Here is a 56,471-nt window from a genome sequence, read left to right as displayed (position 1 = left end):
GACCAACATGATCCGGCACAGCCGGGCCCGCACCGGATCGGTGTCGCTACGGCACGCGGACGGGGTGCTGACGATGGTGGTCACGGACGACGGTACGGGCGGAGCCGACCCCGCCGTCGGCACCGGCCTGCGGGGTATCGAGCGCCGCCTCGCCGCGTTCGATGGCACGATGGCGCTGTCGAGCCCGTCCGGGGGGCCGACCGTCATCACCATGGAGTTGCCGTGCGCGTTGTCATCGCCGAGGACCATGCCCTCCTCCGTGACGGACTGACCCGACTCCTACAGGCCTTCGACTTCGACGTCGTCGAAGCGGTCGACAACGGCCCGGCGCTGCTGCCCGCCCTGGTCACACACCGGCCCGAGGTGGCGGTCATCGACGTCCGCCTGCCACCGACGTTCACCGACGAGGGGTTACAGGCCGCGATCGCGGCCCGCACCCAGATGCCCGGCCTGCCGATCCTGATGCTCTCCCAGCACGTCGAGCCCCTCTACGCCCGAGAGCTGCTCAGCACCCCGCACGGCGGTGTCGGCTACCTGCTCAAGGACCGGGTCTCGAACGTCGGCGAGTTCGTCGACGCCGTCCGCCGGGTCGCCGGTGGCGGCACCGCCATGGACCCTGAGGTGATCTCGCAACTGCTCGCCCGCCGGGAGCCGCTCGCGGTGCTCACCGCCCGGGAACGCGAAGTGCTCGGCGAGATGGCCGAGGGCCGTTCCAACGCCGCGATCGCGGGCAAGCTCCGCATCACCGAGAAGGCCGTGAGCAAGCACATCAACAACATCCTCACCAAACTGGACATGCCGCCCTCTGACGACGACAACCGCCGCGTCCTCGCCGTCCTTGCGTACCTCAACCCCTGAATGGGAGAAACGGACACCGGGCACCCGGCACGATTCCGGTCCGATACCGGTTAACGGGGGAGAATGCGAGTGGGCGCGGCGGAAATGACTTCCGCGCCTGCGCCCATATGGCTCGGGGTCAGCCCTGGCGGCTCTTCCACTGCGGGTTGGTGCGGTTGACCACGACCACCCGGCCCCGGCGTCGTACCACCACTGACCCGGGCTTCTGCTTCAATGCGCGTAGCGAGGTGCGAACCTTCATGATTGCCTCTCTCCGGTTGCCCTAGCGGTTTTCCACTGTTCCGACCTGAACAACGCCCCGGCCCGGGGCGGGATTCCCCGAGGCTGTTCACCCGAGCCGGCCTGCCATTCGGGCGCCACGTGGTAAATCTCGATGGGCGGCACATGCGGGGGACGGGGGTAACGGTGACGGACTCACCTTCGTCCGGAATGCTCGGGCGCACGGTCTGGGGCCACGAGATTCCCGCGCCGTTGCGCAGGTTCCTGCGGACCGAATCGGGCAGCGCGGGGGTGCTGGTCGCGGCCATCGTCGCGGCGCTGGTCTGGGCGAACGTCGACAACCACTCGTACGAGGCGGTCTGGCACACCGAACTGGCGATCCGGCTCGGCGATGCCGGCGTCGCACTCGACCTGCGCTCCTGGGTCAACAGCGGGCTGATGACGCTGTTCTTCCTGGTCGTGGGGCTGGAGGCGCGCCGCGAGTTCGACCTCGGCGACCTACGTGAGCGGCGACGGTTCGTGCTGCCGCTCGTCGCCGGCATCGTGGCCATGATCATCCCGGTGCTGATCTACCTGCTCGTCAACCGTGGTGGTGGGCCGGGCGCGCACGGCTGGGGCGCGGCCATGTCCACCGACACCGCACTAGCCCTCGGCATGCTCGCGCTGCTGGGTCGGGGCGTACCCGATCAGGCCCGGGTCTTCCTGCTGACCGTGTTCGTGGTGGACGACCTGATCGCCCTGGTCGTCATCGCGGTCGTCTACACCGAGGACATCACCGTGACGCCGCTGGTCATCGGGGTCGCCCTGTTCCTGGCGCTGCTCGGCCTGCGCGCCCTGGGGGTACGGCACGGCTTCGTCTATGCCCCGTTCTGCATCGCGCTCTGGGGCGCGCTGCTGGCCAGCGGGGTGGATCCGGTGGTGGCCGGGCTGCTGATCGGGCTGACCGCCACGGCGTACTCGCCGGCCCGGGGTGCCCTGGAGACCGCCAGTGGGCTGTTCAAGCTGTTCCGCGAGCAGCCGACCGCCGAACTGGCCCGCTCCGCCACCCGGGGGCTGACCCTGGCGCTCTCGCCCAACGACCGGCTCCAGCGGATGTACCACCCGTGGAGCAGCTACGTCATCGTCCCGCTGTTCGGGCTGGCCAACGCCGGCATCATGATCGACGGGGGCTTTCTCGCCCGCGCCTTCACCTCCCCGGTGACGCTCGGCATCCTGCTCGGGTACGTCGTCGGCAAGCCGATCGCGATCCTCGGGGTCTCCGGGCTGCTGACCTGGCTCACCCGGGGCCGGATCCGTCCGGCGGTGGGGTGGGCGTCCGTGCTGGGCAGCGGCACCATCGCCGGGGTCGGCTTCACCCTGTCGCTCCTGATCGCCACCCTCGCCTTCGAGGGCCCGCAACTCGCCGAGGCGAAGATCGGCGTGCTGAGCGCGACAATCGTCGCGGCCCTGCTCACCTGGGGCGTCTACCGGATCACCGCGTCGCTGCCGAAGCCGCTCCGGGCCCGCGCGCTGTTCGGGGACGCCGACCAACTCGTCGACCTCGTCCCGCCGGTCAACCCGGAGCACGACCACATTCGTGGGCCGGCGGACGCCTCCGTCACGCTCGTCGAGTACGGCGACTTCCAGTGCCCGTACTGCGGGCAGGCCGAGCCGGTGGTCCGGGAACTGCTGACCGACGCCGATCTGCGCTACGTCTGGCGCCACCTGCCGCTCACCGACGTGCATCCACAGGCGCAACTCGCGGCGGAGGCGAGCGAGGCCGCGGCGGCGCAGGGGGCGTTCTGGCAGATGCACGACCTGCTGATGGATCATCAGGACAAGCTGGTGACCGCGGACCTGGTGAGGTACGCCGGTGAGATCGGCCTCGACCAGAAGCGGTTCCGCGACGAGCTGCTGGAGAACGTGTACGCCGTCCGGATCGACCATCACATCGAGTCGGCCGACCTCAGCGGCGTCTCCGGCACGCCGACGTTCTTCATCAACGACAAGCGCCACTACGGCGCGTACGACATCGGGACCCTGACCAGGGCGATCAAGGCCGCCCGGGCCCGGGCCCGGGTCCGGGCGGGCCCGGGCCGGGGCAGGGGAGACCGGAGGTAGGCCGCCCCGCCCGAGGCACGGTCACGACCTCCCGGGCGTCGGCACCGGGTCCACCGGCCGGATCCGTCGGATCGGCCCCGCCGGCTCGGTCCGCGGGGACCCGTTCTGGGCCAGCAGGTGGATGCCGAGCGGCGTGAGCGTGTGCACGATCGAGCCCCCGACCCGATCGCTGTGGACGAGCCCGGAGGCGCGCAGCGCCGAGGCGTGCTCGGAGGCCGACGACAGGCTGATTCCCGCGTGCCGGCCGAGCGTCGTGGTGGTGTGCCGTCCCGGCTCGCCGATCCGGCGCAGCACCGCCGCCCGGGTACCGCCGAGGAGGCGGGCGAGCGGATCGTCGCCCGACGGGTTCGCACCGGTCGGCGCGAGGGCCAGCGCCGGGTAGACGAGCAGTACCGGTTGCCCCGGCTCGACCAGTACCCGGGGCAGGGGACCGGCGAACGGGGTGGGCACCAGCAGCACGCCCTTGCCGGTGCCCTGGACGTCCCCACTCCACCAGCTGTCGATCTCGAGTACGGGTGGCCGCCAGCGGATCGCCGGATGCAGCGTGGTGAACAGGGTGTCCACCCCGGACAGCGCGTACGTCTGGGCGGCCTGGGCGACCCAGCTCCGGTGGCTCAGGGTCAGGCTCGACCAGTCCGGGGCGAGCACCGCGTCGAAGTAGCGGCGCAGGGACATTGTCAACATGTCGAGTGCGTCCCGGTCGGCCGTGGCGAACCGCCGCCGCCACGGGGTGGCCGGCAGGTTCGCGTACGCCTCGGTCAGCTCGTCGCGGATCCGTTGCCGGGGTGTGGCGCGGATCGCCTCGATGCCGGCCTCCACCGAGTCCAGCCCGTAGTAGGGGGTGAGGAAGTCCGGTAGGAAGCCCTGGGCCGGCAGCAGGTGTCGCAGCGCTCCGGTGGCCGCCGCGACCCCCTCGCCCCGGTCGGCCAGCTCGGGCATCACCGCAGCCAGGGCCGGGTCCCGCAGTGCCTGGCAGGCCAGGATCGCGTTTCCGACCGGATGCATCCGGTCGACGAACCGCACCCGTACCAGGTCTGCCGGATCGAGTCGTAGGGAGATCACCTTGTCCAGCCTGCCGGCATTCGGCGTACGCCGAAAGGGTTGACCCGGCAGACCCGGCGATCCGAGGGTATGGCGCACGGGCGGAAGGAGCTGGTGGTGCGACGGGTTGCTGCGTGGTGTGGGTTGTTGGGTGCGTTGTCAGGCGTGGTGGCCTGTGGCGGGGGTACGCAGCAGGCGTCGTCGTCACCAGCTCCGTCCAGCTCGGCCGTCGCGCCCGCTGTCGCGCCCGCACCCGGGAAGCACCAGCTCACGCTGGAGCATGGCGGAGCCACCCGCAAGTACCGGCTGCACGCGCCGGACGGCTACGACCCGGCCCGGCCGGTTCCGTTGGTGATCGCCATGCATCCCTATCCCGGCAACGGGTCGGCGATGATCGAGTTGGCCGGGCTGGACGAGGTGGCCGCGCGGGAGAACTTCCTGGTCGCCTACCCCGACGGGATCGCCGGTGGGTTCAACGCGTTGATCTGCTGCGGCAAGGCCGACGACGTCGGGTTCCTGACGGCGCTCACCGAGCACCTGGTCGCGGACTGGCGGGTCGACCCGGACCGGGTCTACCTGACCGGCATCTCCAACGGTGGCGACATGAGCTTCCGGGCCGCGGTCGAGGCCACCGGAATGTTCGCGGCAATCGGCGCGGTCAGCGGCGGTTTCGGCGGCGCGCTCGCCGCGAAGCCCGACTACGTGCCGAAGAGCCCGGTCTCGGTCATCACGTTCATCGGTGACCAGGACCGGTACGCCCAGACTTTCCGCAGCGGGATCCAGACCTGGCAACAGCGGCTGCGGTGCACCCCGGTCAAACCCGCCCCGAAGTCCCCGGCCGAGACGATCGTCCTCACCCGGACCCGCTGTGCCGATGGCAGCGAGGTGGAGGTCTACGTGATCGAGGGCATGGGACACTCCTGGCCCGGGGCGAAGACCGGGGGGCTGGCCGCGCCCGACGCCGGGGTGGTGGCTACCGAGCTGGTCTGGAAGTTCTTCGCCGCCCATCCCCGGAAGCGCTGACCACCCGCCGACCTCGGGCCCAGGTCAGCAGCGCCGGCCCGGCTCAGCAGCAACCGGCTCATCAGCTCAGCGGCAATCGGCTCAGCTCAACAGCATGCGACCCAGCCGGCGGTTCGCCAGCCACGTGCCGGCGCAACCCATCGCCACCAGGTACGCGGTCGCGCCGAGCATGCCGACGCCGAGCTGCCCGGTGGTCAGCCCGCGGAGCAGTTCGATGCTCTGGTAGAGCGGCAGGGCCGCGACCACCACCTGGACCGGCTCCGGATAGACCGACAGCGGGTAGAAGGTCGTGGAGAACAGGAACATCGGCAGCATGCAGAGTTGCAGGTACTGGTGGTCGTGCGGGTCGCGCAGATAGGTCGCGGCGGCGAGACCGGCGGCCGAGAACGCGAAGGCGATCAGCACGGCCGCCGGCACGGCCAGTAGCGCCCACCACGAGTGGACCATGCCGAGGGCGGCGATGACGGCGCAGAAACAGGCGGCGGAGAGCGTACTGCGCAGCACCGAGGCGGCGATCTCGCCGACCGTGATATCGGCGATCCGCATCGGCGTGGTCACGATCGCGTCGTAGAGCTTGTCGAAGCGGACCCGCCACCACACGTTGCCGGTCGTCTCGTTGACGGCGCTGTTCATCGCGGAGGTGGCGAGCAGGGCCGGCGCGACGAACGCGGCGTACCGGCCGACGCCTCCGTCGGCTCCGGCGGTGACGAGCTGCCCGATGCCGATGCCGACCGACAGCAGGTAGAGGAACGGCTCGAAGATGCCGTTGACGACGAGGTTCCACGGGCGCCCGTGTCGCAGCACCCACAGGTGCCGCAGGACGATCAGGTGTGCCGATGACACGCGCGACTCCACTTCCTACCCGTGCAGGTTTCGTCGGTAGTTACGGCGTGCCACCAGGTAGCCGGCACCGGCCAGGGCGACGAGGTATGCCAGGTGGCCCAGGCTGACCGGCCAGGTCGCGGTGCCGAGGCTCAACGTCCGGCAGAGCTCGACGCCGTGCCACAGCGGCGTGACGTAGACGATCGGCCGGAGCGCGTCCGGCAGTTGCCCGACCGCGAAGAACGTGCCGGAGAAGAGGTAGAGCGGCATGACGACCCACTTGAAGGCGCCCATCACCGGACCGACGCTGGTCAGGGTGACCGCCCAGGCGGCCGACGGCAGGGCGAACGCCAGGCCGGTCAGCGTCGCCGCCGGCAGGGCCAGCGCGACCATCGGGGACTGCGCGGCGCCGAACGCGACCATCACGGCCAGGAACACCGCGGCGTTCGTCGCGACCCGTACCGCCATGAACAGGGCGTGGCCGTGCAGGATGTCCTCCGGCTCCAGCGGGGTGCCCGCGGCCACCGGGTAGGCGCCGCCCGGCTGCCGGCTCATGCTGACCGGAAATGCCGCCTCCACGATGCCGTTCTGCATCGCGGCGGCGGCGAGGATTCCGGGCGCGAAGAACGCGAGATAGTCGACGCCGCCGAGCACGGCCAGGTCCGGGCCGATCAACCGACCGAGCCCCAGCCCCATCGCCACGAGGAACAGCAGGGGATTGGCGATGCCGATGACGAGGGTGCCCCGCCAGGTCCGCCGGTAGCGCAGCGCCCAGTACCGGTACGCCCGTAGGGCCATGTCGGCGGCGCCGACCGGGACGGGTCGGGGCGGTGCGGGGGTCGAGGTGGCCACGGTCAGTCCACCAGGGTCCGGCCGGTCAGGGCGAGGAAGACGTCCTCCAGGCTCGCCCGCCGCACCATCGCGGTGATCGGGCTCAACCCCAACCGGTGTACGACCGCCAGCGCCGTCTCGCCCTCCGCCGTGTACCAGAGGAGCCGGTCGGGCAGCTCCTCCAGCCGGTCGTGCACGCCCGCATCGCGCAGCTTCTCCAGCGCGGTGCCCTGCTCACCGACGCCGAACCGCAGTTCGAGCACCTCGCGGGTGGAATGTGTGGCGATCAGTTCGGCAGGGGAGCCCTGCGCGACGATCCGGCCGGAGTCCAGCACCACGAGCCGGTCGCAGAGCTGCTCCGCCTCGTCCATGTAGTGGGTGGTGAGCACCAGGCTGACGCCCTGTTGCTTGAGCCGGAACAGCCGGTCCCAGAGGACGTGCCGGGCCTGTGGATCGAGTCCGGTGGTCGGCTCGTCGAGCAGCAGGATCTCCGGCTCGTTGATCAGGGACCGGGCGATGGTGAGTCGCCGCCGCATGCCGCCGGAGAGCGCCTCCACCCGTTCCCCGCCGCGCTCGGTCAGCTGGGCGAACTCCAGCAGTCGGTCGCCACGTTCGGCGATCACCTGCTTGGGCAGTCCGAAGTAGCGCCCGTAGATGAGCAGGTTCTCCCGGACGGTGAGCTCGCGGTCGAGGGCGTCGTCCTGGGGTACGACGCCGAGCCGGGCCCGGATCCGCTGGCCCTCCTTCCGGGGATCCATCCCCAGTACCCGCAGCGTGCCCGAGGTGGGTGGCGAGACGCAGGCGATCATCCGCATCGTGGAGGACTTACCGGCGCCGTTCGGGCCGAGGAAGCCGAACGCCTCCCCGCGGTGCAGGCTGAAGTCGATTCCGTCGACCGCTGTGAAGCCCGTGTCCCGCCGGTTCCGGGGTGGGTAGCGCTTGACCAGGTCGACCGCCTGCACGAGGACATCAGTCACGCGGCAGAGCATAGGAAGCCCAAAATTATCCTGCAACTTTCTTTCGGCCAGGCGAGCCGAAGATTGCAGTCTCAAGTCCAACTATTGCGGGAATCTGTCCAGTCCTGGCAAGCTAAGGCATCGATCCGCGTCCCTTCCCCCCGAGGAGCGGTAGCCATGGCGGTTTCACGCCGAAAGTTCATGACGTCCACGGCGGCCGGCTCGGCCCTCGCCGCGATCTCCACCACCGAACTGCTGTCGGCCGTGACCAGCCCGGCCAGCGCGGCCAGCCCACCCGGCGACGTCGTCGGCAAGGTCTCCGTCGGATACCAGGGCTGGTTCGCCTGCCCCGGCGACGGGGCACCGATCGGCGGCTGGTGGCACTGGAGTCGCGACCGGTTCCAGCCGCCGTCGCCGAGCAACACCACGATCGTGTCCTGGCCGGACATGCGCGAACTGAGCCGTGGCTACACCACCGCGTACCCGAACCTCGGCAACGGGCAGCCCGCGCAACTGTTCTCCTCCTACGACCAGCAGACCGTGGACACGCACTTCCGGTGGATGCAGGAGTACAACTGCGACACCGCCGCGCTACAGCGGTTCAACCCGATGGGCGACGAGGGGCCGACCCGGGACGCGATGGCCACCAAGGTCCGGAGCGCGGCGGAGCGGTTCGGCCGCAAGTACTACATCATGTACGACGTCACGAGCTGGACGAGCTTCCAGGCCGAGATCAAGACCGACTGGACCACGAAGATGTCGGCGCACACCGCCTCGCCCGCGTACGCCCGGCAGAACGGCAGGCCGGTCGTCTGCATCTGGGGCTTCGGCTTCAACGACGACGGTCGCCCGTTCCCTCCGGGTCCCTGCCTCGAGGTCGTCAACTGGTTCAAGGCCCAGGGCTGCTACGTGATCGGCGGCGTGCCGACGTACTGGCGGCAGGGGATCAACGACTCCCGGCCCGGGTTCCTCGACGTCTACCACGCGTTCAACATGATTTCGCCGTGGATGGTGGGCCGCACCGGCACCCTCGACGGGCTGGACTGGTTCTACACCAACGTCAACCAGCCGGACCAGGCCGACTGCAACGCCCGGGGCATCGACTACCAGCCGTGCGTGATGCCCGGCGACCTGGCGTCGGGGCATCGCTACCACGGTGACTTCTACTGGCGGCACTTCTACAACATGGTGCGGGTCGGGGCTCAGGGGATCTACATCTCGATGTTCGACGAGTTCAACGAGGGCAACCAGATCGCCAAGACCAGCGAGACCCAGGCGACCACCCCGGCCGGGGCCGGAATCCGCGCGCTCGACGAGGACGGCACCTTCTGCTCCTCCGACTACTACCTGCGGATCACCGCCGACGGCAACCGGATGCTCAAGGGCCAACTCGCGCTGACCCCGGTCCGGCCGACCCCGCCGGTGGTCGGCGGCGGCGACACCCCGCCGACCGCGCCGGGCAACCTGACGGTGACCGGACGGACCACCACCAGCGTCTCGCTGTCCTGGACCGCGTCGACGGACAACGTCGGCGTCACCGGCTACCAGGTCCGGCAGGGTACGACGGTGGTCGGCACGCCGACCGGCACCTCGTACACGGTCACCGGCCTCAACCCGGCGACCAGCTACAGCTTCTCCGTCGTCGCCCGGGACGCGGCCGGCAACGTCTCGCCGTCGTCCAACCCGGTCTCCGCGACCACCGACGCGGCGCCGAACACCAACCTGGCCCGGGGCAAGGCGACGGCGGAGAGCGGGCATGTCCAGCACTACGGCTCGGGCAACACAGTCGACGGCGACCCGCACAGCTACTGGGAGAGCCCGAACCACGCTTTCCCCCAGTGGGTGCAGGTCGACCTCGGCGCCACCACTTCCGTGGGTCGGGTGGTGCTGAAGCTCCCGCCGTTGTCCGCGTGGGGTGCCCGCACCCAGACGGTCGCCGTACGCGGCAGCACCAACGGCTCGTCGTTCAGCACCCTGTCGGCCTCGACCGGACGACGGTTCGATCCGGCGACCGGCAACGCCGTCACCATCACCTTCACCGCGACGCCGACCCGTTACGTCCGGCTGGAGTTCACCGGCAACACGGGCTGGCCCGCCGGGCAGGTGTCGGAGTTCGAGGTCTATTCCGGGTAGGCCACCTACGGTCACCTCCATGGGCTGTGCACCGTCGCCAAGTTAGGGCTAGTGCAAATAGGTTTGCTGTGGAAACCTATTGCTATGACCACTGACTCGGTATCAACCGGCGACGACCCCCACCGCCTCCTCTCCGACCTGCGCAGCCTCGCCGGCCGCGTGCGCCGCGACCAGCGCCTGACCTGGGTCGCGCTGCTGGTGCTGGCCGCGACGGCCTTCCTGGCCATCCCGTTCGACTGGCTCTTCATGAGGCTCCAGTGCCAAGCCCACGGCTGCATGTTCGCGCGCCGCGGCATGCTCTACTACTGGCCGCCGGCACTCCTGCTCGCCTACGCCGCGATCGCGGTCAGCTACGTGCGGGCCGCCCGGGCGCGGGGGCTGGGTGCCCGCGTGCTGCCTTATGCGATCACCGGTGCCGTGACGGCCGTCGTGTTCACCGCGGTGTACACGGCGGCGGCGCTTTACTTCCCGAACCACCTGCCGTTCGGGGACGGCCCGTCGCCGTACTGGTGGATCCTGCTGGACCGGCTGATCGCACCGTGGGGCCTGATGGGTCTTGCGCTGCTCGTGCTGGCCAGCCTGGAACGCAACGTCGCGCTGCTGCTGTTCACCGTGGGCTACCTGGTGCTGGTACTGCTGGTGCTGCCGACGACCGAGGGGCTGATACCGCCGAATTGGGCGATCCCGTCGTTCATGTCGGGGACGGAAAGCCAGTTCCGGCTGTCGATGGCGCTGCCCCAGCTCAGCACCGGCACCGTGCTCCTGGCGGGCGGGATCGGCTTCTCGGTGGCCCGCCGGAGTCAGCGATGACCGTCGAGACCGACACCCCGGACCCGTCCGGCCACCCGGTCACCGGCCTCGACGAGGTCGTGCACCAGCGGGTGCGGCTGGGCATCCTCGCCATCGCCCACGAGGCACGGCGCGTCGAGTTCGGCTACCTGCGTACCCAGCTCGACCTGACCGCCGGCAACCTCTCCAAGCACCTGACCGTGCTGGAGACGGCCGGCCTGATCGACATCGAGAAGGGCTACGAGGGCAAGCGCGGGCGCACCTGGATCACCCTCACCGGCGACGGCAACACCGCCCTCGCCGAGGAGATCGGCCGCCTGAAGGTGCTGATCGCCCGCGTCGAAACCACCACGGAGGACAACTGACCCTGACCCGCCGCACCTGCTCGCCGCCGGCCTGGCCGTCCCGCTCGCCACCGCCGTCGGCTGACCGCTGATCCAGCACCCGATCGAGCGCACTCGCCCAGTGGAGAAACCAGCATGGCAAGGCGTCGATGTGGCCGGGCGGCGGGGTCGAGATCAGCGAATAGCGCAGGTGACGAATATCTGCCCTCCACCGGTCAGACCCGGTTGCCGAATCAGCGGGGCCGCCGTCCAGAATTTCCGATCAGCCATCGCCGGGGGATGGGAAGCGCGGAGCTATCGAACCCTACGCTTCCGGCGCTGTACCGCCGGACGGCGCTCGCTACGCGGCGCCAACCAATGAAGGTGAAGTTCCCCAGGTAGAAGAGCATCCAGCCGTCACAGGAGTTTGAGTAGTAGGGCTTGGTCGCAGACGACGATGCCGGGTCGACACCGGGCGCTGGATGTGCGTAGAGACGCCACACGCCATCGCCGTCATAGCAGAACAGGCGATCGACCTCCGACCACTGCCAGAACCCACGCTTCTCCCAGATCGGTCCCGGGTCGAACTCGTACCGCCTGCCGTCGCCGGCGTCGCCCCGATCTCTTCCCTTGGCCCAGGCCGCGAAGCCATCCTCGCCGATGGCGAGGTGCCAGTTCCTCCCTTTGAAGACCTTCACGGTGGCAACTGTACGAGTGCTACCGCCTGGGTTGTCGGTCCGCGAAGTCCACTCCGGATGGTCCACTGCCGACCGATCCGGAGCGGCGTGTCGTACCCGGGAGGGAGCATTGGCGAATGGCTGCCCCCGCTCCGGTCCCCGACCCCGATCCCTCGCGTGCGCTGCCGTTACGCGAGGTCCGGGTCCGGCTGACTCAGCTCGTCGCGTTGGCCGAGGTGGCCGACACGGTCACGATGATCACGAGAGACGGTGACCCGCGACCGATCGCCGCGATCGTGCCGGCTCCGGCCGCGCGCACGGCGGCGCGGGCCCGCGCCGACGCCGAGCGGGTCGGCACGGTGGCCGCCGGTTGGGCCCGTCGGCTCGACGAACTGCACCGGCAGGGCGCCCGCCGGCACGCGGCCGAACTCCGGGCGGTCAGCGACGCACTCGCCCAGGCATGGGCCGAGCTCGACCGCCGGGTCGTGCCGGGCAGTGATCCGGCACTCGCACGGCTGCGCGCGGTCCACGCCGACCTGCTGCGGAATTCGCCGGAATGACGAGAAGGCCCATTTTGGACGATGTGACCTGGCGAGGCTGGCGCCGGACTATGTCGGGCGCTTATTCTAAGTGTTATGAGATGTGTGCGACGATCCCGCGCCACAGCTCGTGTCGGCATCGATCGGCACTCGGCTCCACCGTCTAGAGTTTTGTCGTGAAGCGCACCTCCAGGGACATCCGGATAGCCAACCGTTTCGAGGTGCTGCGCCGGATCATCGGGGCACCGATGGTCTCCCGCCAGCAGATCGCCAGCGAGACCGGGCTCAGCCTCGCTACCGCGGCCAACCTCATCGGCGAGCTGATGGAGCTCGGCCTGCTGGTCGAGGTCGGCTTCCAGGACTCGGGCGGTGGCAGGCCCCGAGGCGTCGTCTCGGTCAACCCCTCCGGTGGCGTACTGGTGGGTGTCGACGTCGCAGAGACGTACGTACACGTCGAACTCTTCGACGCCGCCCTGGGCGTACTGGCGAGTGTCGAGGAGGAGTTGCACCCCCGGGAGAACCGGCCAGAGCAGGTGGTGGCGCACATCGCCTCGGGGGTCCAGGCCGCGTTCGCGGCGGCCGGTGTCGGGCCGGACCGGGTGCTCGGGGCGGGCGTCAGCGTGCCCGGCCAGGTCGACCGGGAGGGCGGGGTGTCGGTGTACGCCCCGAACTGGGACTGGCACGACGTACCGCTGCGCAGCATGCTGGCCGAGTCCCTGGACCTGCCGTTGTACCTGGACAACCCGCTGCGGGCCTGCGTGGTCGCCGAACTCTGGTTCGGTGCCGGTCGGGGCCGCGACGACGTGGTGGTGGTCAACCTCGGCACCGGAGTGGGCGCGGGTCTGGCGTTCGGCGGCACGCTCTACCGGGGCGCCACCAACAGTGCCGGCGAATGGGGACACACCACGCTGGTGGTCGACGGGCGGCTCTGCCACTGCGGCAGTCGCGGCTGCGTCGAGACGTACGTCGGTGCGCCCGGCATCATGCAGACCCTGCGCGACCTGGCCCCGAACAGCCCGCTGCTGCATCCCGAGGACCAGACGGCCACGATCGACGCGCTGGCCCGGGGGGTGGCGGCCGGAGATCCGGTGGCGGCCAAGGTGGTCACCGAAACCGCCCGCTACCTCGGCGTCGCGGTCGCCGACCTGATCAACCTGGTCAACCCGGAAGTGATCGTGCTCAGCAGTTGGGTCGCCGCCCGGCTGGGTGAGGCGCTGCTCTCCGAGGTGGGTGCGGTGGTCGCCCAACACGCGCTCAGCCGCCCCCTCGCCGCCACCGAGATCACCCTCTGCCGGATCGCCGGCAATCCGGTCAGCCTCGGCGCGGCCACCTTCGCCCTGAAACGGTTCCTCGCCGGCATCGGCACCCCGACCGGGGGCCTCATCCGCAGAGTCTGACGCCTCCGCCCGCGAGACCGTCCCCCTACTCCTCGCCGGCCCGGGTCAGCCGCTGCCCGGCCAGTAGCGACGTCCAGACCAGGACGAGCGCGATCGCGACGGCGAAGGCGATGTTCGCCGGCCGGGCGCCCTGTAGTGCGAAGACCGAGATCCAGGTCGCCAGGAAGAGGCCGCCGCTCACCGCGCTGAAGGCCGCCCAGCCGCGACGGCCGTCCGCGGCGAACCGCCGGGCGAAACTGAAGCACGCGGAGATCAGTGCGAGGAAGGCGATCGTGGCGACGAGGAAGTGCACGCCTGCGTGCCAGCTCATGGTCGTGGGCGCGCCGACCGGCGTCCCCGGCGGAAAGCCGTCGGCAGGATCGGCGGAGAAGACGGCCGCGGCGACCATCCCGGTGCCGAACACGCCGACCAGTCGCGGTCCCCAACGCCCGCGCCGGCCCACCGCCGGCCCCGACACCCGGTGCAGCCCGATCGCCCACGCCACGAACAACAGGCCGCTGACCCCGAAGTTGGCGATCTGGATCCATCCCTGGTCGCCGTTGCTCAGCATGCTGGCCGGATGCCGGCTGATGTCGAACCCGTCCCTGGTGAGCAGCTGCAGCACGACCACGACGATGTAGAGCGGGCCGGCGACGATGCCACAGGTCAGCAGCGTCCTCGTCGACCCGACGGCCGCGCCGGGCGCCCCGCCCGCCGCCACGGTGACGTTCTCGGTCATCGGTGTGCCCCTCTTCACGGTCTTCCTCGCTCTCGCCGAGTTCACGGCAACCCGGACTCCGGCTGCCGGCACCGAGAATGTCACTCACACCTTATATAAGTCAACTACGAAATTGATGCGAAGGAAGGGCCCCTTCTTATCGCTTTCTGTAGATGAAGGGCCCCTTCTTAACGGCCGCAGACGGCGGCGGACGGCGGCGCGCAGGGGCAGCGACATCGAAAACCATCGCTGAATTGTCCAGCCTGGACAGGGGAGTGGCGACCGGCCACAGGGGCTTATTCTTCGTCCTTGACGAAGTATTGGCAGAAGCTTAGGCTCGGCCTCACTTCCACCACCCGATTCATGAGCTCCGATGCGCACCGCCACCACCAGGAGGGTGCATCTCCGCCACCAACGAGGAGAAGGAAGTCGCATCATGAGCGGTCCCACGCCCGGCCTGTCCCGCCGGCGCTTCCTCGGCACCTCGCTGCTCTTCGTCGGCGGAGCCGCGATCTCCGCCTGCCAGACCGACCCGACCGGCTCCGGCTCAGGGGCCGCCAAGGTCACCCTCAACCACTGGTACCACGAGTACGGAGAGCAGGGCACCCGGGAGGCGGCGATGCGGTACGCCGCCGACTACACGAAACAGCACCCGGACGTCGCGGTGAAGGTGACCTGGGTGCCGGGCGACTACAAGACGAAGTGGCAGTCGTCGGTGCTGACCCCCGAAGGCCCCGACGTGTACGAGATCAACGAGGTCACCCCGGACATGGTGGCGCAGCAGCAGGTCGCCGCCCTGGACGACATCCTCGGTGCGGCGAAGAGCGAATTCAACCCGCACGCGCTCGGCCCGCTGACCCACGGTGGCAAGGCGTACGGCGTGCCGATGATCATCGACGTGATGCTGCTGTACTACCGGAAGAGTCTGCTCTCCGCCGCCGGGGTGCAGCCGCCGACGACCCTCACCGGGCTGGTCGACGCGGCCAAGGCGCTCACCCGGGGAAAGACCAAGGGCATCTTCGTCGGCAACGACGGTCTCGCCGGCATGCGGAACCTGTTGCCGTTCTCCGTCGGGCAGAACGTGCTGACCGACCGCAAGGTCAGCTACGCCACCCCGGAGATCGCCGACGCGTTCGCCGTGGTACGCCGGATGTTCACCGACAAGTCGATGCTGCTCGGCTATGCCACCGAGTGGTACGACCCGGGTGCGCTCATCACCGGCGCCACCGCGATCGCCTGGGGCGGCCTGTGGGCGCTGCCGCAGATCAAGAAGGAACTCGTCGACGACTTCGACCTCGTTCCGTGGCCCGCGCACGGGCCGACCGGCAAGCCGGTGGTCCTCCTCGGCGGCTGGTCCCAGGTGGTCAACGGCAAGAGCAAGCACGTGGCGGAGGCGAAGAACTACGTCCAGTGGCTGTGGTTGCAGAACAACGACGTACAGCAGGACTGGGCGCTGAGCTACGGCTTCCACGTGCCGCCCCGGGCGGGCCTCGCCGCGCAGGCGGAGCCGCTGCGGTCCGGGCCGGCGAAAACCGCCGTCGACCTGCTCAACCAGTACGGCACCCGGACCACCGCGCTCTGGGCGCCGGCGGTCAGCAAGCCGTACGACGACGCGGCCTCCGACATCGTCAAGAAGAACGCCGACCCGTTGGCGACGCTGCGCGCGGCGGCGCAACGCTCGCAGGAGGCCCTCGACAAGCTGCCGACGGTCTGAGGCGCGGGGTGTCCCTGCGTACCGGAAGGCCGGGCACCGGCGCCGGGCCGGTCACTCCACCGACCGCCGCGCCGCCGCGCCGCCGCCGCGTCGACTGGTCGGCCTGGCGGGCCTTCGTCCTGCTGACCGCGCCGCTGGTCATCGGGCTGGTCGTCTTCAAGTACGTCGCCATGGGCTGGGGCGTGCTGCTGAGCTTCAGCAACGCCCGGGGCACCATTGCGCTCGGCGACTGGGCGGGGCTGGCGAACTACCGCACGCTGCTCGGCGACCCGCGCTTCCGTACCTCGCTGTCGATGATCGTGGTCTTCACGCTCGTCATCGTGCCGCTGACCTTCGCGATCGCGCTGGGGCTGGCGGTGCTGGTCAACCGGCTGCGCCGGGGACGGGCCCTGTTCCGGACCACGTTCTTCCTGCCCGCCGCGGTGTCCTACGTGGTGGCCTCGCTGATCTGGAAGATGAGCCTGTTCAGCGGGGTGCCGTCGAGCGCGGCGAACTCGCTCGCCGCGCTGTTCGGGCAGGAGCCGACGGCCTGGATCGCCACCGTGGATCCGCCGCTGTACTGGGTCGTGCTGATCACCGTACGGCTGTGGCTACAGATCGGCCTCTACATGATCCTGTTCCTGGCCGGGATGCAGGAGATCCCCGGCGAGCTGTACGAGGCTGCCCGGGTCGACGGTGCGTCCGGTGAATGGCGGCTGTTCCGGCACATCACCTTCCCGTTGCTCCGGAACACCTCGGTCGCGGTGACCCTGCTGCTGGTGATCGCGGCGTTCCAGGCCTTCGACGAGTTCTACAACCTGCTCAGCACCGGGCTCGCCGGCGCACCCGGCCCGGACGGCCGACCGCCGCTGGTCTACCTGTACGACGTCTCGCTGGTCCAGCAGGACTATGGACTGGGCTCCGCCGGCGCCTTCGTGGTCACCCTGCTGATCGTCGTCGTGACCCTGGTGCAGGGACGTCTGGTCGGACTGGGCCGGAGGGAGGGGGAATGAGCGAGCGATCGGCCCGGCGCGGGCGGAGGATTCCGGTCGGCAGCTATCTGGCGGCGGTCGTCTTCGCCGTGCCTTTCCTGCTCCCGTTCTATCTGCTGCTGCGCAACTCGCTGATGACCCAGGCGGAGCTCGGCGCGCTGGAGTGGCACTGGTGGCCGGAAAAGGTGAGCCTCACCGGGTTCACCGACGCGTTCGACAACAGCACGGTGCCGCTGGGCCGGGCACTGCTCAACTCCGCGCTCGTCGCGGTGATCTCGGCCCCGGTCTCCACCCTGCTGGCCTCGATGGCCGGGTACGCCGTGGCCCGGATCCGGGTCGCGGCGGCCAGGCCGGTCTTCGTGCTGGTGGTCGCCACCATGATGGTGCCCGGCGCGGCCACCTTCGTGCCGACCTTCGTGGTGGTCGGCTCGATGGGCGGGGTGAACACCCTGTGGGGGCTGATCGTGCCGGGACTCTTCAACGCCCTCGCGGTGCTGCTGTTCCGGGGCTTCTACCTGCGTTTCCCGCAGGAGATAGAGGACGCCGGCCGGATCGACGGGCTCGGCCACCTCGGCGTGTACCTGCGGTTGGCGCTGCCCAACTCGGTGGGCCTGTGCGCGGCGCTGGGGGTGCTCTCCTTCATCGAGCACTGGAACTCGTTCCTGTGGCCGTTGGTGATCGGGCAGGACCCGGCGTTCTGGACCGTCCAGGTGGCGATGTCGACGAACCTCACGTCGCAGGCGATCAACCTGCCGGCGCTGTTCGCCAGCGCGGTCATCTCGGTCATTCCGTTGGCGCTGGTCTTCCTCGCCGCGCAGCGGTACATCGTGCGGGGGATCATGGCGACCGGGATCAAGGGCTGACCGCGTCCCCCAGGGTCACCTCGTCCAGTTCCCCGTCCGGCCAGCGCACCCCGACCGTACCGTCGGAGCGGACCGTGACCTCGGGCAGTTCCGTGGCCGCCGCTCCGGTGAGCAGCACCGCCGCCGCGTAGACCTCGGCGAACCGTACCGGTCCGTCGCTCTGGACGACCGGAACGGCCGAGTACGCCCCGAACGCGTTCGCGCCGGTCCGCTCGACCACGGAGGCGAGGGGCAGGCCGCGCAGCCCCACCATCATGGCGGTCAGGCCGTCCGGGCGCCGAGCCGTGGCGGTGGCGTCCCGCACCTCGACGGTCGGCGGCTCCGCGTCGGCGAGCGCATGACCACCGATCCACAGCCGCCACGGCCCACTGCCGTCCGGGCCACTACGGTTCGGAGGAACGTCGTCCGGAGGAACGTCGTCCGGAGGAACGTCGTCCGGAGGAACGCTGGCCGGGGCGTCGACGATGGCGAGCCGGATCTCCACCGCGCCCCGCAGTACCGACGCGGTCCGCAGCCACGGGCCGGTCCGGAACGCCGGTTGCCGGGGTGGCCAGGTGCGTTCCGGCGCCGCCCCGATCGGCCAGTGCGTCCGGTGCCGGGACATCCCGACCCGGCCGCGTACGCCCATCGGCCGCAACGGCCGGCGGTGCGCGGGGTTGCCGTACCGGTCGAGCAGCGTCACCTGGTTGTCCAGGAGCGAGCCGTCGTACTCGGGGCCGGCGTGGCTGGCGTAGGCGTACCGGGAGTAGTCCGACTCGTCCGTCGCGAGGGTCTCGTCGGCGGCGTGGTCGGTGCCGTGGTTCACCACCCGGACCACCCCGTCGGCCCTGGTGCCGGAGACCAGCCAGCCGGGTACCGGGAGAGCGACCGAGACGTCGTGCTCCTCGATCTCCAGCGGGTGCTCCGGGTCCGTCCACACCGGATGGTCGGCCGGCAGCACCAGCCCGGCGAAGCCCTTGCTCGACCAGTACGGCGAGCCGGGCCCGGTGTACGGCTGCCGGATCGCCGGAAAGGCGCCGTACCAGCCGATCGGCTGGAGCCCGTCGGTGTGGAAGTGCCGCAGCACACCACTGGCGAGGCGTCGGGTCCGGCCGGGTGGCAGCGGAGTGGCGTCGAAGACCGCGCCGGCCCAGACCGGGGCGAGCGCCGCGTACCGGTAGGTCAGCGACCGGCCCTGGTGCAGCGGTGCCCCGTTCGGGGCGTACAGGTGCTGGGCGCCGGACAGGTAGTGCCGTAGTCGGTCCCGGTACCGCGCCCAGAGTGCGTCGTCCGCGTGTCCACCGGACATCCGGCAGTACCAGAGCGGATAGAAGTTCATCGCCCAGCCGGCGTACCAGTCGAAGTTGCGGGCCGTGTCCCGGCCCTCGTACCCGTCGGTGTACCAGCCGTCGCCGAGGTACCAGTCCTCCATCACCGCGATGTTGCGGTCGATCTCCTCGGCCGACCAGGGTCCGCCGACCGAGCGCAGGAACGCCTGCACCAGGTTCTGGAACCACAACCAGTTGCAGGCCGGGTACGGCTGACCGACGACCTCGCCGAGCCAGCCCACCAGCCGGTCCCGGACCCGGTCGTCGAGGGCGTCCCAGAGCACGTGCCGGGACTCGTGCAGGGCGAGCGCGATCGACGCGGCCTCCACCTTGGCCTGGTTCACCTCGGTTACCCGGGGCCAGCGCTCCGGGGAGTCCGGGTCGACTCCGGCGGCGAGGCCCTCGGCGTACCACTGCGCGAGTCCGCCGTCGTTTCCTTGGGCGAGTCGGAAGCCGGCCGCGAGGAAGGTCCGGGCGAACCCCTCCAGCCCGTCGCTGCGCCGCCCGGAACTGCTCGCCGGTCCCGGCAGGTCGATCAGCGCGTGCCGGGGCGAGGCGTACGGCCGCACGGCGGCGAGGGTCTGGTCGACCACCGACTCCCAGTGCTCGCGGGTCCACCCCGTGTACGGCGACAGCAGGCGATCCATCGGCGGCAGGGCGGGGGGCGATGTCCACGACGGAGGGTGGCTCATCGGCAGCAGCCTAGAATTGCGAGAGTACTTCGTCAATCTGTCAGCGGAAGTCGGCGGCCCCGTCGACAACCGAGGAGCGACGCCAACCATCCGACCGGATCGTCACGCGGACGAGGGCTGCGCCCGGTTGCGACGGCATTCGATAATAGCTACATGTTGATCTTTTTCAGGACACTTCGGATCACGGCCCTCTGCCTGGTGCTGGCGGCGGTGAACGCCGTCGCACCCGCTCCGGCCCTGGCGCAGCCGGACCGGGCCGACAGCCCTGGCGGGCTGGACCGGGCGGCGTTACAGCGGGCCCTCGACGCCATTCCCGAGGCCGGCGCACCCGGCACCTACGCCGCCGTCCGGGCCGGCCGAAGCGAGTGGGGCGGGGCCGCCGGAATCGCCGACCTGTCCAACGCCCGGCCGACGCGGCCGGACCTGCGGCACCGGGTCGGCAGCATCACCAAGACCTTCGTCTCGACCACCCTGCTGCAACTCGTCGACGAGGGCCGACTGCGCCTCGACGACCCGGTGGGCCGGTGGCTCCCGCAGCACGTCCCCGGCGAAGTCGGTCAGCAGGTGACGGTACGGATGCTGCTCAACCACACCAGCGGAATCGGCAACTACACCGACGCGCTCCTCAACTCCCTGGAAGCGATCGAGCAGGTGCGGACCGCGACGTACGCCCCGGCCCAGCTCGTCGAAATCGGCCTCGGGCTGCCCCGGACCGGGGCGCCGGGGGAGAGCTTCGCCTACTCGAACACCAACTACATCCTCGCCGGACTGATCATCGAGAAGGTGACCGGAAACGATCCGACCGCCGAGGTGACCCGGCGGATCATCCGGCCGCTCAAGCTGACCGACACCTACTTCCCGGGCGCGGATCCCCGGATCCGTGGCCGGCACGCCGGGGCGTACTTCGCCCCGCTGGGGGTGCGGAACTTCGCCGAGTACAACATGACCTGGGCCTGGACGGCGGGCGAACTGGTCGCCACGATGGACGACCTGAACACGTTCTACCGGGCGCTGCTCGGCGGCCGGCTGCTCTCGGCGGCGACCCTGAACGAGATGCTGACGGTCGTGCCGTTCGATCCCGAGGCGCCGGAGACCGGCGGCTACGGGCTGGGGATCTACCAGATGGCGACGCCGTGCGGGTCCCTCTGGGGCCATGACGGCGGCGTGGTCGGCCAGATCACGTTCTCCCTGCACAGCCGGGACGCCAGCCGGCAGGCATCCTTCGGGCTGAACATCAGCCACTACCAACTGTTCACCCCGGAGGCGCACCCGATCGACGTCGCCTGGGTGGAGTTCCTGCTGACCGCACACTGCCCGCAGGACGCCGTCGCGGCCACCGGAGCGGCGACGCCGCTGCCGACGCCCGGCATCGACAGCGTGGCCGTCCGGACCAGATGACCGGGGTCATCGCCACAGCCGGCCGGATCCGATAGTCGGAGCCACTGCCGGCGGGATCGCCCCGGATCGCCGACCGGGGGACCGGAGCACGTCCGGTCCCCCGGTCGGAGGATTCGGAGCCGACGACTGACCGGATGGGTGGTTGCCGGGAATCTCACACCGGGCCATCTGCGCACCCCACCTCCTCCGAACCCTCGGCAGACGACACCAGCGTCTGTACCGAGAGTGGGAGGAAAGATGGCCACGATCCCAGGCCCGGCACCGCGGCACAGGCCCGCGGGACGGGCGAAGGCGGCGGTGGTCGCCGCGCTCTGCGTCGCGCTCGCCGGAGCACTCACCGGCCTCGCGCCGAGCACCGCCGGGGCCTCCAGTCACCGCGAGGCGCCCCTGGTCGCCATGGACCCGGCGATCGACAACACCGACCTGTACGCCTTCGTCAGCCCGGAGCGTCCGGGCTACCTCACGTTCATCGCGAACTGGATTCCGTTCGAGGAACCCAACGGTGGACCCAACTTCTATCCGTTCGCCACGGACGCGGCGTACAACATCAACGTCGACAACGACGGCGACGCCAAGGCCGACGCGACGTTCCGGTGGACGTTCCAGAACGTCGACAAGCGGCGCGGCTCGACCTTCCTCTACAACAACGGGCCGGTCACCTCGCTCGACGACGAGAACCTGCTGTTCCGGCAGACGTACAAGCTGGAGTCCAAGTTCGACGGCGAGCCGTTCAAGACCCGGGTGACCGGCGGACCGGTGGCACCGTCCCGGATCGGCAACGCCTCGATGCCGGAGTACGCCAAGCTGCGCCAGCAGGCGACGACGACCCTGCCCGGCGGCTGGAAGGTGTTCGCCGGCCAGGCCGACGACCCGTTCTTCCTGGACCTGCGGGTCTTCGACCTGCTCTACGGCGGTGACCTGAGCGAGACCGGCCAGGACACCCTGGCCGGCTACAACGTGAACAGCATCGCGCTGCAGGTCCCGTTCTCCGACGTGGCGCTGAAGGGGGACCCGAAGCGCAATCCGGTGATCGGGGTCTGGACCACCACCGACCGGGCCCGGGTGCGGATGTCCGGCACGGTCGGCGACGCTCCGGACGGCCGGGACCGGGTGCAGGTCTCCCGACTCGGAAATCCGCTGGTCAACGAGGTGGTCGTGCCGGCCAACCTGAAGGACGCGTTCAACTCCCTGTCGCCGGACAAGGACGCGACGATTCCGGCGGTGGTCCGGCGGGTCACCGACCCCGAACTGCCGAAGTTGATCGAGGGCATCTACGGCGTACCGGCGCCGGCCACGCCGAGGAACGACCTGGTGGAGATCTTCCTGACCGGCATCACGACCAAGACCCCGGACGGACCGATCAAGGTCGACCTCAACTCGCAGCTGAACAACCGGGACGTGAACGCGAGCCGGTTCCAGCCCTCCGAGATGCTCCGGCTCAACCTGTCGACCCCGGTAACGAAGACACCGGACCGGCTCGGCGTACTCGCCGGTGACCTCCAGGGCTTCCCGAACGGCCGGCGGCTGACCGACGACGCCGTGGACATCGCGCTCCAGGCGGTCGAGGGGGCGGCGCAGACCGGCAAGCTGGTCGACGCACTCGCCGCCGGGGACAAGGTCGACGCGAACGACAACCGGTTCACCGGCTCCTTCCCGTATCTCGCCCTGCCCAACGTCGGTGCGGTGAACGGCGGCGGCGGTACCGGTGCCGGGGCGACGACGACCGACGCCCAACCGGACGCGTCCGCCCAACCGGACCCGTCGACGACGCCGGGCGCGCTCGCCGGCCTCGCCAGCCGGGACAGCGGCGACCCGATGCCGGTGATGGTCGCGAAGACGACCGCCTGGGGCCTGGTCGGGGTCGCCGCCGCGCTGGGCACGCTGATCCTGGTCGGCCTGCTGCGCCAGCGCCGACGTCCCACCCCCGCCGAACCGACCCAACCGCTGTAGACCCTGCCCGGGGGCACGGCGGCGTACCGCAGCCGTGCCCCCGGCCCCGGAAACCGGAGGAACACACCATGAGGCGGTTACCAAGGATCCGGCTGCGGTCCCTGGCGGTGCTGGGGCTCGCGACCGTGCTGCTGCTGGGCGTCGGCGGCGTCGTGGGTCTCCGGTCGTCGGCACCGGCCACCGGTGAGGTCGTACCGCCGGTGGATCGGCTGGCCGCGACGATCGACCGGACACAGGAACAACTCCGCCGGGTCCCCGGCGACCACGGCAGTTGGGCCACCCTCGGCCTGGCCTACCTGGAGCAGGCCCGGGTCACGGCGGATCCCACCATCTTCGCCAAGGCCGACGGCGCGCTGCGGCGGTCCCTGGCGGTACGTCCGGACGACAACAGCGCGGCGATGGCCGGGCTCGGCGCCCTGGCGAATGCCCGACACGACTTCACCACTGCCGCCGACCGGGCCCGGAAGGCGTTGCGGGTCAACCCGTACAGCGCCGAGGCCTATGCGGTGCTCGCCGACGCCGAGACCCAGTTGGGGCACCCCGAGGCGGCGACCGATGCCGTGCAGCACCTGCTCGACCTCCGCCCCGGACTGACCGCGCTGGCCCGGGCCTCGTACGACCACGAGCAGCACGGCCGCACCGCCGAGGCGACCGGCCTGATGCGACAGGCCCTGGAAGCCGCCTTCGACCCCGCCGACGTCGCCTTCTGCCGGTACCAGCTCGGCGAACTGGCCTGGCACTCCGGCGACCTCGCCGGCGCGGAGCGCGAATACACGGCGACCGACTCCGGGTATCTGCCGCTGCGCCAGGGGCGGGCCAAGGTGGCCGCCGCCCAAGGCCGGCTCGATGAGGCACTCGCCGGGTACGCCGAGCTGACCAGCAGGTCGCCGAGCCCCGGATACCTGCTGGAGTACGCCGAGCTGCTGGAGGTGGCCGGGCGGGGTGCCGAGGCGGAGGCGCAGCGGGCCCTCGCCGACGCCACGCACCGGCTCTTCACCGACAACGGCGGCGCGGACGGCCTGGCCGGAGCCGCCATCGCGCTGGCCAGGTCACGGCCGGCCGAGGCGCTGGCCATGGCGCAGCGGGAGTGGCAGCGGCGCCAGTTCGCCGAGGTCGCCGACATGCTCGGCTGGGCGCTGCACGCGAACGGGAAGCACGCCGAGGCGCTCCGGTACGCCCGCCGCGCCGAGTCGCTCGGTGCCCGCGACGCCCGGTACGCGTACCACCTCGGCATGATCGAACTTGCCCTCGGCGACCGTGCCGCGGCCCGTCGTGACCTCGCGCGGGCGCTCGACATCAACCCGTACTTCTCGCCGCTGGACGCGCCGGCCGCCGCGCGTACCCTCGCCGGACTGGGGAAGCCATGAACCGGATCGCGTTCGTCGTCGCGGGCCTGTCGGTGGGATTCGGCTGCGTGCTCGCCGCCCCGCCCGCTCCGGCCCAGGCCCATCCGCTCGGCAACTTCTCGGTCAACCAACTGGCGGCGGTGCACCTGCATCCCGACCGGGTCGAGGTGGCCGCCGAGGTCGACCTCGCGGAGCTGCCGACGTTGCAGGAGTTGTCGTCGGTGGACACCGACCGCGACGGAACGCCGAGCGAGCCGGAACGCGCCGCCCGGGCGACGACCGGGTGCGGCACGCTCGCCCGGGACTTCGAGGTCGCGGTGGCGGGGCGACGGCTCGGCTGGATGGTCGACAGCAGCGCCTTCGAGTACGCCGATGGCGCCGCCGGCCTGCGGACCAGCAGACTCCGCTGCCGGCTGGTCGCCGACGCCGCACTCGGCTCGGCGACGACGGTCGGGATCGTCAACCGGTTCCGGGCCGACCGGGTGGGCTGGCGCGAGTTGACCGCCGTCGGGCACGGGGTGCGGATCGTCGACTCCCCGCTGCCGGTGGAGAGTGTCAGTGGCGGGCTTCGGGCGTACCCGGAGGATCTGCTCAGCTCGCCGCTGGACGTGCGGTCGGCGCGGCTGCGGGTGGAACCGGGCGCCGACGGCGGCGCGGCAGCTGCTGCCACGACCGTCGACCGGGGCACCTCGTCCGGCGCACAGTGGACGGCACGCGCCGAAGGGGCCCTGCGGGACATCGTCGGCAGCCGCCGGTTGACGCCGCTGGTCGGCGTACTCGCGGTGGTGCTCGCGCTGGGGCTCGGCGCGGCGCACGCCGCGCTGCCCGGCCACGGCAAGACGGTGATGGCCGCCTACCTCGCCGGCCGGGACGGCCGGGCGCGCGACGCGGTCACGGTCGGCGCGACGGTGACCCTGACGCACACCGGTGGGGTCCTGCTGCTCGGACTGCTGCTGACCACCGTCGCGGGACTGGTAGGCGAGACGGTGCTCGGCTGGCTGGGCGTGCTCAGCGGCGCGCTGATCGCCGTCGTCGGTCTGGGCATGCTGCTGGACCTCCGGCGACGCCGACGGCTCCGCCCCACCCCCGGCCACGCGCACCCCCACCCGGATCCGCACCAGCACCCGCACGGCGACCACGGTCACGCCCACATCGGTCACGGCCACGGTGGGCATGGCCATCACCATCACCATCCGCATCCGGGGGAGCGGCCGAGCCGGCTCGGCATCCTCGGCATCGGCATCTCGGGTGGCCTGGTACCCAGCCCGTCCGCCCTGGTGATCCTGCTCGGCGCGATCGGGCTCGGGCGTACCGGCTTCGGGGTTCTGCTGGTGATCGGATACGGCGTCGGCATGGCGGCGACCCTGACCGCGGCGGGCCTGCTGGTGATCCGGCTGCGGGAGCGGTGGGACCGACGTCTGCGCGGACGCGGCGGACGCCGGTGGCACCGCCTGGCCAGCCTGTCCTCCTTCACGCCGACCGCGACCGCCGGGCTCGTCCTCGTCGTCGGAGTGGCTCTCGCCGGCCGCGCCCTGACCTCGTTCGCCTGACGGGTATCCAACTCCGAGCATCACCGTGTCAAATACCTCTATGCGTCCCGATCGGGGGCGACGGAAGGCTGGCGTCATGACGGATCCCAGCGGCGCGCGGCGCCGGCCCGACCACCTCGTCCCGGTGCCGACCGGAGCCGCCGGTCGCGCCGAGGACGCGGACGCCCTGTTGCCGGCGGTGGCCCGTGGCGACGAGGCGGCGTTCGGCCGGCTCTACGACCTGGTGGCGCCCCGGGTGTACGGACTGATCCGTCGGGTGTTGCGGGATCCGGCACAGGCCGAGGAGGTGGCACAGGAGGTGCTGGTGGAGGTGTGGCGGACCGCCACCCGGTTCGATCCGGAACGCGGTTCGGCCACCGGTTGGGTGTGCACTATCGCGCACCGGCGCGCGGTCGACCGGGTCCGTTCCGAGCAGGCCAGCGCCGAACGGCAGCTCAAGGTCGCCGCCGCCGCCCCGACCGTGACGCACCACGACGACGTGGAGGAGCAGGCGACAAGGCGGCTGGAGCAACAGCAGGTACGGCGGTGCCTCGGCGACCTGACCGACCTCCAGCGCGAGTCGATCACTCTCGCCTACTACGGCGGGCACACCTATCGCGAGGTCGCCGAGTTGCTCGACACGAGCCTGCCGACCGTGAAGACCCGGATGCGGGACGGACTGATCCGGTTGCGTGACTGTCTCGGGATGGCGGTGGCCCGATGAACGACATCCATACTCTCGTCGGGGCGTACGTGCTCGATGCCGTGGACGACGTCGAACGGGCCGCGTTCAGCCGGCACCTGGGCGACTGTGCCTCCTGCGCCAGCGAGGTCGGCGAACTGCTGGAGACCGCCGCCCGGCTGGCCGACGGTGCCTGGTCGGTGCCGCCGCCGAGGCTGCGTACCGACGTGCTGGCGGAGGTGTCCCGGACCCGTCAGGTGCGGCCCGGCGGCCGACCGGCCCGGGACGGCCGGGTGGTCGGATCGCGCTGGCGGACGCTGAGCGTCGCCGCGGTCGCCGCGGCGGTCCTGGCCGCGGGTGCCGGCGCGGTCACCTGGACCGTCGCGCAGCAGCGGGTACGCGACGAGCGCGCCGCGACCGCCGCCGCGCGCGCCGAGACCGAGCGGATCCGGACGGTCCTCGCCCAGCCGGACCTGGCGGTACGGGGTGACGGGCTGTCCGGCGGCGGCCGACTGACCGTGTTCAGCTCCCCGGGCCGGGACGCCGGCGTGGCACTGCTCGCCGACGCCCCGCCGATCCCGGCCGACCGGGCGTACCAGTTGTGGCTGATGGACGGGGAGACCGCCCGTCCGGCGAACGTACTGGCGGCCGGGGCCAACGGCGACACGGCGGTGCTCAGCGGCGTGCGCGGTCGGAGCGCGGTCGCGGTGACGGTCGAACCGGCCGGAGGTTCCGCACAACCCAGCAGTCAACCGCTGGTCGTCGTGCCGCTCACCTGATGGTGTCGGACCCGGGCCGACCGGTCACGCCGGCACCTCCGCGCTCGCCGCCGCCACGTGCCGCGAGTTGACCACGGCCATGGTGTGCACCTCCTGGTCGGTGAAGCCGGCCTCCAGCAGGCGGTCGGCGAAGAGCGCCAGGCCGTCCTCGACCGGCGGGTTGAACGGTTGCCCCAGGTCGCTGGAGAGCACCGAGTGCTCGGGGCCGACCGCCCGGATGTTGGCGAACAGCTCGTCCCAGGCGACCTTCCCGGTGTACGGGGTGGTGAAGCAGCGCTCCAGCAGGGCGCCGGCCTCGGCCAGCTCGCGCTGCCGGTCGACCGGGAGGCGCTGCGAGGTGAACTCGGGGTGGGTGACGACGATCCGCCGTACCCCCTCCTGCGCGGCGGCCCGGGTCAGGGCCAGGATCTCGGCACCGGCCAGGTGTCCGGTGGCGAGCACGAGGTCGTGCCGGGCGATGACCCGGAGCACCTGCCGGACCCGGTCGAGCACCTGGCCGTCGGCGTCGACCACCTCGACGACGTCCGGCACGATGCCCTGGGCGTGCAGGTCGGCCTGGAGCGCGCCCCACATCGCGGGCTTGGCCCCCGGCAGGTCGGTGGCGGTGCTGCGGCGCTGGTTGCCGGAGTCGACCGTGGGCATCCAGACGATCCGCGCGCCCTGCCGCCCGGCGATCTCGACCGCGGCCGGGTTCATCCCGCCCATCGAGCCGTTCAGGGTGATCGCGCCGAGCACGTCGACCTCCGGGACCACCTTGCGTACGACGGCCGCACGTTCCGCGGTGACCACGTAGTGCGACTTCAGCACGAAGCCGGCGAGCCCGACCTCGGCGAACCGCCGGGCCAGGTCGATGTCGTCGATCCGGCGTTCCATGACGTCGGGGGCGATGTGCACGTGGGTGTCGTACGCCCCCTGCACCAGCCGACGGGCGCGTGGGGACGGGACGGGGTGATCTGACATGTCGCTCCTTGGGGAAGGGGTACCTACGGCCGGTTCAGGCCGTGCGGGTGCCGTCGGACGGGCCGGGACTGTATCGGAGCGCCGTGGCGGTGTTGGCCAGAGTGGACTCGACGTGCCCGAGATGGCGCCGCATGGCGGCCTCGGCCGCGTCCGGATCGCGGTTGGTGATCGCCTCCACGATCGCGGCGTGCTCGCCGAGCGACTGGGCCGCCCGGCCGGGCACCAGGATCGTGCGGTACTGGAACCGGACGAGTTGGGCGCGTAGCCCGGCGATCAGCCCGGCGGTGGTCTCGTGCCGGGCTGCCGCGATGATCGACGCGTGCAGGTTGGCGTTCCCCTCCGAGTAGCCGAGCAGGTCGTCCTGCTCCAGCTTCTGGCTCATCCGGTTGAGTACCCGTCGGATCGCGCTGATCTCCTGGTCGGTCGCGTTCAGCGCCGCCTGGCGCGCGGTGAGCGCCTCCAGTACGGCTCGGACCTGGAGGATCTCGACCGCCTGCTCCTCGGTGACCAGCCGGACGTGCGCGCCCCGGTTCGGGGTGAGCACCACCAGGCCGTCCTGGCCGAGTCGTACCAGCACGGTTCGCACCACCCCTCGGCTGACCTGGAGCCGGGCTGCCAGCTCGACCTCGATCAGCCGCTCGTTGGGCATCAGCTCGCCCCGGTAGATCGCCTGGCGGAGTTCCTGGTACGCCTCGTCGGCGGAGCGGGTCGCCCGGCGGCGCGGGGTGGCCACCGCTCGTTGCGGGGCGGTCGCCGGCCGTGGTGTGGCGCCGCTCACCGCAGGGTCACCGTCGATGCCCAACGGTCCCCGGCGGACATAGGTTCCGACCGGACATCCGCCGCGCCGCGCCCCCGCTGACGGGGCGTACGCAGGGACGGTGCGTCCGGAGCAGTCCTACGTGGAGTTTCCACCGGCTTCCATCGTCCTCGATGGACCTTGCGTGCCCGCAACATTGTCTCCCGAATCATCAACAATCTTGTAGACAGGATTGTCGTCAGGGTGCTCGTTGTCAACAACACGCTGACCTGCTGAAAGACCTTTTGGGAGCGCGAAATTTCCGCCGCAGAACCCAAGATTCATCCCAATTCCGTCGGTGACAAGCCGGACATGAGTCATCTACGATTCTCGACCGGGCGAGGGCCGGCGCGGATTGGGCGCCGATCAGGCGAAGGGGTACCCCTGCGGGTGCGCTGGCGTCCGTCCATCCACAAGCTCAAAGCTGGAGGCATACATGTTCAGACGCTCTCGAGTGTTGGCAGCGGCGCTGCTGGCCACGGCATTGACCGTGAGCGGTTGCAGCAGCGGCGACGACGACGCCGGCGCGTCTCCCAAGGAGACCGACAAGGTCGCCTACATCACGGCCTTCGGTGCCGTGGGCCGGGACGCCTTCGCCTGGGTGGCGAAGGAGAAGGGCTACTTTGCCGAGGCCGGCATCGAGGTCGACATCAAGAAGGGTGCGGGTAACGCGCCGAACCTCACGGCGCTCAAGGCGGGGCAGGTCCAGTTCGCCTCGCTCGACTTCACCGGTGCGGTGATCCAGGCCGGCAAGGGTGAGTTCACCGACTGGCGGGCGGTCGCCGCGGTGCACCAGCAGACCCTGGTCGCGGTCATGACGACCAAGGACACCAACATCAGCAGCGCGCAGGACCTGGCCGGCAAGACCATGGCCACCGGCAAGGGGTCGGTGACCGAACTGCTCTTCCCGGCGTACGCCAAGCTGGCCGGCCTCGACCCGACGAAGGTAGATATCAAGGGTGTGCAGGCCACGGCGCTCAACGGTCTGATGAAGAGCCGCGAGGTGGACGCGCTCGGCACGTTCCTGCTCAGCCGGGGAGCGCTGGCGACGGCCACGCAGAAGGAGGTCGTCGTGCTGCCGTACAGCGACTACCTGCGGGACCTGTTCGGCAACGCCATCATCACCACCCCCGGTCTGATCGAGAAGGACCCGGACCTGGTCCGCCGGTTCACCGGTGCACTGCTGAAGGGCCTGCAGTACTCCGTCGACCACCCGGAGGAGGCGGCGACGATCCTGAACAAGGCGGAGCCGACCTACGCGGTGGCGGCCGGGGTCGGCGAGATCACGGCGATGGCCCCGTACGTCAAGCCGGCCGGTGGCGCCCCCGTCGGCGCCATGGACGAGCAGCGGGTGGCGCGGACCATCGCCATCCTCCAGGGTTCCGGACTGATGCCCGCCGGGCTCGACCCGAAGAGTGTGGTCGACTTCAGCTTCGTGCCGAAGACCTGACGACGCCGGCCTCGACAGTCAACATGATCTCGACCGCAGTCGAGATGCCCGCGTCGGCGGTCGGGCGCACCTGACGGACAACGGGGACGGTGGTCGGAGTGGCCGCCGTCCCTTCTCGCCTCCCCGCCGAGTCCTCCCCGCCCGGCACCTCCCGCTACCGCCTGCCTCGCCCGAAAGGACCCACGGGATCCACCATGACTGACAAGACGACCGACGCCGGGCCGCGACGTCTGTGGTTCAACGCCGGGCTGCCCGCCCTGGGCGTGGTGCTGGCAATCGCCCTCTGGTGGCTGGTCACCCTCGCCTTCGGCATCGAACCGTTCTGGCTTCCCGCGCCCTCCGACGTCGTGGAGGCGTTCCAGCGGCTTCCCGGTCACCTGATCGAACAGGCCGGGATGACCCTGATGACGACGGCCATCGGCTTCTCCATCGGCTCGATCGCCGGGGTCGCCGTCGCGGTCCTGTTCGCCGCCTCGAGCACGATCGAGCGGATGACCATGCCGCTGATCGCCGCGGTCAACGCGGTCCCGAAGGCCGCGCTCGCCCCGCTGCTCGTCGTCTGGATCGGGTTGAACACCCAGGCCAAGATCGTTATGGTCGTGCTGCTCTGCTTCTTCCCAGTCCTGGTCTCCACCATGGCCGGGCTGACCTCGGTCCCCAACGACCTGCGCGAACTGTCCCACTCGCTCTCCGCCTCGTGGTGGCAGACCTTCGTGAAGGTCCGGATCACCTGGGCGCTGCCGCAGATCTTCGTCGGTCTGAAGGTGGCGACCTCGCTGGCCATCATCGGCGCGGTCATCGCCGAACTCACCAACCCCGACCGGGGACTCGGTGCGGTCATCGTCAGCTCCAGCCAGTCCGCCGACACGCCGCTCGCCTTCGCCGCGCTGACCCTGCTCGCCCTGATGGGCGCCGGGCTGTTCTACCTGGTGGTGGCGATGGAGCGGATCCTCGTGCCGTGGACTCGCGCGATCTCGTCGTGAGCGGAACGCCGCCAAAGGAGAACACCATGATCAAGATCGCCGGGCTATCCCGGACCTTCAAGGGAAAATCCGGAACCGTCGAGGCGCTGAGCAACATCGACCTCGAGATCGGCAACGGCGAGTTCCTGGCCGTGATCGGCCGATCCGGCTGTGGCAAGTCCACCCTGCTGCGGATCGTCGCCGGGCTGATCCCGGCGAGCCAGGGCGAGGTGCTGGTCGCCGGTGAACGGGTCGCCCGGCCCCGCCGCGACGTGGCGATGGTGTTCCAGCGTCCGGCGCTGCTGCCCTGGCGCAGCGTACGGGAGAACGTCATGCTGCCGGTCGAGATCTTCCGCTGGCAGCGGGCCAAGCACCGCGACCACGCCCAGCGGCTGCTGGAGATGACCGGCCTGGAGGGCTTCGCCGACCGGCTTCCGCACGAGCTCTCCGGCGGCATGCAGCAGCGGGTCTCGCTCTGCCGGGCCCTCATCCAGCGGCCCAAGGTGCTGCTGATGGACGAGCCGTTCTCCGCGCTGGACGCGCTGACCCGCGAAGAGCTGGCCGTCGAGCTGCAACGCATCCACATCCAGCTTGGCACCACGGTGATCTTCGTGACCCACTCCATCCAGGAGGCGGTGCTGCTCGCCGACCGGGTGGCGGTGCTGAGTGCCCGTCCCGGCCGGGTGCGCGAGCTGGTCGACATCGACATCCCGCGGCCACGGTCGTTCGGGCACAACGCACACCTGGAGGAGGTCGCCGCCGCCTCCGCCGAGTTGCACCAACTGCTGCTCGGCGAGCACCTGCCGGAGACCCCGGCCGCCGCCTGAGAACGGCCCGGCGGTCACTTGATGGCGCCGGACATCACGCCCCGGGTCAGGGTCCGTTGGAAGAGGAGGAAGAAGACCACCGCCGGCACGATGCCGAGCAGCGCGGACGCGCTGGTGGTGGTCGCGTCCATGAACCGTTGGCCCTGTAGGACGCCGAGGGCGACCGGTACGGTCTGGTTGTCGTTGGAGACCAGGAAGACCAGCGGCAGGAAGAACTCGTTCCAGGTCCAGACGAAGAAGAACGTGACCAGCACCGCCAGGGTGGGCCGGCTGGCCGGAACGACCACCTGCCACAGCACCCGCCACCGGCCGGCCCCGTCCACCTCGGCCGCGTCGAGCAACTCCCGGGGGAACTGCGCGAAGACGCTCGACAACAGGTACGTCCCGAACGCCCCCTGGATCACCGTGAAGATGATGATCACCGCGAGGAGCGAGTCGTACAGGCCGAGGCTCTTGGACAGGTAGTACAGCGGGTAGACCAGCATCTCCTGTGGGATCAGGTTCGCCACCAGGAAGAAGACCAGAAACCAGATCCGGCCGCGTACCCGCCCGATGCCGAGGGCGTACGCGCTGAGCACGGCCAGCCCGACGCCGAGTATCGCGACGCTGCCGCTGACGACGAGACTGTTGAGCAGCTTCCGCCCGAAGTCGACCCGGTTCCAGAAGTCGACGATGCCCTGGAGATGGAACGACTCCGGGAGCGCCGTCGGTCCGTTGCTGGCGTAGTCGGCCGGGCTCTTGACCGCGTTCATCGCGATCACGAGGATCGGCGCCAGGACCAGCAGCACCCCGACGACCAGCCCGAACAGCACCACGTGCCGGGCCGGGCCACGGCGGCGTCGGGCCGGACCGGGGCGGCGCCCGGCGGGCGGGTCGTCGGGGTGCCGGCGGGTGGTTGCCGGTGCGATCGTCATCACCAGCCTCCGAGCCGCTCGTCGCGGGTCTGTAGCCGCAGGAACACGTAGGTGAGCACCACGATGATCACGGTCAGCACGGTCGAGATGGCCGAGCCGTACCCGACGGCGGCCCGCTCGAAGAAGTTCCGGTAGGCGAAGTACGACGGCACCAGCGTGGCGCTGCCCGGACCACCCCGGGTCAGCACGAAGATCTGGCCGAATATCTTCAGCCCGGCGATGGTGGTGGTCACCAGGACCACGTACAGCTCGGGCCGGATCAGCGGCACCGCGATCTTCCTGAACCGCTGCCACCAGGACGCGCCGTCGAGGTCGGCCGCCTCGTACAGTTCGGGATCGACCCGTTGCAGTCCGGCCATGAACATCACCACCGGGTAGCCGAGCTGCATCCAGATCAGCACCGCCATGACGCTGTAGAGGGCGTACTTCGGGTCGCCGAGCCAGTTCCGGGCCAGTGCCTCCAGGTGCAGGTCGGCCAGGATCGAGTTGAGCGCGCCATAGTCCGGGTGCAGGATCCAGGCCCAGATGATTCCGGTGACCGCCACCGGCACGATCTGCGGCAGGTACAGGCCGGACCGCAGCGCGCTCGCGGTGCGCCCGCCGTACGCCTTACCGACGTGGTCGTACAGCGCGGAGGCGAGCACCAGGCCCAGCAGGGTCGGTACCACCGCCATCGCCACGATCACGAGCCCGATGTTCCGGAACGACGCCCAGAAGTTGGCGTCGGCGAAGAGCCGGGTGTAGTTGTCCAGGCCGATCCACTCCGGCCGACCGATGCCCTGCCAGCGGCTGAAGCTGATCCCGACGGTCATCACCAGCGGCACGACGATGACGGCGGTCGAGAGCACGATCCCGGGCAGCAGGAACACCAGGTAGCCCCGGTGCCGGGCGGACCGGCGCGGCCGGTTGCGGGTACGTCGTCGCGGCTCCGCCGGAGGCGACGGCGCCATGTCGGCGCCGCCACCCACCGCGCCCACGGTCACTTGCCGATGTCCGCGAGGTTGTCGTTGTACGGCTTGGCCAGGTCGTCGAGGACCTGACTCGGACTCTTCGACCCGTTGATCAGATCCTGTCCACCGGCCACCAGCACGTCGTAGTAGCCGGGGGCCGGCCAGTCCGGATAGAACGCGAGACCGTCGGCCGACACCACACCGTTGAACAGGTCGACGAGCGCCTTGCTCCTGGCGTCGGTGATCTTCGAGGCGTCGGCGGCCACGGGTACGCCGCCGTTGTTGCCCAGCAGCGCCTGGATCTCGGGCTTCATGGTGATGTCGATGAAGTCGTACGCCAGGGTCTTCGCCTTCGACTTGGCCGGTACGACCCACAGGTTGCCGCTGGAGCCGGGGTGCAGGGTGTTGCCCGGGAACAGGAAGGCGTCCCAGTCGAACTTGGCCTCGGTGACGAACCGGCCGTACCACCAGCTACCGGAGACGACCATCGGGAACTTCGCCTGGGTCCAGGCCACGCCCATGTCCTCGGCCTTGATCCCGGCCGAGTTCTTCGCGATGTAGCCCTTGCGGACCCACTCGGCGAACCGGTTCGCCCCGAAGGTGAGCTCGGGGCCGTGGAAGTCGACCTTGCCCTTGTAGAGCTGGAAGCTGTCCACGAAGGCCCTGCTGGCCTGGGACAGCGCGAGGCTGTAGAGGATCTGCTGGGCGGGATACTCCGCCCCGCCGACCGACAGCGGCGTCACGCCCGCCCGGACGAAGGTGTCCATCGCCGCCTCGAACCCGGCGAGCGTGGTGGGCACCTGCACGCCGTGCTTGGCGAACAGTTCCTTGTTGTAGTAGACGAGGTCGCCCAGCTCACCGTAGTTCGGCACGCCGTACCAGGTGTCGCCGCCCATGATGCCCTCGGCGTCGTACCGGGCGGTGGTCTGCAGGCTCGGGCCGAGCAGCTTGTCCCAGCCGCGCTTGCCCGCCTCGGAGGTCAGGTCGGTCAGCAGTCCCTGCTTGGCGAGCAGCCCGGCGCTGGCGTTTCCCTTGTTGTACTCCATGATGTCCGGTGCCTCGTCCGAGTTGAGGACCTGGCCGGCAGTCTGCCGGATCTGCTCGAAGCCCTTCTCCTCGAACTTGACCGTGACGCCGGGGTGGCTGGCCTCGAACTGCTTTATCGCCTCGGCCCAGGCGATCCCCATCGCACTGTTCGGGCCCTCGTAGTGCCACAGGGTCAGGGTGCTGGGGGACTCCCCGGAGCCGGGATCGTCCCCGCACGCGGTCAGGGCCAGGGCCGTGGTCACGAGCAGTGCTCCGGCCGCGGCCCCCGCTTTCGCTCTGAACATGGTCTTCCTCCCGGGAACGACTTGGCGGTTCTCCACGGGACACCCGGCATGGTGCGGTCGAGGAGTGCCGTCGGCCCCGGCCAGCAAGTGGTCGAACGTCAGTCTGTCGAAGCGCTTCCGCACTGAACGTAGGTACCGGCGGGTGTCAATGTCAACGGCATGAAGTTCTGATTTCCCGGCGCGTCCCCGGCGCCGACGTCGGGCCGTCCGGTTGAGCCTGGCCGCCGGGCCGGGCTATCCGATCCGGTCGGCGCAGCTGTCACGCTCGGTGAGCGCCGGCGCGAGGAGTCGGGTCTGTGCGCCGTGCCGCCGCTCCAGCAGGTGTATCGCCATCTCGACGGCGAGCGCGCCCACGTCGTGGGCCGGGATGTCGATCGACGTCAGCCGGACCGGTAGGCCGAGCGCGACGTCCTCCGGGCAGATCGCGACGACCGAGGTGTCCTCGGGCACCCGGCGGCCGGACGCGCGGAGGATCTCCAGGACCGGCGCCAGGGCCAGTTCGTTGTGCACCACGAACGCGGTCGTCTCGGGCAGCTCGGCCTCGAGCTGCCGGATGCAGGCGGCCACGCCGTCGAAGGTCGGGTCGCACGGCCGGGCGGCGCGGCGGAGCCCGAGATGGGCCACCGCGTCGTCGAACCCGGCACGCAGCCGGGTCGCGTAGCTGGTGCCCCGCTGGTAGACCCCGGCGGGCGGACCCACCAGGGCGACGGCCCGGTGCCCGTGCTCGGCCAGGTGCTGGACCGCCGTGTAGCCGGTCGCGGCGAAGTCCAGGTCGACGCAGCTGATTCCCGCCGGACGGTCGGGCAGCCCGATCAGGACGGCGGGCTGCCGCAGCCCGCGCAGTACCGGCACCCGGGCGTCGTCGGCCTCGATGTCCATCACGATCAGCGCGTCTACCATCGCGCCACCGGCCACCCGGGTCAGCCCGTCGGCGCCCTCGTCCTTGGTGAGCAGCAGGACGTCGTGGTCGTACGACCGCGCGGTCGTCACCACGGAGGTCACGAACCTCATGATCACCGGTACGTTGATGTCGGTGCGCAGCGGCGCGACCAGGGCGAGTACGTTGCTGCGCCGGCTGGCCAGCGCCCGTGCGCCCGCGTGCGGCCGGTAGCCCATCGCCGCGATGCTCCGCTCCACCCGGGCCCGGGTGGCCGGGGAGATCGGTCGGCGACCACTGAGTACATAGGACACGGTGCTGGGGGAGACGCCCGCCGCGCGGGCGACATCCGCGATCGTGGCCACCTGGCTCCCATGCTCAGATCGGATCGACGACGTCGCTCGGCGCGCGTGCTACAGGTCACCCGGCGTAGCGCAACTCTACCGCAGGCGCCGGACCGGGCCGGGCGACGGCGTACGTCGGCGGACCGGGCGGACGATTGTGCCGGGCAGTCATGTCTGTCTATCCTCCGTCGAGGCGCTTCGACGAAGAGAGGCCCGATGACCGTCTTCCGTACCGACCACCGATCGATCGAGGTCACCACGGGGCACGAGGTCCTCCGGATCGAGTCCTGGGGGGTCGACAGCGTCCGGGTCCGGATCGGCCAGCACCGCGTCATCCCGGACCTGCCCGGCGCGCTGCTGCCGCCGAAACCGACCGACACCGTGGTGGAGACCGCGACCGACAGCGCCCGGCTGGTCAACGGCGCGCTGACCGTGGTGGTCGAGCGGCGGGAGGAGGAGGCCGAGGTCGAGGCCCGGATCCGGTTCGAGCGCACCGACACCGGCGAGGAGTTGCTCGCCGAGCAGCGGGCGCACTTCTGGTGGCCGGGGGCCCGGCTGTTCCTGAGCCAGGGCAACGGGTACGCCCGGCTGGAGCAGCGGTTCCAGGCGTACCCGGGGGAGCGGTTGTTCGGTCTGGGCCAGCACACCCACGGCCGGCTCGACCAGAAGGGCCTGGTTCTCGACCTGGTCCAGCGGAACGGGGAAATCAACATTCCGTTCCTGCTCTCCAGCCGGGGCTACGGGCTGCTCTGGAACTCGCCGGCCGTCGGGCGGGTCGAACTGGCCGACAACGGCACCCGGTGGGTCGCCGACAGCGCCCGCCAGATCGACTACTGGGTCACCGCCGGCACCCCGGCCGAGATCCTGGCCCGGTACGCCGACGCCACCGGGCACGCTCCACCGCTACCCGACTGGGCCAGTGGCTTCTGGCAGAGCAAACTCCGCTACCGGAACCAGGCCGAACTGCTCGGCGTGGTACGGGAGCACCTGGCCCGTGGCCTTCCGCTGTCCGTGATCGTCATCGACTTCTTCCACTGGACCCACCTGGGTTCGTGGAAATTCGACCCCGTCGAATGGCCCGATCCGGCCGCGATGGTCCGCGAACTGGACGAGCTGGGCGTCAAGGTGATGGTCTCGATCTGGCCCTCGGTGAACCCGCTCAGCGAGAACTACCGGGAGCTGACCGACCGGGGGCTGCTGGTCGGCACCGAATCCGGGGTGCCGTTCCACGCACCGTGGGTCGACAAGGGGTACGGCACCGAGATGCCGGTCGCCTTCTACGACGCCACCGACCCACAGGCCCGCGAGTTCATCTGGAGCCGGGTCCGGCGCAACTACCACGACCTCGGGATCAAGGTGTGGTGGCTGGACGCCTGCGAGCCCGAGATCCGCCCCGGTCACCACGCGAACCTGCGCTTCCACGCCGGACCCGGTGCCGAGGTGGCCAACCTCTACCCGGTCGAGCACGCCCGGGCGTTCTACGAGGGCATGCGCGGCGTCGGCGACGACGAGGTGGTGTCGTTCTGCCGGTCCGGCTGGGCCGGCAGCCAGCGGTACGGCGCGGCGCTGTGGTCCGGTGACATCCCCGCCACCTTCGCCTCGCTCCGGACCCAGGTCCGGGCCGGACTCAACGTCGGACTCTCCGGCATCCCGTGGTGGACGACCGACATCGGCGGCTTCCACGGCGGCGACCCGGACTCGCCGGCCTACCGCGAACTGATCGTGCGCTGGTTCCAGTACGGCGCCTTCTGCCCCCTGTTCCGGCTGCACGGCTTCCGGCTGCCGAAGATGCCGTTGGGCCCGGAGATGACCGGGGGCCCGAACGAGGTGTGGTCGTACGGCCCGGAGGCGTACGCCGCGATCGTCGACGTGCTGCGGCTGCGGGAACGGCTGCGGCCGTACGTCATGGCGCAGATGCGGACCGCCCACGAGCAGGGTCTGCCCCCGATGCGTCCACTCTTCGTGGACTTCCCCGCCGACCCGACGAGCTGGACGGTGGAAGACCAGTTCCTCCTCGGCCCCGACCTCCTGATAGCCCCCGTCACCGCCCACGGCCAACGCGAACGCGCCGTCCACCTCCCACCCGGCACCGACTGGCTCGACCCGTACACCGGTCACACCCACGCCGGCGGGACGACCATCCGGGCCGCCGCACCCCTCACCCACATCCCCGTCCTCGTCCGACACCCCGCCGCAGCCCACCTCGCCCTGCTGCTGAACCCGTAAGGAAGGGCCCCTTCTTATCGCTTTCTGCATAGGAAGGGCCCCCTGTTAACAGTCGACCAACCGTGAGGAGAAGCCGATGAGGCGCGTGCGGCGCAGCCGTGGGATCGGGTCGGTACTCGTGCTGAGCCTGGTCGCCGCGCTGGCGATGCCGGGCCAGGCGACCGCCGGGCCGACCGACGCGCTGCCGTTCCGGAACCCCGAGCTGTCCCTCGACGTCCGGGTCGACGACCTGGTGGGCCGGTTGACCCTGGACGAGAAACTGTCCCTGCTGCACCAGGCCCAGGCCGCCGTGCCCCGGCTCGGCATCGGGTTCTTCAAGACCGGTACCGAGGCGTTGCACGGGGTCGCCTGGTCCAACAACCTCGACGACAACTGGAACCAGGTACTCGCCGAGGGCACGGTGTTCCCGCAGGCGTTGGGCCTGGCCAGCACCTGGGACCCGGAACTGGTCCGCAGGGTCGGCTCGGCCACCGGCGACGAGCTGCGCGGATACCACAGCGTCGACCCGACTGTCTGGGGCCTGCAGGTCTGGGCCCCGGTGGTCAACCTGCTGCGCGACCCGCGCTGGGGCCGCAACGAGGAGGGCTACTCCGAGGACCCGACGCTGACCGGAAAGATCTCCACCGCGTACGGCCGGGGCCTGTCCGGGGACGACCCGGACCACCTCAAGACGGCCCCGGTGCTCAAGCACTACTACGCCTACAACAACGAGGTGAACCGGAGCCTCACCTCGTCGAACCTGCCGCCCCGGGTGAAGCACGAGTACGACGAGGCGGCGTTCCGACCGGCCATCGCCGCCGACGCCGTCACCGGAGTGATGGCGTCGTACAACAAGGTCAACGGTCGTCCGACGCACGTCGACCCGGACCTGGCGGAGGTCGTCCGGTCCTGGACCGACCGGGAGCTGTTCAACGTCAGCGACGCCTGGGCACCGCACGCGCTGACCGAGGCCCAGCACTACTTCGACGATCCGACCGAGGCGGAGGCGTACGCCGCGATGCTCAAGGCCGGACTGGACAGCTTCACGGTGGACAACAGCGACAGCGGGCCGATGGTCGGCACCCTCAAGCTGGCGCTGGACCGAGGACTGCTGACCGTGGCCGACGTGGACCGGTCGGTCCGGCGGGCGTTGTCGATCCGCTTCCGGCTCGGCGAGTTCGATCCGGACGGCGGACCGTACGCGGACATCACCGCCGACGTCATCGACAGTCCGGCCCACCGGGCCCTGAACCGGCAGGCCGCGAACGAGGCGATGGTGCTGCTGCGCAACTCCGGCAACACCCTGCCGCTCGATCCGGCCCGGACCGGGAAGGTCGCCGTCGTCGGCCCGCTGCACGACACGCTCTTCACCGACTGGTACGGCGGGAACCTGCCGTACGAGGTGACGCCGCTGGACGGGATCCGGAACCGGCTCGGCGCCGGCGGCACGGTGACCGGGGTGGAGGGCTTGGACCGGGTGGCCTTGCGGGACGTGACGACCGGCAGATACCTCAGCGCGACCGGCACCGGTGGCGGGGACAACATCGTCGCGTCCGCCGGGGCACCGGCGCCCGCGGCACAGTGGGACGTCAACGACTGGATGGGCGACTACAGCACGCTGCGCAACGCGGCCAACGGTCGCTACCTGACCGGCAACTTCGGCCCGTTCAACACCTCCGCGCAGGCCCCGAACGGCTGGTACGTCCAGCAGCAGTTCCGGCTGGAGCGGCAGGGCGACGGCACCTACCTGATCCAGTACGTCGGCTACGAGACGGCCGAGAGCTGGTGGTGGATCCCCGAGCACTACGTAACGGTGGCCCCGGACGGCACGGTCGGTACCGGCGCGAAGGCCGACGCCGCCCGGTTCGCCCGGGAGGTCGTCAGCAGCGGCGCGGAGAGTGCGGTCGCGGCGGCGGCGGGCGCCGACGTGGCGGTGGTGGTGGTCGGCAGCAACCCGTTCGTCTACGGCCGGGAGATCCACGACCGCACCAGCACCGCGCTCGGCGAGAGCCAGCAGAAGCTGGTCGAGGCGGTCACCCGGGCGAACCGGAACACCGTCGTCGTGCTGGAGACCAGCTATCCCACCACGATGCGCAGCCAGCCCAGGTCGCTGCTCTGGACGACGCACGCGGGCTCGGAGACCGGCCAGGCCGTCGCGGACGTCCTCTTCGGCGACCACAACCCGGCCGGACGGCTCACCCAGACCTGGTACCGCTCCGACGACGACCTGCCGCCCGACGCGCTCAACTACGACATCATCGACACCGACCAGACCTACCTCTACTACCGGGGCACCCCGCTCCACGCCTTCGGTCACGGGCTGTCCTACACCACGTTCCGGTACGGCCGGCCGAGGTTGAGCAGCGCGGCGATCGGCGCCGGTGACACGGTCACGGTGAGCGTCGACGTGACCAACACCGGCCGGCGTACCGGTGCCGAGGTGGTGCAGCTCTACACCCACCAGCGCACCTCCCGGGACAAGGTGCCGGTCAAGCAGTTGCGCGCCTTCGCGAAGGTGTCACTCGCGCCCGGTGCGACGAAGACCGTACGGCTGACGCTGCGCGCCGCCGACCTGGCGCACTGGGACGTGACCCGGAACCGGTGGGTCGTCGAGTCGTCCGACTACGACGTGCTGGTCGGCGCCTCGTCGGCCGATGTCCGGGACCGGGCCACGCTGCGGGTACGCGGCGAGACGATTCCGCCGCGAGACCTCTCCCGGCCGACCCGTGCCGAGAACTTCGACGGGTACGCCGGGATCCAACTCGTCGACGAGAGCAAGGAGCGGGGTACCGCCGTCGGTGCGGTGGGCGCCGGGAACTGGATCCGGTTCGGCGACGTGAAACTCGGGAAGGGAACCGGGACGTTCACCGCGAGCGCGGCCAGGGCGGACGCCGGGACCGCGACGATCGAGATCCGGCTCGACTCGCCGACGGGGCGGCTGCTCGGCCGGGCCACCGTGGCCAGCACCGGTGACGTCTACCGCTATGCGACCACCAGCGCGGGGTTGGCAGGGGTCAGCGGCGGCACCCGCGACGTGTACCTGGTGTTCGGCGGGGACCTGCGGCTGGCCACCTTCTCGATCGGCTGACCGCAATCTTGGGCCACCCGCGTGGTCGGCCCGCCCGGCCGCCAGCGTTAGCGGGGTAGGGGGTGGTCAGTGTGCCGACAGGTTGTCCAGTTCGGCCGTGAACAGTTGGGCGGGGTCGAAGCCCATTCCGGTGAAGTGGCCGGCGAGTTCCAGGGACAGGATGCCGTGCAGCCGGGTCCAGAAGATCAGAGCGCGGTGGAGGGCCGTGGACGGGGCAGGGTGGCCGGCCGCCCACTGCCGGTGGTCTTCGAGGTGCGTGTCGAACGGTGTCGCGGGGCGGTCCGGGGGCAGCGCGACACAGGCGTCGAGCAAGGTCGTCATGATCTCGGACGCGATCTGGGTGACGCCGTCCGGCGCGTGGTAGCCGGGGACGGGCGTGCCATAGACGAGGAAGTACCGATGGGGATCGTCCAGGGCCCATCCGCGTAGGGCATGCGCCAGCGTGGCCAGGTCGGCACCGGACTCGGCGGCTGCCCGGAAGGTGTCGGCGAGGCTCCGGTACGCGTCGGTGACGAGTTCGGTGATCAGCTCGTCGCGGTTGGCGAAGTACCGGTAGAGCGCGGGTCCGGTCATGCCCATCTGCTTGGCGATCGCGTTGAGGGAGAGCGCGGACGCCCCGGCGACGGCGATCTGCCCCCAGGCGCGTTCCTTGATCTCCGTACGCACCTGGGCGCGGTAGCGCTCGCGGGGAGTCCTCGCACCTGCTTCCGCCATGACCTGCCGCCCTTCCACGCTGCGTGGCTACGCCATCAAGATTTAGTTAGAGGCTATCACGGACCTTCTTGACTCTCTCCGCCGGAAGCTGTTAGAACTTGTAACTGAAGCGAGAGGTAATCAGCGATCGAGCGCGGTGGAGGTTGTCATGGACGTCGAAGGACTGGTCGAGGTCGTACTGCCGGGCAGAGTGGAGCCGGAGGGGCTCCAGGTCCGGCGCGGCGCGATCCCGGCGGCGGGCCCCGGTCAGGTGCTGATCAGGATGGAGGCGACCGGGGTCTCCTTCGCCGAGCAGCAGATGCGGCGCGGCCGCTACTACGACCAGCCGGCGTTCCCGTTCGTGCCCGGCTACGACCTGGTCGGCACGGTTCTCGCGATCGGCGCGGGTGTCGAGCCGGGCCTGACCGGCACCCGGGTGGCCGCGCTGGTCAAGGTCGGCGGCTGGGCCAGCCACGTACTCGTCGACGCGGCCGACGTGGTGCCGGTGCCCGACGGGATCGGCCCGGCGGAGGCGGAGACCATGGTGGTCAACGGCATCACCGCCTGGCAGATGCTGCACCGCAAGGCGCGGGTCCGCGCCGGGCAGACCATCCTCGTGCACGGCGCCAACGGTGGCGTCGGCTCCGTCCTGGTCCAACTCGCCCAGGCCGCGGGCATCACGGTGGTCGGCACGGCGTCCGCGCGCCACCACGACGCTCTACGGGAGCGCGGCGTCGTCCCCGTCGACTACCGCACCGAGGACGTCACCGCACGGGTCCGCGAACTCTTCCCCGACGGGGTGGACGCCGTCTTCGACCACGTCGGCGGCCGAGGCATCGTCGCCTCCTGGCGCCTCCTCGCACCCGGCGGCACCCTCGTCTCGTACGGCAGCGCCTCCACCCGCGACGACACGGGATCCAAGCAGTGGCCCATGCTCAAACTGCTCGGCCGGGTGTGGCTGTGGAACGCCCTGCCCAACCGCCGCCGCGCGTACTTCTTCAACATCTGGGCCGGTCGGGTCCTGTCCAGGAACCGGTTCCGCGCCCAGTTGCGCGCCGACCTCACCGAGGTGTTCGCCGCCCTGCGGCGCGGCGACGTCACTGCCCAGATCGCCGCCCAACTGCCACTGGCCCGGGTCGCCGAAGCCATGCGGCTGGCCGAGTCCGGCACCGTTGCCGGAAAGGTCGTCCTGAACCCGTAGCGCGTCCGTCTCTGCCCGCCCGCGCGTGCCTCGATGTGGAAGATGGCCAGGGCGGCGACGACGATGGTGTGCCGCCTATCATCGCCGGATGGGAATCGCCTCCGAAAAGGACGATTGGCAGCCGCCGCAACGGCCCGACTGCGCCTGCCACGAGCATCTGGAAGATGTGCTAACGCTGGTCATCCCGAGCCGGGACTGGGATGAAGACCCCACTTTCGAGCAACTTCTCGAGACCGGGTCGCTCGGTGTGCAGCCGGTGAACCCGAAAGAGCGGTTCATGACCGTCTTCGACGAGGAACAGAACGAGTCCCAGCTTGGCCCGCTGCACTGGGGCATGTGGGCCGCCGATGAAATCTACGGCTGTTATGACGATGACGCCACGCTGCCCTTCGACCGGTCAATCGCTGGTCAGCCGGGTGTGGAAGTGGTCGAGTGGTACGACCGGGAGGAGTTCCTGATCGGAGCACCCGGCTTGTGTGAAAGCGGCATGCTCGCCGCGATTGCCCGGGCGCTGCAAGACCCGAGGGTACGTATTTGAGCTGTACCGCGCCATTCCGGGCAACGGTCGTGGTGGAAAACCAGATACGTCCAGACCTCCCGATGGCACCGGTTACCGTGGCGTGCCGGTGTCGACGGTTACCCCGGTGAGGCGCTCGGATTCGGTCCACAGGCGCTGGGCGGCGGAGACGTCCTGGCCGGCGGAGCTGTAGGCCACCCGATCCGGATAGCCGCGCTGCTCGAGGAAGCCGGACGGGCCGTGGAACTCGCCGCCCTGCGCTTCCGGGTCGGTCGCGGCGCGCAGGCTCGGCAGGGCGCCCATCGCGGCGGACTGCGCGAAGAACCGGTTGCCCAGTTGGCCGAGGCGGATCAGTAGGGTGCCGCCGTCTGCGGCGGGGCCGGTCAGCTGCAGGTTGGTCGCGGCGTAGCCGGGGTGCGCGCCGAGGCTGCGTACCGGCTGGTTCGCCGCCCGTAGCCGACGGTCCAGCTCGGTGAAGAACAGGATGTTGGCCAGCTTGGACAGGGCGTACGCGCGCCAGGCCCCGTACCTGCGTTCGCTCTGCAGGTCGTCGAGGTCGGCGAGACGACCGCGGTGGTGCAGGCCGCTGCTGACCGTCACCACCCGGGCTCCGGGCCGGTTCAGCAGGCGCGGTAGCAGCAGGCCGGTCAACGCGAAGTGACCGAGGTGGTTGGTGCCGACCTGCATCTCGAAGCCCTGCGCGGTGGTGCGGCGGCTGGGCAGCGCCATGATCCCAGCGTTGTTGATCAGAAGGTCGAGAGATTCGACGGAATCGGCGAAGCGGCGCACCGAGTCCAGGTCGGCGAGGTCCAGGGAACCACACTCGGCACTGGCGTTCGGGACCGCTGTGCGCAGCTGGTCGAGGGCGGCATCGCCGCGCTGCGGGTCGCGGCACGCGAGGACGACGTGTGCGCCGGCCCGAGCGAGGGCGAGGGCGGTGTGGTAGCCGAGGCCGCTGTTGGCTCCGGTGACGACCGCGACGCGGCCGGACTGGTCGGGGACGTCGGCAGTGGTCCAGTGGGCCATGGCGCACTCCTTTGGCTCTTGGTGCCCCTATGGCACCTGGTGCCAAATTGGCATTGATAGACTGTTGCACATGACGGCGCCGAACACCAACCCCCCGGGGCTCCGCGAACGCACCCGGAATGCGATGCGCGCCGAGATCGCGGCCACCGCGGTGGACCTGTTCATCTCCCGCGGGTTCGAGCGGACCACTGTCGACGAGGTGGTGGCGGCCACCGGAGTGGCGCGGCGGACGTTCTTCCGGTACTTCGACACCAAGGAAGACCTGGTCCTCGGCTACCTGGCCGACATGGGCGACCTGATCTGCGGCGCGTTGGCGGCCCGGCCCGCTGCCGAGTCGGTGTGGGAGGCGCTGCGGCGGGCGATGGACGACGCCAAGCGGGTGTTCGTCAGCGATCCGGAGCGGTTGATGGCGATCTTCCGGCTGTGCGGGGAGACGCCGTCGTTACGCGCTCGGCATGCGGAGAAGATCGGGCGGTGGCATGGCGGAATCACCGAGGAACTGGGTCGGCGGATGGGCGTTGATCCGGCCGTGGACCTTCGGCCCGCCACGTTCGCGGCGGCGGCGCTCGGAGCGTTGGACGCGGTCGGGGCGGCGTGGAGCGGTGGGCGCCGAGGGGATGATCTGGACGTGCTGCTGGACGAGGCATTCGACGCGCTGCGCGGGCCCGCGCCGGGTACGGGATGACCGCCTCGAGGTAGAACCGACGGCTACCCCGCCGAGCATGAGAGCGCGGTGATCAGGCGGGTCCCAGCAGGCCGGTGAGGATGCGGGACAGGATCTCCTCGAAGCGCTCTGCCGGCGCGGCGGTCGCCAGGGTGGCTCCGGTCAGCGCCGCTGCCAGGTGCGAGTGTCCGCCCGCGACGACCGCGTGGGCGAGGTAGGCACCCTGCCGTTGGCGGGCGTCGGAGGTGGTGCCGAGTTCGTTCAGGGCGAAGGCGGCGGTGATGGTGTTCAGCACGGCGAACGCCTCCATCTTGCGCGCCGCGTCCGCCGGATGCCCCGCGAGCACCGCCAGGACGTGTTCGAGCAGGTCGACGCCGTGTGGGCCGAGCGCGGGCCGGGTGAGTACCAGTTCGGGCAGCCAGGGGTGGCGGAGCATGAGCGCCCGTCCCTGCCGACCCACCTCCAGCAGGCCGGTCAGCCACGGGCCATCCGGGGCCGGCAGGTCGTAGCCGCCGGCGGCCTCGTCGGCCATCAGGTCGAGCAGGTCGTCACGGGCGGCGACGTAACGGTAGAGCGACGCCGCCCCGGTGCCCAACTGTGCGGCGACGCGGCGCATGGAGACCGCCGCCAGACCCTCCCGATCGGCCAGCGCGATCGCTGCCGCAGTCACCTCCGCCCGCGAGCGCTCCGCGGGCCGACCAACCCCCGACCGACGTTCCCGGAGCCAAACCGGGACCGCCTGTTCCCCCGCGCCCATCCGCCCCTCCCGTCGGTCGCGTTCACCGTATCAGTGCTGCTATCGTCATTCGCGAACGGTGTTCCCAAAGTAGCTGCCGTCAGGGAGGTTCTCATGACCAGGACGCCGCGCCACGCGCGCAACGGCGACGTGATCCTCGCGGTCGACGAACTCGGCGGTGCGGGCGGTGAGCCGCTGCTGCTGGTAATGGGCCTCGGGGTCTCGCGGTACTGGTGGCCCGACGGCCTGGTCGACGCCCTGGTCGCCGCCGGGTTCCACGTAGCGGCCTTCGACGGCCGGGACGCCGGGGGCTCCACGCACTTCGACGACGTCCCCGCCGACCACCCCTTCGCCGCGTTGCTGCGACGGCGCCCGGCCGCCTACACCGCCGAGGACATGGCCGACGACACCGCCGCCGTACTCGACGCCCTGGGGTGGCAGCACGCCCACCTCTTCGGCGTCTCTCAGGGCGGCCTGGTGGCTCAGCGCACCGCACTACGCCACCCGTTGCGGGTGCGTACGCTGACCTCCTACGCCGCCGTGCCCAGCGACGCCCGGGGCGCCGCCGTCCTGCGGTACGTGCGCCTGCCCTTCCTGGCCCGCCTGGCGCGCTTCCGCTTCCCCGCCGACCACGAGGGCGACGTGGCGGCCGGCCTGGCCCTGGCGCGGGCGGTCGCCTCCCCCGGGTACGCCTTCGACGAGCAGGACGCCCGGGCTCGGGTGGAGCGCGAGCTCGACGCCGGACTACCCAGCGGAGTCCGCGACACCCGCGCCCAGGCACGGCAGACCGGCGCGTCCTGGCAGGGCCCACGGCTACGGGATCTCCGCGTGCCCACCCTCGTGCTCCAAGGCGAGCGGGACCCGCTGCTGCGCCCGTCCGCGGGTCGGCACATCGCCGAGGCGGTGCCTGGCGCACGGTACGTGGAACTGCCGGGCACCGGTCACGACCTGCCGCGAGCCGTGTGGCCGACCGTGGTGCGGGAGATGCGCGCATTGGTGGATACCGCTGCCCACCGCTGATCCGTCCGACGCACCGCAGACCTACCGCTGATCCGTTCGACGCGCCGCACGCTCACCGCTGATCCGCTCGACGCGCCGCACGCTCACCGCTGCCTCTTGGCGGGCCGATCGGTGTGCGACGTGTTCAGACGAAGCTGGGCTTGGTGAGCCGCCAGGCGGCTCCGATGAGGCCGACGTGGGAGAGCGCCAGCGGGGTGTTGCCGAGGTGCGCGCCGGTGCGGGGGTCGATCTGTTCGGCGAACAGTCCGAGGTCGTTCGCGCGGGCGGCGGCACGTTCGAACAGTGCGGCGGCCCGCGCGGTCTCGCCCGCCATGGCGAGGCATTCGACGAGCCAGAACGTGCACGCAACGAAACCGGCCGGATCGTCCGGCCAACGGCGGACCAGACCGTCGGTCGTCAGGTCCGTCGCGATGGCCTCGATGGTGGCCCGCATCCGGGGATCGGTGGCCGGCACGATCCCCGTACCGGGCATGACCAGGACGGAGGCATCCAGCTCCAGCGACCCGATGGCTCCGGTGAAGGCGCCGACGCGGTCGTTCCAGGCGTCCCGCAACACGGTGGCCCGGATCTCGTCCCGGACGGTGGCCCACCGTTCGGGATCGGCGCGGGGGCCGAGTAGCGGCGCGAGCTTCACCGCACTGTCCAACGCGCCCCAGCACATCGCCTTCGACGCGACGTAGTGCCGTCCGGGGCCGCGGTCCTCCCACATGCCGGCATCGGGTTCCCGCCAGTGCGTGGCCTGCTCGGCAAGGCCGACGAGCAGCGCCTTCGACTCCTCCGAGAGGTCACGAATCTCGTCCTGGAGAAGGTGTGCGCCGATCAGCAGGCCGGGCACGTCGTGCTGCCGCTGGTGCCAGGCGTCGTTGCCGACCCGGACCGGCCGGCTGTCGGCGTACCCGCGCAGGTGGTCGAGGGAGTACTCGGAGAGGTCCCGCTCACCGGTCGCCCCGTACATGATCGGCACCGGTTCGTCGCCGGTGCGTCCGGCGGAGCGGGCCGCCCAGTCGAAGAGCCGGCCCGTCTCCTCCGGACACGTGGTCACCCAGAGCGCCCGTACGGTCAGAATGAAATCCCGCAGCCAGGCGTACCGGTAGTCGTAGTTGTCGGTACCGCCGAGCCGCTCCGGCAGCGACGTGGTGACGGCGGCGACCACGGCCCCGCTGGGCCGGTAGGTCAGGCCCTGCACGACCAGCGCACTGCGCCGCACGAGGTCGGGGTAGCGCCCGTCGTAGGGGTGCAGCTCCCGGATCACCCGCCACGCCTCGACCGTCTCGGCGAGCGCCGGCACCGGATCCAGGTGCCGCGGCGGCGGGCCGTAGGCCGGCGCGAAGGCCAGGTCGAAGCCGAGCACCTGACCGGCGCGGACGTCGAACTCGGCGTACGCCCGGCCGTGCGCGCAGTCCAGTGGGACGGGGCTGCGCAGGATCAGGGTCAACGGGCCGGCGTCGGCCTGGACCTCACCGTCGCGGCAGTGCAGATACGGAACGATCAGCCCGTACTCCGGCCGTGGGACGTATTCGCAGCGCATCCGTACCGTGCCGGAAAGTCCCTCGACAACCCGGGCCAGCACCATCGGGGAATTCTGTCCGAGTTCGTGTCCGCGCGCCCCGGGCTCGGCCACCAACCCTTCGGTGACCGCGACGTCGCCGTCCCTGGTGTGGTGAACGGTCCGGAGCACCAGCGAGTCGTCGACGTACTCCCGCTCGGTCCGCCGGTCCGAGCTGGCCACCGGGCAGAGCGTCCAGTGCCCGGCGTCGGCGTCCAGCAGCCGGCCGAACACGGACGGCGCGTCGAACCGGCCCGGGCACCACCAGTCGATCGAGCCGTCGCGGCTGACCAGCGCCGCCGAGGCACAGTCGGACAGCAGGCCATACTCGGCGATCATGGAAGCGGACATCCCACGCGGATACCCAGGTCGGGCACGGCTAGTACTGGCCGGCCCGGGCCGATCCAGGAACGGCGGCGGACGGGCGAGGAGCGGGGCCGGGCCCGGCTCCTGAGGTCCGTGCCCGGCACCATCGGCTCAGCCGGCCAGGCCGAACCGCTCGGTGTGCACCTGGCGCTGCGGCACGCGCAGTTGCCGGAGGCTGTGCAGCACGGCGGAGGTCATGCGGGTCGGGCCGCAGACGAAGACGTCGCGATCGCGGATGTCGGGTACCAGCTCCAGCAGGTGGTCCGGCCCGAGGATCGGGCCCGTCGGCGGTACCGGCCGGGACGGGCCGGTCACCAGCCGCAGCTCGGCCCCGCGGGCGTCCGCCAGCGCCCGCAGCTCGTCCGCCAGCACGGCGTCGGCCACGGAGCGCACCCGGTACAGCACGACCACGTGACCGTCGAGGGTCTCCAGGAGCGAACGGATCGGGGTCACCCCGACGCCGCCCGCGATGAGCAGCGTTGCCGGCCGGGTCCGGTGCATGGCGGTGAAGGCGCCGTACGGGCCCTCGGCGAACACCCGCGTGCCGACCCGGACCTGACGCAGCGTGGCGCTGCCGGTGCCGACCGCCTTGGCGGTCAGCCGCAGCGACCGACCGTCGGGCGCGGTGGAGAGCGAGAACGGGTTGGTCTGCCACCAGCGGTCACGGCTGAGGAATCGCCACAGGAAGAACTGGCCGGCCTGCGCCGGCAGCCGGTCGAGGCGGTGCCCGGTGACGTAGATCGACACGACGTTGTCGGACTCGGGTACGACCCGCGCGACGCGGAACCGGTGGCGGAGGTTGCGCCACAGTGGCAGGAGCACCCGGCCGGCAAGCACGGCGCCGAGCGCCACGCTCCAGAGCGTCCACCAGTACGCCTTGGCGAACGGGGACGCCGTGAAGGTGGTGCCCACCGCGATCTGGTGGGTGAGGGCGAGCAGCACCGCGACGTACGTGCCGAGGTGCAGCACGTGCCAGGTCTCGTAGGACAGCCGGCGGCGGGCGAACCTGGCCGACACGATCCCGATCGACAGGAGCAGGCCGGCCGCGATCATCGCCCACAACACGCCCTTCCAGGTCGTCACGAGGTCGATGACCTGTCCGGAAAGGGTCTTCCCGGACATCATGGCCAGACCGACCACAATGGACGTGGCGTGCGCGAGGATCGTCCAGATCAGCGTGAAGCCGGTCCACCGGTGCCAGGCGGTGAGTCGGTCCATTCCGATCCGGCGGTCGAGCCACGGCAGCCGCGCGATCAGCAGCAGTTGCAACGCCAGGATGATGGCGGCGTGCACGCCGAAGAACCGGCCGAGGATGAAGGGGGCGCTCGATTCCGGGTACGGCGACACGACGAGCAGCGTGTTCACCACGGCCACGTTCGCGGCGACGCCGAGCCACAGCGTGAGGCGGCCGGCCGTTCCGGGGCGCACCCGGGGGATGGCGATGTGCTGGACAGCAGGGGTGTTCACCTGGGTGATTCCTCTTCCTGAGAGGCCGGTTCGTGGAGAACCGGGGCCGTCCGCCGGGTCCGGCGGTGGTGCCGTACACAATGGCGTATAACCGCCGACACGGATCCGGCGCGTCCAGGAGACTGGCACTGTCGGAAAGGCGACGAACATCGGACCGGCGTCACCGTCGGCGATGCCCTGGCCCTCGCGGCCACGCCAGCCGCCGCCGACCCGCGTCCCATCCGTGTGGCAGGCTGCCGACGGGAGGGCAGACATGCTCAGCTATGAGGACGTCGCGGAGCTGTTGACGCTGCAGGCAAAGGCCTACGGCTTGTTGATGTGGCTCAGCCAGGCATCGGTGGACGACCCCGAGATGCTGTCGGTCGACGCCGCCGCACGCCTTGCGCGTCCGGGCACGGCCGCCACCTGGATTGCGGAGCACCGTTCCGAGTTGCCGGCCGACCTGGCGACGCTCGACCCGCACGGCCCGTTCGCCAACCTGCTGTCCTCGTTCTTCTCCACCTCGTTCCGGGTCGAACACCTGGAGTTCAACAACCGCCTCGTGTCGGCACGCATCGTGCTGTACGCCTCGCCAGGTCCGGCGGATCGCACCGGGATCGTGCGAACCCAGGCCCTCGCCGTCAAGCATCTGGCGGCCTCGCAGCGGCTCCCGACAACCGAAGGACAGGCCAGAGACCTCATCCGGGTACGCCGGGATCTGCGGGACGCCGTCCTGTTGTGGACCTATGTCTGGGAACTCGACCGGCGGGCCCGCAACAAGGGCAAGGGCCCGGTGGTCCACCAGATCTGGCGAAGCATTCCCTGGGAGCGGAAGCGCGCCCTCACCGCGGAGCAGGTCTGGTCGGCACGGCAACAGTTGCTCGACGCCGCCCGCGAGCGTGTCGAGGACGGCCCCTGAATCCACACGTCCGCGGCCGGTCGCCCGTCGCAGCGCGCAGGCTCACCCGGCGGTCCGGCGGTGGACGACCATCCAGGTGGTGGCGAAGTCGACCAGGGCACGCTGGGGCATCAGGCGGGCGGTCGCGTTTCCTACCCTGCCGACGGTGACGCCCACGGTAGCCTCGAAATCCGCGCCGAGCCGGGGGAAGTCGCTCTCGTCGGGCACCACGTCGGTCCAGACGACCCAACGGCTCGTCCCGTCCGGCTGGCGCACCGACGAACCCGTCACGGCCCGCCGCGGTGTCCGATGGCGCCACTCGGCCAGATGCAGCGAGGTGTTGGCGTCGTGCCCGCATCCCAGCAGCAACACCATTCCGTTCCGCCGGTAGAGCGCCCCCAGCGGGGAATCGTCTCCCAGCCCGTCGTCCAGCCGGTGCCGGCCCACGATCTCGCTGGCGTGTGGCCCCAGCGCGGCGAAGGACACCTGGGGGTGGTCGCTGCGTAACGCGCCGGGCCAGGTCCGGACGGCCTCGGCGAGAACGCCCATCCACCGGCTCGGTGTGCAGGCCGGATCGAACCCGGGGGTCTGTCCACGGATCATCGGCCACCACGTCGGCGCGACGGGCGGGTTGCGCCACTCGGCCGGGTCCGTGTTGTCCGGCGTGTGGGTCGGCACGACGAGGGTACCGTCGGGACCCAGCGCCTCCAGCACGGCGAGGACCACCGCGTGGACACCGCCGGCGACGAAGCCGAGGGTCCGCATCGAGGAGTGCAGCAGCACCACACCCCCCGCCGGCACTCCCAGATCGTGTAGCTCGCTGGTGAGCGAATCGACGGTATGGGGCACCTGCTGTTCCACCCCGCGAGGATAGTGCGCCGGGCCCCGGTGACACGTCAGCGAGCGCCATCGATCGTCGCTTCGGTACGGTGCAGCGCATGTCGATCGCGGCGTGGCTCGCAGGTCGGGTTCACACCCGCTCGGTGCTGTGGCGGTCGGGGCTGTTCATCGGCGTGCTGCTGCTCGTGGCCGGTGCGCTGGTCGTCGGGTACGCCGGGCGTGACCTGCGCTCGGCGTCCGTGCACGTCGCCGACGTACCGGTGGAGGTCGTCCGCCCGGTGGGCGGTGGGGCGGGGCGGCCCGCTGTCGTGGTCGCTCACGGGTACGCCGGGTCGGGACGACTGATGCGGCCGTTCGCCGACACGCTCGTCCGACGGGGGTACGTGGTCGCCCTGCCGGACCTGGCCGGACACGCCGCCAACACCGGGCAGGCGACCGGGCCGGACGAGATCGACCGGGAACTCGCGGCCGTCGTGCGGTACGTGCGGGGGCTGCCCGAGGTCGATCCGGCGAGGGTGGCGTTGCTCGGCCATTCGATGGGGGCCGCGGCGGTGGTCCGGGTCGGGGCCGCGGACCCGCTGATCGCGGCCACCGTGGCGATCTCGTTGGGGGACAGTACGGCGGCGGCCCTGCAGCCCGGCCCTCGCCACCTGCTGCTGGTCGTCGGCGCGCTGGAACCTGCCGGCATCCGGTCCGTTTCGCAGGCGGCGGTCGCGGACGGCTCCGCCGGGCGCCGGATGGTTCGGGTGAGCTTCGTCGAACACGTCGGGGTGCTCTACGCCAGCCGTACCCATCGGGAGGCCGCGCGCTGGCTCGACGACGCCCTGCGTCACCAGCCGGAGCGACAGGTGGTCGCCGCGAAGCGTCGGGTGGCGGCGGGCGGGCTGATCATGATCGGGACGCTGCTCCTGGTGATCGCCGCGCTGATCCGGCCATCGGCGCGTCATGCGCCCTCACCCCCGGCCGGTTCGGTACTGCCCGTACGCGAACCGATGGCGTGGCTCGTCGGTGCGGTGCTGGTCGCCCCGGTTCCGGCGCTGGTCGGCGGCTGGTTGTCGACCCGGATGCTGCCGGCGCCGGTATCCGGCTATCTCGTCGGTTACTTCGCGCTCGCCGGGGCCACCCTCGCGACCGCCGCCGTGGTGGCCCGCCGTCGTGCCGGGGCCCGTCCGGCGGAGGACGATGCGGGTGACCCGGTCGGTTCCTTGCGGCACGACACCGCGCCGTGGACGGCGGCTGCCTCCGCCGTCGCGCTGGCTGTCGCGGCGAGCGCGGCGGTCGTCGTACCCATCCATCTCGGCCTGACCTCGGTGGTGCCGCACGGGTCGCGCTGGTGGCTGATCGGGTTGCTCGTCCTCGCCACCGGGGCCCTGCTCGGCGGAGCGAACGCCCTCGTCCGTCCAGCATGGAGCATCGCGGTCCTGGCCGCGGTATGTCTGCCCATTCCGATAGCTGCCACCGTCGGCCTGGCCCCCGGCTTCCTCGCGCTCGTCACACCGTTGATCGCGGCGCTGCTCGCGCTGTACGTCCTGGTGGCCGGCGTGGCGTGGCTGACCGGGATGCCCTGGTGGCGCACCATCCCGGCCGGCGCCCTGATGGTCGCCTGGCCCGTCGCGACCGCACTGCCGATCACCTGAGACGGCGCGGTCGCGATCACGTGTCCGGTGCGCGTCGGGCCGGGTCCTGTCGTGGATCATGGGCGGATGACGGTGCATCAACTCGACTCGCGACTGGCCGGAGCGTCAACTGCCGTCGTCCGCGAGGTCTCCGGGGAAGTCCTGATCACCACCTCTGAGCCTGGCTCGTTGGCCGAGCTGCGTCGGGCCCTGGCCGTCACTCGCGTACTCGACATGGTGTGCGTGTGTGCCGGCGAGTACCGGGTCGAGTTCGTCGACGATGGTGGGGAGCGCGTCGCGACGGTAGGCCATCACCACGCGTACTCGCTGCGATGGAAGGGATTCTCGGCCGACGCCGAGCTGCGGGACGGGACAGCCCTCCTGCGTTGGTTGTCCGACCGAGGTATTCCGCACCCGCTGGACCGGTTCCATGCCGAGCAGGCACGCCAGGCCGCAGCCCGCGCCGCCTCCGAGGTGGCCGAACGGTCCTGGCGCGCCGCCGCGGCCGTACCCGGGGAGGTTGTCGACGCCATCCTCGGCTCGGACCCGCCGACGACCGCCGAACTCCTTCAGCAGGTCCGAGGCGTCCACCGGACGGACTCCGCCGTGGCCCTGGCCCTGCTGGCATGGTGCGGTTCCGGTACGGGGCGCTACTCCGGCTACCCCTCACACGAGGGAGTCCCGAGCAGGCTGCTCGCCGAACTGCCCATCGCGGCCATCGCCGAAGCCCTCGCCGGACCGGAGGCGACCGACGAGCATTTCGCCGGAGCGGTGCGGCACCTGACCGGATGGCAGGCGCGCAAGAGGCTGACCCGTGACATCGGCAGGTTGCCGACGGAGATCCGTGCGCGCCTCGTCGCGGTCGGCCAGCAGGCCCCGGATCCCGCGATCCGATCCCGATCGGCCGCGCAGCTCGCCTGAGTGGGCAGTCAATGGACTCGGCCGTCGGGCGCGGGCGCATTTCTGTCGAGTGGCCGGTTGGGCAGCAGCTGCCACCATGGGCCTTCACCGTAGGGGGCCCGGTGGAGGCGATGGCATGCAGATTATCGAGGTCACTGAACTGGGCTACCGGGTGTTGCGATTCAACAACCGGACACAGCTTGTCGAGCAGGACATCGACTACGAATCGCTGGGCGTCGAGATCGTACGGCCGGATGTGGACTCGGCGCAGTTCAAGGCCGCCTGGCGCCGGATACCGCTGACGGACCGACTCCTGATGTGGGTCGTACTGCCGATCGTCGTGCTCGTCCGGCTGTTCGGGGGCACCCGGAGGATCTGGTCGAGCGCGATGGAGCGGAACGATCTGCCGTCGCCGGAGGACGAGGACGCCGCCGAGGCGATGCCCGAGCTGGAACGTGCCTTGAGTGGCGAGCGCGATGACCGGCTGCTCGCGGCTCTGCGACGACTACACGAGGAACGCGGCGACGAAGCCATCGAGGTAGCGGTGGTCTACGGCGCCGGCCATGTGCCGGCGATCGTGACTGGTCTGATGCGCCACGGTTACCGCCCCCGTTCGGGCGAATGGCTCACCCTCGCGGACGTGTGACGATCGCCGTCTTCCG

51 protein-coding genes (1 of these 51 cut by a window edge) are annotated in these 56,471 nt (G+C 70.7%); 31 read left to right on the top strand and 20 right to left on the bottom strand.

Going from position 1 to position 56,471, the window contains the following annotated elements; all coding sequences use genetic code 11:
• Both ACFP2T_RS32570 and ACFP2T_RS32565 read left to right on the top strand, forming a co-directional pair.
• On the top strand, positions 1-271 hold the 3' end of the coding sequence (locus ACFP2T_RS32570) for a sensor histidine kinase (RefSeq protein ID WP_377428563.1). It extends 1,031 nt beyond the left edge of the window; only the last 271 of its 1,302 coding nucleotides appear in the window; the start codon falls outside the window, past its left edge; it ends in the stop codon at positions 269-271.
• Positions 223-858: a LuxR C-terminal-related transcriptional regulator gene (locus ACFP2T_RS32565; RefSeq protein ID WP_377428561.1), complete on the top strand. Its 636-nt coding sequence runs from the start codon at positions 223-225 to the stop codon at positions 856-858. The genes ACFP2T_RS32570 and ACFP2T_RS32565 overlap by 49 nt, the downstream gene beginning before the upstream one ends.
• A gap of 118 nt (positions 859-976) precedes the next feature.
• Here the strand turns inward: ACFP2T_RS32565 and ACFP2T_RS32560 are convergent, their stop codons facing one another.
• Positions 977-1,099 carry a 50S ribosomal protein L36 gene (locus ACFP2T_RS32560; protein WP_377428559.1) on the bottom strand — a complete coding sequence of 41 codons (123 nt, stop codon included), beginning with the start codon at positions 1,097-1,099 and terminating at the stop codon, positions 977-979.
• Between the two features lie 188 nt (positions 1,100-1,287).
• Here ACFP2T_RS32560 and nhaA point away from each other — a divergent pair, with 188 nt between their 5' ends.
• Positions 1,288-3,177, top strand: a complete 1,890-nt coding sequence (nhaA, locus tag ACFP2T_RS32555; protein ID WP_377428953.1) for a Na+/H+ antiporter NhaA — start codon at positions 1,288-1,290, stop codon at positions 3,175-3,177.
• Positions 3,178-3,198: 21 nt separating this feature from the next.
• Here the strand turns inward: nhaA and ACFP2T_RS32550 are convergent, their stop codons facing one another.
• Positions 3,199-4,239, bottom strand: coding sequence for an ArsR/SmtB family transcription factor (locus tag ACFP2T_RS32550; RefSeq protein ID WP_377428557.1), 1,041 nt, complete (start codon positions 4,237-4,239; stop codon positions 3,199-3,201).
• Between the two features lie 96 nt (positions 4,240-4,335).
• Between ACFP2T_RS32550 and ACFP2T_RS32545 the strand changes: the two genes are divergently transcribed.
• Entirely contained in the window at positions 4,336-5,241 is a 906-nt protein-coding gene (locus ACFP2T_RS32545; RefSeq protein ID WP_377428556.1) for a CE1 family esterase, read from the top strand.
• Between the two features lie 81 nt (positions 5,242-5,322).
• Here the strand turns inward: ACFP2T_RS32545 and ACFP2T_RS32540 are convergent, their stop codons facing one another.
• Genes ACFP2T_RS32540 through ACFP2T_RS32530 form a run of 3 tightly spaced genes read right to left on the bottom strand, consistent with a single transcriptional unit; the run spans position 5,323 to position 7,883 of the window.
• Positions 5,323-6,084: an ABC transporter permease gene (locus tag ACFP2T_RS32540; RefSeq protein ID WP_377428554.1), complete on the bottom strand. Its 762-nt coding sequence runs from the start codon at positions 6,082-6,084 to the stop codon at positions 5,323-5,325.
• Between the two features lie 15 nt (positions 6,085-6,099).
• A complete protein-coding gene (locus ACFP2T_RS32535; protein WP_377428552.1) occupies positions 6,100-6,915 on the bottom strand; it encodes an ABC transporter permease in 816 nt (271 codons plus the stop codon).
• 2 nt (positions 6,916-6,917) lie between these two features.
• The gene (locus ACFP2T_RS32530) at positions 6,918-7,883 is read right to left on the bottom strand and encodes an ABC transporter ATP-binding protein (protein WP_465264280.1); all 966 of its coding nucleotides are present in this window, start codon (positions 7,881-7,883) and stop codon (positions 6,918-6,920) included.
• Positions 7,884-8,027: 144 nt separating this feature from the next.
• Here ACFP2T_RS32530 and ACFP2T_RS32525 point away from each other — a divergent pair, with 144 nt between their 5' ends.
• The 3 genes from ACFP2T_RS32525 (at position 8,028) to ACFP2T_RS32515 (ending at position 11,137) form a co-directional block, all read left to right on the top strand.
• Positions 8,028-9,983, top strand: coding sequence for a galactose-binding domain-containing protein (locus ACFP2T_RS32525; RefSeq protein WP_377428548.1), 1,956 nt, complete (start codon positions 8,028-8,030; stop codon positions 9,981-9,983).
• 84 nt (positions 9,984-10,067) lie between these two features.
• On the top strand, positions 10,068-10,793 hold the full coding sequence (locus ACFP2T_RS32520; protein ID WP_377428546.1) for a hypothetical protein: 726 nt from the start codon (positions 10,068-10,070) through the stop codon (positions 10,791-10,793).
• Positions 10,790-11,137, top strand: coding sequence for a transcriptional regulator (locus ACFP2T_RS32515; RefSeq protein ID WP_377428544.1), 348 nt, complete (start codon positions 10,790-10,792; stop codon positions 11,135-11,137). Before ACFP2T_RS32520 ends, ACFP2T_RS32515 begins: the two co-directional genes overlap by 4 nt.
• Before the next feature lie 212 nt (positions 11,138-11,349).
• On the opposite strand, the gene ACFP2T_RS32510 is transcribed toward ACFP2T_RS32515, so the two are convergent.
• The gene (locus ACFP2T_RS32510) at positions 11,350-11,793 is read right to left on the bottom strand and encodes a hypothetical protein (protein ID WP_377428542.1); all 444 of its coding nucleotides are present in this window, start codon (positions 11,791-11,793) and stop codon (positions 11,350-11,352) included.
• 116 nt (positions 11,794-11,909) lie between these two features.
• On the opposite strand from ACFP2T_RS32510, the gene ACFP2T_RS32505 reads away from it, so the two are divergent.
• Positions 11,910-12,332 (top strand): type II toxin-antitoxin system Phd/YefM family antitoxin, encoded by a 423-nt coding sequence (locus tag ACFP2T_RS32505; RefSeq protein WP_377428541.1) that lies wholly within the window; start codon positions 11,910-11,912, stop codon positions 12,330-12,332.
• 155 nt (positions 12,333-12,487) lie between these two features.
• Complete coding sequence (locus ACFP2T_RS32500) at positions 12,488-13,708, top strand: ROK family protein (RefSeq protein ID WP_377428539.1); 1,221 nt, start codon at positions 12,488-12,490, stop codon at positions 13,706-13,708.
• A 25-nt stretch (positions 13,709-13,733) separates the two neighbouring features.
• On the opposite strand, the gene ACFP2T_RS32495 is transcribed toward ACFP2T_RS32500, so the two are convergent.
• A complete protein-coding gene (locus ACFP2T_RS32495) occupies positions 13,734-14,426 on the bottom strand; it encodes a DUF998 domain-containing protein (protein ID WP_377428537.1) in 693 nt (230 codons plus the stop codon).
• 415 nt (positions 14,427-14,841) lie between these two features.
• Here ACFP2T_RS32495 and ACFP2T_RS32490 point away from each other — a divergent pair, with 415 nt between their 5' ends.
• The 3 genes from ACFP2T_RS32490 to ACFP2T_RS32480 are packed head-to-tail and all read left to right on the top strand — an operon-like array spanning position 14,842 to position 17,953.
• The gene (locus ACFP2T_RS32490) at positions 14,842-16,119 is read left to right on the top strand and encodes an ABC transporter substrate-binding protein (protein ID WP_377428535.1); all 1,278 of its coding nucleotides are present in this window, start codon (positions 14,842-14,844) and stop codon (positions 16,117-16,119) included.
• An 8-nt stretch (positions 16,120-16,127) separates the two neighbouring features.
• The gene (locus tag ACFP2T_RS32485) at positions 16,128-17,111 is read left to right on the top strand and encodes a carbohydrate ABC transporter permease (protein ID WP_377428533.1); all 984 of its coding nucleotides are present in this window, start codon (positions 16,128-16,130) and stop codon (positions 17,109-17,111) included.
• Positions 17,108-17,953, top strand: coding sequence for a carbohydrate ABC transporter permease (locus ACFP2T_RS32480; RefSeq protein WP_377428531.1), 846 nt, complete (start codon positions 17,108-17,110; stop codon positions 17,951-17,953). Before ACFP2T_RS32485 ends, ACFP2T_RS32480 begins: the two co-directional genes overlap by 4 nt.
• Here the strand turns inward: ACFP2T_RS32480 and ACFP2T_RS32475 are convergent.
• Entirely contained in the window at positions 17,943-19,907 is a 1,965-nt protein-coding gene (locus ACFP2T_RS32475) for a DUF2264 domain-containing protein (protein WP_377428530.1), read from the bottom strand. The two genes, ACFP2T_RS32480 and ACFP2T_RS32475, sit on opposite strands and share 11 nt — an antisense overlap.
• Before the next feature lie 198 nt (positions 19,908-20,105).
• Between ACFP2T_RS32475 and ACFP2T_RS32470 the strand changes: the two genes are divergently transcribed.
• From ACFP2T_RS32470 to ACFP2T_RS32445, 6 genes are all read left to right on the top strand, one after another.
• A complete protein-coding gene (locus tag ACFP2T_RS32470) occupies positions 20,106-21,350 on the top strand; it encodes a serine hydrolase domain-containing protein (protein ID WP_377428529.1) in 1,245 nt (414 codons plus the stop codon).
• Positions 21,351-21,587: 237 nt separating this feature from the next.
• Positions 21,588-23,300 (top strand): DUF4331 domain-containing protein, encoded by a 1,713-nt coding sequence (locus tag ACFP2T_RS32465; RefSeq protein WP_377428527.1) that lies wholly within the window; start codon positions 21,588-21,590, stop codon positions 23,298-23,300.
• Between the two features lie 68 nt (positions 23,301-23,368).
• Positions 23,369-24,667: a tetratricopeptide repeat protein gene (locus ACFP2T_RS32460; protein ID WP_377428525.1), complete on the top strand. Its 1,299-nt coding sequence runs from the start codon at positions 23,369-23,371 to the stop codon at positions 24,665-24,667.
• Positions 24,664-26,196: a HoxN/HupN/NixA family nickel/cobalt transporter gene (locus tag ACFP2T_RS32455; protein WP_377428524.1), complete on the top strand. Its 1,533-nt coding sequence runs from the start codon at positions 24,664-24,666 to the stop codon at positions 26,194-26,196. Before ACFP2T_RS32460 ends, ACFP2T_RS32455 begins: the two co-directional genes overlap by 4 nt.
• Before the next feature lie 76 nt (positions 26,197-26,272).
• Positions 26,273-26,899, top strand: a complete 627-nt coding sequence (gene sigK / locus ACFP2T_RS32450) for an ECF RNA polymerase sigma factor SigK (protein ID WP_377428522.1) — start codon at positions 26,273-26,275, stop codon at positions 26,897-26,899.
• Positions 26,896-27,636 (top strand): anti-sigma factor, encoded by a 741-nt coding sequence (locus tag ACFP2T_RS32445; RefSeq protein WP_377428520.1) that lies wholly within the window; start codon positions 26,896-26,898, stop codon positions 27,634-27,636. Before sigK ends, ACFP2T_RS32445 begins: the two co-directional genes overlap by 4 nt.
• Positions 27,637-27,660: 24 nt before the next feature.
• On the opposite strand, the gene ACFP2T_RS32440 is transcribed toward ACFP2T_RS32445, so the two are convergent.
• A complete protein-coding gene (locus ACFP2T_RS32440; protein WP_377428518.1) occupies positions 27,661-28,596 on the bottom strand; it encodes a DUF6282 family protein in 936 nt (311 codons plus the stop codon).
• A 34-nt stretch (positions 28,597-28,630) separates the two neighbouring features.
• Positions 28,631-29,374, bottom strand: coding sequence for a GntR family transcriptional regulator (locus ACFP2T_RS32435; protein ID WP_377428516.1), 744 nt, complete (start codon positions 29,372-29,374; stop codon positions 28,631-28,633).
• Positions 29,375-29,828: 454 nt separating this feature from the next.
• On the opposite strand from ACFP2T_RS32435, the gene ACFP2T_RS32430 reads away from it, so the two are divergent.
• From ACFP2T_RS32430 to ACFP2T_RS32420, 3 genes are all read left to right on the top strand, one after another.
• Positions 29,829-30,842 (top strand): ABC transporter substrate-binding protein, encoded by a 1,014-nt coding sequence (locus ACFP2T_RS32430; protein WP_377428514.1) that lies wholly within the window; start codon positions 29,829-29,831, stop codon positions 30,840-30,842.
• A gap of 194 nt (positions 30,843-31,036) precedes the next feature.
• Positions 31,037-31,825, top strand: coding sequence for an ABC transporter permease (locus ACFP2T_RS32425; RefSeq protein ID WP_377428512.1), 789 nt, complete (start codon positions 31,037-31,039; stop codon positions 31,823-31,825).
• A gap of 26 nt (positions 31,826-31,851) precedes the next feature.
• On the top strand, positions 31,852-32,631 hold the full coding sequence (locus tag ACFP2T_RS32420; protein WP_377428510.1) for an ABC transporter ATP-binding protein: 780 nt from the start codon (positions 31,852-31,854) through the stop codon (positions 32,629-32,631).
• A 14-nt stretch (positions 32,632-32,645) separates the two neighbouring features.
• On the opposite strand, the gene ACFP2T_RS32415 is transcribed toward ACFP2T_RS32420, so the two are convergent.
• From ACFP2T_RS32415 to ACFP2T_RS32400, 4 genes are all read right to left on the bottom strand, one after another.
• On the bottom strand, positions 32,646-33,545 hold the full coding sequence (locus tag ACFP2T_RS32415; protein WP_377428508.1) for a carbohydrate ABC transporter permease: 900 nt from the start codon (positions 33,543-33,545) through the stop codon (positions 32,646-32,648).
• Positions 33,545-34,528 carry a carbohydrate ABC transporter permease gene (locus tag ACFP2T_RS32410; protein ID WP_377428506.1) on the bottom strand — a complete coding sequence of 328 codons (984 nt, stop codon included), beginning with the start codon at positions 34,526-34,528 and terminating at the stop codon, positions 33,545-33,547. The genes ACFP2T_RS32415 and ACFP2T_RS32410 overlap by 1 nt, the downstream gene beginning before the upstream one ends.
• Positions 34,525-35,826, bottom strand: coding sequence for an ABC transporter substrate-binding protein (locus ACFP2T_RS32405; protein WP_377428504.1), 1,302 nt, complete (start codon positions 35,824-35,826; stop codon positions 34,525-34,527). Before ACFP2T_RS32405 ends, ACFP2T_RS32410 begins: the two co-directional genes overlap by 4 nt.
• Before the next feature lie 234 nt (positions 35,827-36,060).
• Positions 36,061-37,068, bottom strand: a complete 1,008-nt coding sequence (locus tag ACFP2T_RS32400; RefSeq protein WP_377428502.1) for a LacI family DNA-binding transcriptional regulator — start codon at positions 37,066-37,068, stop codon at positions 36,061-36,063.
• A 195-nt stretch (positions 37,069-37,263) separates the two neighbouring features.
• Between ACFP2T_RS32400 and ACFP2T_RS32395 the strand changes: the two genes are divergently transcribed.
• Both ACFP2T_RS32395 and ACFP2T_RS32390 read left to right on the top strand, forming a co-directional pair.
• Positions 37,264-39,273, top strand: coding sequence for a glycoside hydrolase family 31 protein (locus ACFP2T_RS32395; protein WP_377428500.1), 2,010 nt, complete (start codon positions 37,264-37,266; stop codon positions 39,271-39,273).
• Between the two features lie 76 nt (positions 39,274-39,349).
• Positions 39,350-42,340, top strand: a complete 2,991-nt coding sequence (locus ACFP2T_RS32390) for a glycoside hydrolase family 3 protein (RefSeq protein ID WP_377428498.1) — start codon at positions 39,350-39,352, stop codon at positions 42,338-42,340.
• A gap of 66 nt (positions 42,341-42,406) precedes the next feature.
• On the opposite strand, the gene ACFP2T_RS32385 is transcribed toward ACFP2T_RS32390, so the two are convergent.
• Positions 42,407-43,054 carry a TetR/AcrR family transcriptional regulator gene (locus tag ACFP2T_RS32385; RefSeq protein WP_377428496.1) on the bottom strand — a complete coding sequence of 216 codons (648 nt, stop codon included), beginning with the start codon at positions 43,052-43,054 and terminating at the stop codon, positions 42,407-42,409.
• A 148-nt stretch (positions 43,055-43,202) separates the two neighbouring features.
• On the opposite strand from ACFP2T_RS32385, the gene ACFP2T_RS32380 reads away from it, so the two are divergent.
• Together ACFP2T_RS32380 and ACFP2T_RS32375 are read left to right on the top strand one after the other, a co-directional pair.
• Positions 43,203-44,234, top strand: coding sequence for a medium chain dehydrogenase/reductase family protein (locus ACFP2T_RS32380; protein ID WP_377428494.1), 1,032 nt, complete (start codon positions 43,203-43,205; stop codon positions 44,232-44,234).
• Between the two features lie 88 nt (positions 44,235-44,322).
• Entirely contained in the window at positions 44,323-44,772 is a 450-nt protein-coding gene (locus tag ACFP2T_RS32375; protein ID WP_377428493.1) for a hypothetical protein, read from the top strand.
• Positions 44,773-44,844: 72 nt separating this feature from the next.
• Here ACFP2T_RS32375 and ACFP2T_RS32370 read toward each other — a convergent pair whose 3' ends face one another.
• The gene (locus ACFP2T_RS32370) at positions 44,845-45,777 is read right to left on the bottom strand and encodes an oxidoreductase (protein WP_377428491.1); all 933 of its coding nucleotides are present in this window, start codon (positions 45,775-45,777) and stop codon (positions 44,845-44,847) included.
• A 70-nt stretch (positions 45,778-45,847) separates the two neighbouring features.
• On the opposite strand from ACFP2T_RS32370, the gene ACFP2T_RS32365 reads away from it, so the two are divergent.
• Complete coding sequence (locus ACFP2T_RS32365; protein ID WP_377428489.1) at positions 45,848-46,462, top strand: acyl-CoA-like ligand-binding transcription factor; 615 nt, start codon at positions 45,848-45,850, stop codon at positions 46,460-46,462.
• Positions 46,463-46,514: 52 nt separating this feature from the next.
• Here ACFP2T_RS32365 and ACFP2T_RS32360 read toward each other — a convergent pair whose 3' ends face one another.
• Positions 46,515-47,111, bottom strand: coding sequence for a TetR/AcrR family transcriptional regulator (locus ACFP2T_RS32360; RefSeq protein ID WP_377428487.1), 597 nt, complete (start codon positions 47,109-47,111; stop codon positions 46,515-46,517).
• A gap of 180 nt (positions 47,112-47,291) precedes the next feature.
• Here ACFP2T_RS32360 and ACFP2T_RS32355 point away from each other — a divergent pair, with 180 nt between their 5' ends.
• Positions 47,292-48,197 carry an alpha/beta fold hydrolase gene (locus tag ACFP2T_RS32355; protein WP_377428485.1) on the top strand — a complete coding sequence of 302 codons (906 nt, stop codon included), beginning with the start codon at positions 47,292-47,294 and terminating at the stop codon, positions 48,195-48,197.
• Between the two features lie 124 nt (positions 48,198-48,321).
• On the opposite strand, the gene ACFP2T_RS32350 is transcribed toward ACFP2T_RS32355, so the two are convergent.
• Together ACFP2T_RS32350 and ACFP2T_RS32345 are read right to left on the bottom strand one after the other, a co-directional pair.
• Positions 48,322-50,094, bottom strand: coding sequence for a glycoside hydrolase family 15 protein (locus tag ACFP2T_RS32350; RefSeq protein ID WP_377428483.1), 1,773 nt, complete (start codon positions 50,092-50,094; stop codon positions 48,322-48,324).
• 126 nt (positions 50,095-50,220) lie between these two features.
• Entirely contained in the window at positions 50,221-51,576 is a 1,356-nt protein-coding gene (locus tag ACFP2T_RS32345; protein WP_377428481.1) for a ferredoxin reductase family protein, read from the bottom strand.
• Between the two features lie 253 nt (positions 51,577-51,829).
• Here ACFP2T_RS32345 and ACFP2T_RS32340 point away from each other — a divergent pair, with 253 nt between their 5' ends.
• On the top strand, positions 51,830-52,474 hold the full coding sequence (locus ACFP2T_RS32340) for a hypothetical protein (RefSeq protein WP_377428479.1): 645 nt from the start codon (positions 51,830-51,832) through the stop codon (positions 52,472-52,474).
• A 42-nt stretch (positions 52,475-52,516) separates the two neighbouring features.
• Here the strand turns inward: ACFP2T_RS32340 and ACFP2T_RS32335 are convergent, their stop codons facing one another.
• Complete coding sequence (locus ACFP2T_RS32335; protein ID WP_377428477.1) at positions 52,517-53,314, bottom strand: AAC(3) family N-acetyltransferase; 798 nt, start codon at positions 53,312-53,314, stop codon at positions 52,517-52,519.
• 77 nt (positions 53,315-53,391) lie between these two features.
• Here ACFP2T_RS32335 and ACFP2T_RS32330 point away from each other — a divergent pair, with 77 nt between their 5' ends.
• From ACFP2T_RS32330 to ACFP2T_RS32320, 3 genes are all read left to right on the top strand, one after another.
• A complete protein-coding gene (locus ACFP2T_RS32330) occupies positions 53,392-54,930 on the top strand; it encodes an alpha/beta fold hydrolase (RefSeq protein ID WP_377428475.1) in 1,539 nt (512 codons plus the stop codon).
• Positions 54,931-54,996: 66 nt separating this feature from the next.
• On the top strand, positions 54,997-55,830 hold the full coding sequence (locus ACFP2T_RS32325; RefSeq protein WP_377428474.1) for a hypothetical protein: 834 nt from the start codon (positions 54,997-54,999) through the stop codon (positions 55,828-55,830).
• A gap of 115 nt (positions 55,831-55,945) precedes the next feature.
• Complete coding sequence (locus tag ACFP2T_RS32320; protein ID WP_377428473.1) at positions 55,946-56,455, top strand: hypothetical protein; 510 nt, start codon at positions 55,946-55,948, stop codon at positions 56,453-56,455.
• Positions 56,456-56,471: the final 16 nt, after the last annotated feature.

Origin of the sequence: Plantactinospora solaniradicis (assembly GCF_042658085.1) — a bacterium.
GTDB lineage: Bacteria > Actinomycetota > Actinomycetes > Mycobacteriales > Micromonosporaceae > Plantactinospora > Plantactinospora solaniradicis.
Note: the sequence above shows the minus strand (reverse complement) of the source record. Positions and strands in the feature narration are given on the sequence as shown.

What these genes read in the sequence shown, in the direction of transcription:
- ACFP2T_RS32325 (WP_377428474.1), top strand. Translation starts at nt 54,997, where the DNA reads ATGACGGTGCATCAACTCGACTCGCGACTGGCCGGAGCGTCAACTGCC.
- ACFP2T_RS32340 (WP_377428479.1), top strand. Translation starts at nt 51,830, where the DNA reads ATGCTCAGCTATGAGGACGTCGCGGAGCTGTTGACGCTGCAGGCAAAG.
- ACFP2T_RS32515 (WP_377428544.1), top strand. Translation starts at nt 10,790, where the DNA reads ATGACCGTCGAGACCGACACCCCGGACCCGTCCGGCCACCCGGTCACC.
- ACFP2T_RS32455 (WP_377428524.1), top strand. Translation starts at nt 24,664, where the DNA reads ATGAACCGGATCGCGTTCGTCGTCGCGGGCCTGTCGGTGGGATTCGGC.
- ACFP2T_RS32460 (WP_377428525.1), top strand. Translation starts at nt 23,369, where the DNA reads ATGAGGCGGTTACCAAGGATCCGGCTGCGGTCCCTGGCGGTGCTGGGG.
- ACFP2T_RS32330 (WP_377428475.1), top strand. Translation starts at nt 53,392, where the DNA reads ATGTCGATCGCGGCGTGGCTCGCAGGTCGGGTTCACACCCGCTCGGTG.
- sigK (WP_377428522.1), top strand. Translation starts at nt 26,273, where the DNA reads ATGACGGATCCCAGCGGCGCGCGGCGCCGGCCCGACCACCTCGTCCCG.
- ACFP2T_RS32375 (WP_377428493.1), top strand. Translation starts at nt 44,323, where the DNA reads ATGGGAATCGCCTCCGAAAAGGACGATTGGCAGCCGCCGCAACGGCCC.
- ACFP2T_RS32520 (WP_377428546.1), top strand. Translation starts at nt 10,068, where the DNA reads ATGACCACTGACTCGGTATCAACCGGCGACGACCCCCACCGCCTCCTC.
- ACFP2T_RS32525 (WP_377428548.1), top strand. Translation starts at nt 8,028, where the DNA reads ATGGCGGTTTCACGCCGAAAGTTCATGACGTCCACGGCGGCCGGCTCG.
- ACFP2T_RS32355 (WP_377428485.1), top strand. Translation starts at nt 47,292, where the DNA reads ATGACCAGGACGCCGCGCCACGCGCGCAACGGCGACGTGATCCTCGCG.
- ACFP2T_RS32320 (WP_377428473.1), top strand. Translation starts at nt 55,946, where the DNA reads ATGCAGATTATCGAGGTCACTGAACTGGGCTACCGGGTGTTGCGATTC.
- ACFP2T_RS32440 (WP_377428518.1), bottom strand. Translation starts at nt 28,596, where the DNA reads ATGTCAGATCACCCCGTCCCGTCCCCACGCGCCCGTCGGCTGGTGCAG.
- ACFP2T_RS32495 (WP_377428537.1), bottom strand. Translation starts at nt 14,426, where the DNA reads ATGACCGAGAACGTCACCGTGGCGGCGGGCGGGGCGCCCGGCGCGGCC.
- ACFP2T_RS32480 (WP_377428531.1), top strand. Translation starts at nt 17,108, where the DNA reads ATGAGCGAGCGATCGGCCCGGCGCGGGCGGAGGATTCCGGTCGGCAGC.
- ACFP2T_RS32465 (WP_377428527.1), top strand. Translation starts at nt 21,588, where the DNA reads ATGGCCACGATCCCAGGCCCGGCACCGCGGCACAGGCCCGCGGGACGG.
- ACFP2T_RS32395 (WP_377428500.1), top strand. Translation starts at nt 37,264, where the DNA reads ATGACCGTCTTCCGTACCGACCACCGATCGATCGAGGTCACCACGGGG.
- ACFP2T_RS32380 (WP_377428494.1), top strand. Translation starts at nt 43,203, where the DNA reads ATGGACGTCGAAGGACTGGTCGAGGTCGTACTGCCGGGCAGAGTGGAG.
- ACFP2T_RS32505 (WP_377428541.1), top strand. Translation starts at nt 11,910, where the DNA reads ATGGCTGCCCCCGCTCCGGTCCCCGACCCCGATCCCTCGCGTGCGCTG.
- ACFP2T_RS32470 (WP_377428529.1), top strand. Translation starts at nt 20,106, where the DNA reads ATGTTGATCTTTTTCAGGACACTTCGGATCACGGCCCTCTGCCTGGTG.
- ACFP2T_RS32405 (WP_377428504.1), bottom strand. Translation starts at nt 35,826, where the DNA reads ATGTTCAGAGCGAAAGCGGGGGCCGCGGCCGGAGCACTGCTCGTGACC.
- ACFP2T_RS32370 (WP_377428491.1), bottom strand. Translation starts at nt 45,777, where the DNA reads ATGGCCCACTGGACCACTGCCGACGTCCCCGACCAGTCCGGCCGCGTC.
- ACFP2T_RS32560 (WP_377428559.1), bottom strand. Translation starts at nt 1,099, where the DNA reads ATGAAGGTTCGCACCTCGCTACGCGCATTGAAGCAGAAGCCCGGGTCA.
- ACFP2T_RS32365 (WP_377428489.1), top strand. Translation starts at nt 45,848, where the DNA reads ATGACGGCGCCGAACACCAACCCCCCGGGGCTCCGCGAACGCACCCGG.
- ACFP2T_RS32390 (WP_377428498.1), top strand. Translation starts at nt 39,350, where the DNA reads ATGAGGCGCGTGCGGCGCAGCCGTGGGATCGGGTCGGTACTCGTGCTG.
- nhaA (WP_377428953.1), top strand. Translation starts at nt 1,288, where the DNA reads ATGCTCGGGCGCACGGTCTGGGGCCACGAGATTCCCGCGCCGTTGCGC.
- ACFP2T_RS32425 (WP_377428512.1), top strand. Translation starts at nt 31,037, where the DNA reads ATGACTGACAAGACGACCGACGCCGGGCCGCGACGTCTGTGGTTCAAC.
- ACFP2T_RS32350 (WP_377428483.1), bottom strand. Translation starts at nt 50,094, where the DNA reads ATGTCCGCTTCCATGATCGCCGAGTATGGCCTGCTGTCCGACTGTGCC.
- ACFP2T_RS32445 (WP_377428520.1), top strand. Translation starts at nt 26,896, where the DNA reads ATGAACGACATCCATACTCTCGTCGGGGCGTACGTGCTCGATGCCGTG.
- ACFP2T_RS32415 (WP_377428508.1), bottom strand. Translation starts at nt 33,545, where the DNA reads ATGACGATCGCACCGGCAACCACCCGCCGGCACCCCGACGACCCGCCC.
- ACFP2T_RS32420 (WP_377428510.1), top strand. Translation starts at nt 31,852, where the DNA reads ATGATCAAGATCGCCGGGCTATCCCGGACCTTCAAGGGAAAATCCGGA.
- ACFP2T_RS32385 (WP_377428496.1), bottom strand. Translation starts at nt 43,054, where the DNA reads ATGGCGGAAGCAGGTGCGAGGACTCCCCGCGAGCGCTACCGCGCCCAG.
- ACFP2T_RS32475 (WP_377428530.1), bottom strand. Translation starts at nt 19,907, where the DNA reads ATGGATCGCCTGCTGTCGCCGTACACGGGGTGGACCCGCGAGCACTGG.
- ACFP2T_RS32490 (WP_377428535.1), top strand. Translation starts at nt 14,842, where the DNA reads ATGAGCGGTCCCACGCCCGGCCTGTCCCGCCGGCGCTTCCTCGGCACC.
- ACFP2T_RS32530 (WP_465264280.1), bottom strand. Translation starts at nt 7,883, where the DNA reads ATGCTCTGCCGCGTGACTGATGTCCTCGTGCAGGCGGTCGACCTGGTC.
- ACFP2T_RS32430 (WP_377428514.1), top strand. Translation starts at nt 29,829, where the DNA reads ATGTTCAGACGCTCTCGAGTGTTGGCAGCGGCGCTGCTGGCCACGGCA.